Genomic DNA, 55,073 nt, shown 5'->3' with positions numbered 1-55,073 from the left:
ATTGAGGATGCGGCCGGCGGCGCACACGGCGAGCATGCGTCGCACCCGCGTCTCGCCCGTCGCGACGTCCACGCCGACTTCGCAGAAGTGCGCGGCGAAGGTGGATTGCTGGAACTTCTTCGCCAGGTCGCCGAACTCGATGGCCTCCTCGGCCACGATGTCGCCGTCCGCCGCGGCCTCTGCAAGCGGCACGATGCGGTCGCCGAAACGGACCTGACCATCCGCGAACACCGCATCGTCCGGCGCGAGGCCGACTTTCTCGGCGATGGCGCGACGCAGTTTGTCGCAGGCTGCGAACACACCGGCCGTGGAGCTGTTCGCGCCCCACTGGCCACCGCTGCCGGCGGAGACGGGGAAGGAGGAATCGCCCAGCTTCACCACTACGCGTTCGATCGGCACGCCCAACATTTCCGCCGCGGTCTGCGCAATGATCGTGTAGGAACCCGTGCCGATGTCCGTCATGTCGGTTTCGACGGTGACCATGCCTTGCCGGTCCAGGCGCACACGGGCGGCGGACTTCATCGTGAGGTTGTTGCGGAAGCCGGCGGCCACGCCCATGCCGACCAGCCAGCGGCCGTCGCGTACCTGGCCCGGCTGGGCGTTGCGCTGCTTCCAGCCGAAGCGTTCGGCCCCCTCGCTCAGGCAGGTATTGAGTTGCCGCTGCGAGAACGGACGCTGCGGATCCTCCGGGTCCACCTGCGTGTCGTTGAGGATGCGGAACTCGACCGGATCCATCTGGAGCTTCTCGGCCATCTCGTCCATCGCGACTTCCAGCGCCATCAGGCCGGGCGCCTCACCGGGCGCACGCATCGCGTTGCCTTCGGGCAGGTCGAGCACCGCCAGGCGGGTGGTGGTCTTGCGATTCGCGCCGGCATACAGGAACCGCGTCTGCTGCACGGCCATTTCCGCGCCGCCGCCGGGCAGATCACCGGACCAGCTCTCGTGCGCGATCGCGGTGATCTTGCCGTCGCGCGTCGTGCCGATGCGGATGCGCTGGATCGTGGCGGGGCGATGGGTGGTGTTGTTGGCCATCATCGGGCGGGGAAGGGCGACCTTCACCGGGCGGCGCGCGGCGCGCGCGCCCAGGGCGGCCAGCACGGCATCGGAACGAACGAACAGCTTGCCGCCGAAACCGCCACCGATGTACGGCGAGATCAGACGCACGTTCTCCCGGCCGATGCCCAGCGTCTTGGCAACGTCGCCGCGCCCCCAGTTGATCATCTGGTTCGAGGTCCACAACGTGAGCTGGTCGCCGTCCCAGTGCGCGATGGAGGCATGCGGCTCCATCATCATGTGCGACTGGTCGGGCGTGGTGTAGGTCTCGTCCAGCTGCACCGGGGCCTCCTCGAACGCACGCTCGAAGTCGCCCACCGCGGAGTCCGGTTTGGCTTCGTTGGTCGGACGCTTCGCGGAAGGCTTGGCCAGCGCAAGGTCGAAGGCGCCGCGTCCGCGGTCGTATTGCACGCGCACCCGTTGCGCTGCGGCGCGCGCCTGCTCGAACGTCTCGGCCACGACGAGGCCGATCGCCTGATGGTAATGCTGTATTTCAGGTCCGCCCAGCAGCCGGGCGGTATTGAAATCGCCCTTGCCGAGCCGCCCCGCATTCTTCGCGGTGACCACCGCCAGCACACCCGGCGCGGCCTTGGCGTCCTCGATGTCCATCGATGCGATACGGCCCTTGCCGATCCCCGCCGCGATCACATAGCCGTACGCGGGCGAGGGGAATGCATCGTGCCATTCGTACGCATACGTGGCGGTGCCGGTCGTCTTGTGCGGTCCGTCGATGCGGTCGAGTGGCTGGCCGACCACCTTGAGATTGTCGATGGGATTCGTGCCCGCGGGCGTGTCGAACTTCATGGCTTACCCCTTCACGTCCACCAGCACTGCATCGAGCGTGCGCCGCGCGAGCAATTGCTTGAAGGCGTTCTGATCGGTGGGGCGGGCATCGGCGAACAGGCGATCGGTGACGGCCTCGGCGCCGTTGCCCAGCTGGGCGTCCGCCTCCGCGATGCGCCACGGTTTGTGCGCGACGCCGCCCATCGCGACCCGCCCGCTGCCGTCGCGTTGCACCACGGCGGCCACGGACACCAGCGCGAACGCATACGACGCGCGATCGCGCACCTTGCGGTACACGTGCTTGCCGCCGGGCGGCTTGGGCAGCGTGACCGAGGTGATGAGTTCGCCGCGCTCCAGCACGGTCTCCAGATGCGGTGTGTTGCCGGGTGCCAGGTACAGCTCGTCGAGCGCGATGCTGCGCGTGGTGCCGTCCGGTTTTACGGTGTCCACCGTCGCGTCGAGTACGCGCAGCGCCACGGCCATGTCGCTGGGGTGCGTGGCGATGCACTGGTCGCTGCCGCCGACGATGGCCAGCGGCCGGCTGAAGCCTTCCAGCGCACCGCAGCCGCTGCCGGGAAGGCGCTTGTTGCACGGCTGGTTCGTGTCGTAGAAGTAGGGGCAGCGCGTGCGTTGCAGCAGATTGCCCGCGGTCGTCGCGCGGTTGCGCAGCTGCCCCGACGCGCCGGCCAGCAACGCACGCGACAACACAGCGTAGTCGCGTCGGACGCGGGCGTCAGCGGCCAGGTCGGTGTTGCGTACCAGGGCGCCAATTCGCATCCCCCCGTCGCCCGTGCGTTCGATCCGGTCGAGCTTCAGCGCATTCACGTCGATGAGGTAGGCAGGCGTCTCGATCTCCAGCTTCATCAGATCAAGCAGATTGGTGCCGCCGGCGATGAACATCGCACCGGGCGTGCGCGCGACCGCCGCCGCCGCATCGGCGGGAGACGTGGCGCGCTCGTAGCCGAAGGCCTTCATCCGACCCTCCCCGCGACCTCGGTAATCGCCTCGACGATGTTGGAGTACGCGCCGCAACGGCAGATGTTGCCGCTCATGCGTTCGCGGATCTCGTCCTGCGTGGCCTGCGGGCGGGCGGTGAGATTGGAGCTGACATGACTGGGAACGCCGTCCTTGAGTTCTTCCAGCATTGCCACGGCCGAGCAGATCTGGCCGGGCGTGCAATACCCGCACTGGTAGCCATCGTGCTTGACGAACGCCGCCTGCAACGGGTGCAGATTGTCCGGCGTGCCAAGGCCTTCGATGGTGGTAATGCGCGAGCCCTCGTGCATCACGGCCAGGGTCAGGCATGCGTTGATGCGGCGTCCGTTCACGATGACCGTGCAGGCGCCACACTGTCCGTGATCGCAGCCCTTCTTGGTCCCGGTGAGGTGCAGGTGCTCGCGCAAGGCATCGAGCAGGCTCGTGCGCGTGTCCAACTGGAGCGTCTGCGCCTTGCCGTTCACCAGGAGGGAGACCTTCTCCACCACCGGTGGCGACGAGGCGGACGGATCAGCGCCCTGGGCCACTGCAAAGGAAGGAACGGCCATGGCGGTTGCGGACGTCACGCCCGCCTTGAGCAGCTCGCGCCGCGTGATGGGGAAGTTGCGGATGCCGTCCACGAAGCACTCCTCCGGCTGGCCATCGCGGGCGCATGGGGGCGATGCCCGCGACGCTGGCGCGCGACGGGGTGCCCGCCACGGCCCGCGCATGAGATACGCGGACTCATGCATGAGAGTCGAGGCACGGTGAAGGTGAGGTGGAAACGGTCCGTATCACGCGCTGCGCGTCTGCGGAATGTGACGGCATGCCAGGCGATCCGGATGACGTCATCCCTGCGAAGGCGGGGGCGCACAGGTCACATCACGCCCGACGCAGGGAGGGTCGAGCCGTCATGCGGACATGCCACGCCATGCACATCCCACTGCCGTCACGGCAGGCGCAGCCTCGCCACACACGGTCGACAGCGCCTTTGCTTTCATGGCGCCTTAACTCGATCCAGCGCCGAATTGCCGCGTTCATCCGCGCCGCGAACGCGGGGTATTCGCAGGACCGAACTTCCAGGACACGGAGGCCAGCGTCATGTTTCGAACCGTCGCAATCGCCTTGGGGACCTTCGCCTTGATGTCGGCGTTGACGGCCACGCCAGCGCGGGCCTGCACGCGCCTGGTCTATCTCGGCCCGAACGGCGATGTCATCACCGCACGCACCATGGATTGGAAAAGCGACATGGCCACCAATCTGTGGGTGTTCCCGCGCGGGATGGAACGCACCGGCGAAACCGGCCCGGGCACGCTGCGCTGGACCTCGCGCTACGGCAGTGTCATCGCGTCCGGCTACGACATCGCCACCACCGACGGCATGAACGAGAAGGGCCTGGTCGCCAACGTGCTGTGGCTGGTCGAGTCCGAATACCCGAAGCATGCGGGCCGCAAGCCGGGCCTGGCCATTTCGCTATGGGCCCAGTACGTGCTGGACAACTTCGCCACCGTCGCCGAGGCCGTGGCGGCGTTGCGCAAGGAACCCTTCACGCTGGTGACCGACAAGGTGCCCGGCGAGGACCGCCTGGCGACGATGCACCTGTCGATGTCCGATGCCAGCGGCGACAGCGCCATCGTCGAGTACATCGGTGGAAAGCAGGTCATCCACCACGGACGCCAGTACCAGGTGATGACCAATTCGCCGATCTTCGACGAGCAACTCGCGCTCAACGCCTACTGGAAGCAGATCGGCGGGACGGTGATGCTGCCCGGCACGAACCGCTCCTCCGACCGCTTCGCGCGTGCTTCGTTCTACATCGACGCCATCCCCAAGGACGAGGATCCCGTGGTGGCACTGGCCAGCGTGTTCAGCGTGATCCGCAACGTGTCCGTGCCCTACGGCATCACCACGCCGGACCAGCCGAACATTTCCTCCACGCGCTGGCGCACCGTCGCCGACCACAAGCGCAGGCTGTACTTCTTCGAGTCCGCGCTGACGCCCAACACGTTCTGGGTGAAGCTCGACGACCTGGACTTCTCGAAGGAAACCGGCCAGGTCGCCCGGCTCGATCTTGGCCCGGACCAGCGCAACGTCTTCGCCGGCAACGTCGCGGCGAAGTTCGTGCCGGCCGAGCTGTTCAAGTTCATGGGGGTGTCGCCGGGCGGTTGAGCTCCGCCGGACGCGCGACACACGTGCACGCATGCCGTGTAGCCTTGCCGCATGCGCCACCCCATGCCGGTGGCGTCCCTGGGGAGGGAACCGATGCTTGTCCGTACCGCACTGATCGCGGCCGTGGCGCTTGCGATGACCGCACCCGCATCCGCGCGCGCAGCCGGGAAGTACACGTGCGACCCGTCCGTGCCGCCGGAGGCCTTGATCGCCGGATTCACCGGCGAACTCGACCGCTTGTATGCGAACTACAAGTCCAGCGAAGCGGCGCACCAGGCCCGCCTGGACGCGGCGGGGCAGGCGCGCCTCGACTCTGGCGCCTGGAATGCCCAGGACAAGGCCGCGTTCTATGCCCGGCTGGCGCAGGCACCGGCATTCCTGGAGCAGGAACGGGCCAAGAAGGACGCGACCGCGGGCTACATGCGCGCGGTCGAACTGGCCTTCACCTCCGCGCAAGCCGATCCGTCCGGCGCCTGCGGGCACGCGAACACGGCGGTGCGGTTGCTCGGCGAGCTCGCCGTGGCCAGCCAGGCGCAATGGGTCTTCATGACGAGGGAACTGGAGGCGCTGGGGACGCGCGCAGGCGCCACGGACGCCGACTGAGCGGGCGAAGGCGCGGGCGTCGCGCCGGATGTCGATTCCGATGCCGCCGGTTCGTCGAACCGGATGAGTCCCGACGGAGCCGCCCCGCATGAACCGCACCGCTGCCGTTCCCGTTCCCGTTCCCCTCGACCGCAACTGGCCGCTGGTCGCCGCCGGCGCCGTGCTGGGCTGCGTAGGCGTGGGCGTGATCTTCGCGCTCGCCGTGCTGCTGGGTCCGATGAGCGCCGCCACGGGCTGGTCACGCGGTGCGTTGTCGGGCGCGATGACCTGGGCGTTCCTGAGCATGGGCGTGGCGGGATTCGGCTGGGGCGTGCTGAGCGATCGTGTCGGCCCGCGCATGGTCGTGTTCGCCGGCGCGCTGCTGCTCGGTCTGGCCTGCATCCTCGCCAGCCGCGCGAGCAGCCTGTGGCAGTTCCAGCTGGGTTACGGCGTGCTGATGGGCGTGGCGGTGGCGAGCTTCTTCACGCCGGTGATCGCCGCGACAGCCGCCTCGTTCGAGAAGCGCCGCAACCTCGCCGTGTCGCTGGTATCGGCCGGCGTCGGCGTGGCGCCGATGACGATGTCGCCGCTGGTCGCGTGGCTGATCAGCCATTACGACTGGCGGCAGACGTTGTTCGTCGTCGGCGTGCTGGCGTGGGCACTGACGCTGCCGGCGGCGTGGTTCGTGCGCACGGCGCCGGCCGCGGCGCATGCGCATGGGGACGACACCGGCGACGGTACGGTCTCCGACGCACGCAAGGCATTGCGATCGCGCGCCTTCATCGTGCTGGCGCTGACGTTCTTCGCGTGCTGCGCGGCCCATTCGGGGCCGATCTTCCACACCGTCAGCTACGCCGTCGGCTGCGGCCTGGCCGTGACCACGGCCGTGACCATCTACAGCATGGAAGGCGCGGCGGGGCTGGGCGGACGCGTGCTGTGCGGATTGCTCGCCGACCGCGTGGGCGCCAAGCCCGTGCTGGTGGCGGGGCTGCTGGTGCAGGCCGTGGCGGCGGTGTCGTACCTGGCGGTGAACCGGCTCGACGGCTTCTACGCCGTGGCGATCGTGTTCGGCATGGCCTACGGCGGCACGATGCCGCTGTACGCCTCGCTGGCACGCGAAGCGTTCAGCCCGCGCATCCTCGGCATGGTCCTGGGCGCGGCCGGCATGCTGTCGAGCCTGGGCATGGCGTCGGGCCCGCTGATCGGCGGCTGGCTGTTCGATCGCTACGGCAGCTACGTCTGGATGTACGTCGGTTCGATGGCCGTAGGCCTTGGGGCCGCGGCGATCGCGCTGTGGTTTCCCTCAGCGCGCCGGCCGCGAAACCCGGACGCGCTGCATCCCGCGCTGCAATCGTGATCGCGATGCGCTAGAGCGCCTGTCGCTGCAGGAACTCGCGCATCCGCTGTGCGATCTCGTCGACATGGGTTTCCAGCGCGAAGTGGCCGGTGTCGAGCAGATGCACCTCGGCATCGGGCAGATCGCGCCGGAACGCTTCCGCGCCGGCAGGCAGGAAGAAGGGATCGTGCCGGCCCCACACCGCCAGCAGCGGCGGCCGGTGGCGGGCGAAGTAGGCGTGGACCTGCGGATACAGCGCGACGTTGTTCGCGTAGTCGAGGAACAGGTCGAGCTGGATCTCGTCGTTTCCGGGCCGCGACATCAGCGCGACATCCAGCCAGTACGCCTCCGGTGCCACCTGCGATTCGTCGGGCGCGCCGTGCACGTACTGCCAGCGCGTGGTCTCCAGCGTGAGCATGGCGCGCATGGCGTCGCGGTTGGCGGGCGAGGGATCGTCCCAGTACGCGCGCGTCGGGCCCCAGCCGTCGCTGAGTCCAACTTCGTAGGCATTGCCGTTCTGCGTGATCAGCGCCGTGATGCGCTCCGGCCGCGCCATCGCCATGCGCCAGCCCACCGGCGCGCCGTAGTCGAAGACGTACAGCGCATGTCGCTCCAGCCCGATCGCATCGGTGAAGTCCTGCATCACCTGCGCCAGGTGATCGAAGGTGTACGCGAAGCGATCGCGCCCGGGCGCTTCGCTGAAGCCGAAGCCGGGCAGGTCCGGCGCGATCACGCGGAACCGGTCCGCGAGCCGCGGGATCAGGTGCCGGAACATGTGCGAGGACGTGGGGAATCCGTGCAGCAACAACACGGCAGGCGCATCGCGCGGGCCGGCCTCGCGGTGGAAGATCGTCGCATCGCCGACGGGCGTGCGGTGGAAGACGACGGGGTTCATGGGCACCTCTGCAAGTCAGTGTCAGATCAGGCCGTGGTTGCGCCAGATCAGCAACAGCCCGGCGCCGACGATCACGTCGATCACCACGCACCACGGCACATACCACTGCGGGATCTTCACCAGCGACAGGCGCGAACGGTTGTGGTGCGCCAGATCCCACAGCGCATGACCGAAGTACGCCAGCGGCAGAAGAATCGGCCACAGCAGGAGCCCGAGCAGGCCCGCCAGCGTGAACAGGCCGGTCACGTTGAATTCGACCATTTGATCGAAAGGCGAGCCGTTCATGACGGCGAAGCCGAAGTAGATCCCGGCGATCAGCGCGATCACCACGGCGGCGAAGGCGAGCGACGCCTGCGGTGTCAGGAACGCATGCGGCACCAGCGTGACGATGCCGACGGCGATGCCGGTGAGGATCGGGCGCCGGGCGAACGCGGACGGTGCGTGGCTGTGTGAATGGGGGGCGGGGGCGGAGGACATGGGAGGCTCCGATGAGGTCGGTTCCGTCCTGGATGACGACGCGGCGGCGGGACGTCGGCCACGAGTACCCGTGGGGACGCGGTGCTGTTGCGAGGTTGCGCTGCTTGCTGCGGGGTTGCGGTGAAGGGTCTGGCTCTTCCTTCTCCCCTTGAGGCGACCGAAGGGAGTGCAGAGCTGAGAAGGTGGCGCGAACCGCCGGAAGAGAGGAGCGCGCGAAGCGCGTTCTTTGCAGCGGCCCACGCCTCTCCCTGGCTCGCTGCGCGAGCCTGTCCCTCTCCCGCAAGGGGAGAGGAGCACGCAGCTGACGGTTCGATGCCAAGAGGGAGGGGCCTTTGCATTTCAATCTCCACCTCGCGCGGCCTCGACGAGGAGTACCGGACTACTTCTCTCCCGCCGCGCGTCGTCGTCGCAGTTCCGGGACGGGCAGGCCGCCCCAGCCCCAGTTCTCCAGCGGGACCTCTTCGATGATGACGAATGTGGAGTCCAGCGGTTTGTGCAGGACCTCCAGCAGCAGCTCGCTCACGCCCTTGATGAGCGCGGCCTTCTCCTGCGCCGTGACCGAGTCGCGCTCCGGCGTGGAGCCTTCGCGGGTGACCTGGATGGTGACGATGGGCATGTCGTTCTCCTGAGGGAAGCGATGCGTCAGTGGCCGGCGCTCTGGCCGCCGTCGACGTGGAGGATCTCGCCGGTGACGAAGCCAGCCGATTCCAGGAACAGCACGGCCTGCACGACGTCGCCGATGTCGCCCATGCGCGCCACCGGATGCAGCGCCGCGAGCCAGTCGTGCGTTTCCGGCGCATGCATCGGCGTCTTGATCACGCCAGGGGAGACCGCATTCACGCGCACGCCGCGCTTGGCGTACTCGATGGCCAACGACTTCGTCGCCGCATTCAGGCCGCCCTTGGTCAGCGAGGCCAGCACCGACGGCACGCCGTCGATGGCATGGTCGGACAGACTCGTGGTGATGCTCACCACGTGGCCGGAACCCTGCTTCTCCATCTCCGCGATGGCGGCCTGGGTGATGTGGAAGAAGCCGTCCACGTTGGTGGACAGGTTGGCGGCGTAATCCTGTGGCGTGAACTGCGTGAACGGCTTGGCGGTGAAGATGCCGGCGTTGTTGACGAGGGTGTCGATGCGGCCGAACTTCGCCACGGCTTCGCCGATCACGCGCTGCGCGACTTCGCGGTCGGCGATGTCGCCGGGAACGGTGAGGATGTCCGGATCGTTCGACGGCTTGATCGAGCGCGAATTGGCGACGACGCGGTAACCGCGATCGCGGAAGGCCTGGACCAGACCGGCGCCGATGCCCTGCGAGGCACCGGTGATGGCGACGACTTTGGTGGGGGTGTTCATGGTGTGACTCCGGTAGTGGGGGAGCCGGACGTGCCGATGTGGCTGTTCCGGACGCCACTCAATCTAGGAGCGCACCTTGCGCTTGCGAATCCACCGGTTCCGGCAGACATTCTTCCGCGCAGCGGTGGAATCGCCCATGCCGCAGGGCTTGGTTCAGGCGGGAAGCGTGCGCCGCGCGAAGGTCGCGCGCAGCCGGGGCAGGGCGAAATCGACGAAGGCGCGCACCTTGGGAACCGACAGGCGGCCCTGCGGCGACACCAGGCTCACCGGGATGAGCGCGGGCTCGGCATGCGCAAGCACGACGCGCAACGCGTCGGCTTCGACTTCCGGCGCGACGTGGTACGACAGCATGCGCGTGACGCCGTGTCCGGCGACGGCGGAGGCGATCGCCGCGCGCACGTTGTTGACCACCAGGCGCGGCGCGAACGACACGGCACGCGGCACGTTCGATCCCTCCAGCGGCGGGAACGTCCACGAGTCCAGGCCCATGTGCGCGGTCGTGACGATCTGGTGCTTGGCCAGATCCGCCGGTTCCTCGATGCGCGGATGCAGCGCCAGGTAACGGGGCGAGGCGACGACGACGCGTCGCGCCTGGCCCACGTGGTGCGCAACGAGCGTCGAATCGGCCAGATGGGTGATGCGCAGCGCCAGGTCCATGCCTTCTTCGACCAGATTGACCGGGCGTTCTAGAAGGTGCATGCGCACGTTGACGGTGGGGAACTCGTCGATGAAGGCATCGACGATGGGCTGCAGCAATTCGACACCGGCGAACACGGTGGACGTGATGGTCAGCATGCCGCGCGGCACGGAGCGTTCGCCCGCGGCCTGGCGGTCGGCTTCCTCCAGGTCGGCCAGCACCTTGCGGCACGCGGCGGCGTAACGCTCGCCGGCCTCGCTGAGCTTGATCGAGCGCGTGGTCCGGTGCAGCAGTGGCACGCCGACGTGCGCTTCCAGATAGGCGACGGCGCGACTCACCGCCGCCGCCGAACGCCCGGTGCGCCGACTGGCGCCTGCAAGGCTGCCTTCGTCCAATGCGGCGATGAAGATCTTCATGGCCTCGATGCGGTCCACGGGCGTCTCCGGGTGCGTCTATGGCAATCGTATCGACTTGGCTGATGCCGACATTAGCCCCTCTCAGCTCTGCACTCCCTTCGGTCGCCGCGTGCTGGAGAGGGGTAGGACAAGCGACCCTCAAGCTCGCGGCAAACGCACGATCGCCTCCAGCCCGCCGCCGTCGCGATTGCGCAGCGTGAGCGTGGCGCCGATGGCATCGGCGAGTTGCGTGGCGATCGCCAGCCCCAGCCCGGTGCCGCCGGTATCGCGATTGCGCGAAGCTTCCAATCGATAGAACGGTTCCAGCACCTTCGACAACTCCGCTTCCGGAATGCCGGGCCCGCGATCGCGTACGTGGATCACCGCGCCGTCGTCACTGCCGGACACCTCCACTTCCGCCGCGCCGGCGTACTTGAGCGCGTTGTCGACGAGGTTCACGACCACGCGCCGCAACGCCTGCGGTCGCGTGACCACCGGCATGCCGACACGGCCCGAGAAACTCACGTTGCGTCCGGTGTCGAGGTAATCGCAAACCAGGCTGTCGAGGAAGGCGTCGAGGTCCACGCGAGCGGGCGCTTCCGCATCGCCGTGCGCGCTGCGTGCGTAGGCGATGCCTTCGCGCACGAGGTGCTGCATCTGGTCGAGGTCGTCGATGATCTTCTCGCGCTCGGGCGACTCGCCCATCGCTTCGGCGCGCAGCCGCAGGCGCGTGATCGGCGTCTGCAGGTCGTGCGAAATGGACGCCAGGATCTGCAGCCGTTCCTTCATGTAGCGGGCGATGCGGTCCTGCATCGCATTGAACGCGCCCACGGCCTGCGCGACCTCGGTCGGGCCGCCGGTGGGCAGGCGCGCGCCGTCGCCGCCGGGGCGCAGCGTTTCGGCCGCATTGGCCAGCCGCGCGAGCGGACGCGTCGCCAGGCGCACCGCGGCCCAGGCGCACAGCAGCAACAAGGCCAACTGTGTTGCCAGCACGTACGGAAGCCACTTCGCCAACGGCATCACCGACGGCTGCACTTCGATCACCAGCGGACTGCCGTCGCTCAAGCGCACCTGCACCTGGAAGCGTTCGGGATCGCGCGACACCAGGCGCGCGCGTGTCGGATAGCGCGGGCCCAGGGCGTTGGCGATCATCCCGGCCATCTCGCGCGTGGACTCGTTCGGCAGCGGTGTGCCTTCCTGCGCGGGATCGAGCGTGTAGTGGAACGTGCGTCGCCGCAGCATCGGTAACCAGTGCGCGCGTTCCTCCGGCGGCAGGTGATCGAGAAGGTTCACCGCGACGACCACGTCCTGCTCCAGGTTGGTCATCAGCATCGAGGTGGCCGATTCGTAACGCTCGTAGAAGAGCATGCCGAACGAAAGCCCGTGCGCGATCAGCAGGCCGCCGGCCAGCAGCAGGTACAGCCGCGAGGCCATCGAGCGCGGCAGCCAGCGCGAACCCTCGCGCGATGCGGTGCTCATTCGTCCTCGCCCACGACCGTCACCGCCATGCTGAAGACGTAGCCTTCGCTGCGCACGGTCTTGATGTAACTCTGCTCGCGCGCGTCGTCGAGCAGGCGTTGGCGCAGGCGGCTCACGAGCAGGTCGATGGAGCGATCGAACAGCTCGGCATCGCGGCCCTGGGTCAGGTTGAGCAGCTGGTCGCGACTGAGCACGCGGTTGGGATGGTCGAGGAACACGCGCAGCAGGCGGAACTCCGCGCCGCTCAGCGCCACGACCGTGCCTTCGGGATCGAGCAAGTGGCGCGAGGTGGTGTCCAGGCGCCAGCGACCGAAGGCGAGCATGCGCGCGGCCTCGGTCACCTGCAGGTTCGGCGGAAGCATGCGCGTGCGCCGGATCACCGCCTTGATGCGCGCCAGCAACTCGCGCGGCGCGAACGGCTTGGCGACGTAGTCGTCCGCGCCCATCTCCAGACCGATGATGCGATCGGTCTGGTCGTCGCGCGCGGTCAGCATCACCACCGGGACCGCGCGATGCTTGCCGGCGCGCAGGTTGCGCGTGAGCGTGAGGCCGTCCTCGCCGGGCATCATCAGGTCCATCACGATCAGGTCGACCGCGTGGGTGTCGAGCACCGCGCGCATCTCGCGGCCGTCGGCCACGGCGGTGGCGCGCAGTCCGTTCTTTTCCAGATAGTCCGCGATCATCTGGCGGATCTCGCGGTCGTCATCCACGACGAGGATGTGGTCTACGTGTTCCATTCGGGCGCCGGCGTCCATCGATGTCGGTGATTGTGCCACTGCGCAGGGTGGTGCCGTGGTACGTCAGTGCGCAACCGGCTTGGCCGCCAGCAGCTGGCGGATGCGGGCTTCGGTGGCCTCGTAATCGCCTTCGCCGTAATGGCGATGGACGATGCGGCCGTCGCGATCGACGAGGTAGAACGCCGGCCAGAAGCGATTACCGTAGGCGTCCCAGGTCTTGTACAGGTTGTCCTGCGCCACCGGATAGGTGATGCCGAAGCGCTCGATGGCGCGCTGCACGTTGGCGGTGCTCTGCTCCTCGGCGTACTCGGGCGTGTGCACGCCGATCACCACCAGACCGTCGTCGCGGTAGCGCTCATGCCACTGCTTCACATGCGGCAGGACGTGGATGCAGTTGATGCACGAGTACGTCCAGAACTCGACCAGCACCACCTTGCCCTTGAGGCCCGCCATGGTCTGCGGCGGTGCGTTGAGCCATCGCGCGATTCCGGTGAATTCCGGCGCCGGTGCCGGGCGTGCCGGCTCGGCCTGCGCGCCCGGCGCGCAGCCGGCGATGAACAGCGACAGGCCCAGCGCGAGCGTGGCGAGAATGGAACGGAACATGGTTCTACCTCCGTGGTGCAGAAGATCTTCCTCCGAAAGTGGAAGAAGAGGCGTCGGCCGAAGCGTCCCTTCTCGCGCGTGCGGGAGAAGGTGCCGGCAGGCGGATGAGGGCAGGCGTTGCGATTGGAGCATCCGGTGCTTCGGGCCCTCATCCCAACCCCTCTCCCCCAGGCGGGAGAGGGGCTTTGTTGTCACGAGGTCGCGATCTCCACCTCCACCTCGCCGCGCGTCATGCGCGAATACGGGCAGGTGCGGTGTGCCATCTCGACGAGCTGGCGGCGCGTTGCCTCGTCCAGGCCCGGCAGGCGGACGTTGAGCTTCACCGCGAGCTGGTACTCGCCGGTGGCGATCTTGCCGAGCGAGACGTCGGCATCGACGCCGAAGCCTTCGGGCAGCTTCACCTTGAGTTCGCTCGCGGCAAAGCCAATCGCGCCGATGAAACAGGCCGAATAGCCGATGCCGAACAGCTGCTCCGGGTTCGTGCCGGGCTTGTTCGAGCCGGGCGTGCTCAGCAGGACATCGATCGCGCCGTCGCTGGAACGGCCGGTGCCGTTGCGGCCGCCGGTGACGTGGGTGTGCGCGGTGTAGATGACGGTTTCGAGGGAAGTGCTCATCACGGGGATTCCATTGCGTTGGGGGAGGGAAGGTGCGGGAGTTGCGGGGGAACGAAGACCACGCCCTGTGCACGCAAGGCGTGCAGCACCGGCAGGGCGTGTGCCTGGAATTCGATGGGATCGACGCCGGCTTCGTCCGCCAGCGCCAGCAGATGCCCGCGACCGCTGCGCGCATGCGCCTGGATCGACACCAGCAGGTGATAGACCAGCGGCGCGATGCGCACGAAACGCACCTCGTGGTCGGCATCGCGATGCACGACCAGCGTGGTCGCCTCCGGCGGCGGTGCGTCGGGCACGAAGTCCGGGCCGATCTCCGTCACCGGCCAGCGGTAGGCCAGCGGCATCGCCAGTGGCGACAGGCGCAGCACGCCGTCGAGCGGGTCGATGTCGGCATCGTCGAGCGGATGCGACGCGTCGTGCGTGAGCAGCAGTTGCTCGATCCACTCGTAATGCGCCAGCTCCGGCAGCCACGGCGGCAGCGTCGTGTCATCCGCACGCTCGTCCAGGTAATCGACGAACTCGCCCGCGACCTGCGGGAACAACGGCGTGCGGCTGCGATGGTTCGCATAGAACTCGCGCACCAGCGCCTTCCACGCGGTCGTGCCGAGCGTCTGGCGGATCACCGGGAAGCCGCCGGAGAGCAAGCCCTCGATCGAGTTGAAGAACAGTTCCGCGTACACCTTCACCCGGCGCGGCTCCAGGCCGGGCGGCGGCGGGTGCGCGGACGGGTCGCGCAGGTGACGCGCAAGCGTGTACTGCTGCTGGCGAAGCTCATGCATGGGCCAGCTCCAGCAGGCGCGCACGGTCGGCGTAGGCGGCCTGCATCGTGCGGATGCGGTTGGTTTCGGTCAGCAGTTCGGACAGCGGCGGGAAGTTGAAGTCGCGTTCCAGCAGCGTCGGACGCACGCCGAAGCGGCGGTACGCGTCGGCCAGCAGGTCCCACACGTCGGCCTTCACCGGCGCGCCGTGCGTGTCGACCTTGAGGTCGATGTCTTCGTCGAAATGGCCGGCGATGTGGTACGAGGCGATGCGCTCGCCCGGCAGCCGCGCAAGGAACGCCTGCGCGTCGTAGCCGTGGTTGATCGAGTTCACGTAGAGGTTGTTCACGTCCAGCAGCAGGTCGCAGTCGGCCTCGTCGAGCACGGCGCGGACGAAATCGATCTCGGCCAGCGCCTGGTACGGCGCGGCGTAGTAGGAGACGTTCTCCACCGCGATGCGGCGCCCCAGCACGTCCTGCACCACGCGGATGCGCGCGGCAACGTGACGCACGGCTTCATCGGTGAACGGAATCGGCATCAGGTCGTAGAGATGGCCGTCGTCGGAGGCGTAGCTCAGGTGCTCGCTGTAGAGCGCGATGCCGTGGCGTTCCAGCAACTCGCGCGTGCCCAGCAGCAGCTTCATGTCCAGCGGTTCGGTGCCGCCGAGCGAGAGCGACAGCCCGTGCGCGCTCAACGGGAGCCGCGCCGACAACTGCGCGAGCTGTTCGCCGGAGCGGCCGCCGACGCCGATCCAGTTTTCCGGCGCCAGTTCGAGGAAGTCCACGGCGCCGTCGTCCATCGCCAGCAGCTCTGGAATCAGGCTGCGGCGCAGGCCGAGGCCGGCGGAAGCGGAAGGGAGTTGCGTCATGGCGTGGACTCGATGAGGGCCCCGCGATGGCATCGCGGGGCGCGGCGGGACGGGGTTATTCCGGGAAGGCGGCGAAGCGGCCGATCGGGACCTTCTTGCCGTTGGCTTCGAAGCGCGCCTTCGTGTAGTCGTAGGCTTCGCGCTCGGAGATGAAGCCGTCGGCGTTGGCGTCCTTGTCGGCCCAGCCTTCGCCGGTCGGCACGGCCTTCAGGTACTCGGCCTTGGAGACGAGGCCGTCGTCATTGGCGTCGGTCTTGTTGAAGCGTGCGTCGCCGCACTGGCCTTCGCCGCACTTGCCTTCGGCGGCCTTCGACGCGGCGCCCTTGGCCGGCTTGGCCTGCGTGCTGCCGCACTTGCCTTCACCGCACTTGCCTTCGCCCGCGGCGTGGCTGGCGGCGAGCATGTAGCCCTGCGCGAGGGGCTGCATCGCGAAGGCGGAATTGCCCAGGACCAGGCCGGCGAGGGCGATGCCGATCATGCCGGCGGTGTTGCGGGTGGTGTTGCGTGACATGGTGAGTCTCCAGGTGTGCACGGGGGCCGTGCGGGGGTTGCGCCGTGCATGGCGCGGGAACATCGAAAAGGGCGATCAGGCCGCGGCCAGCAGTTCCGACGCGGTCCTGCGGCGGCGCGGCCAGGCCATCAGGGCGACGCCGGAAACGGCGAGCGCGGCACCGGCCCACGGCAGCAGCAGCGAGACGGTCGTGCCGATGGCGAACAGCACCACGCCCCAGGCCAGCGTGTCGGGCGTCGCGGCGGCGGTGGATGCGCGGCGCGAAGCGATGAGGTGATCCACGCTCAGGCGTCCGGCGCCGCCGAACATCAGCGGCAGCAACATCGCCAGGTAGATCAGCGGGAGCTTGTAGTTGCCGTAGCCGTCATTGCTGATCGCGTAGCCCTGCCAGAGCTCGGCGAGGCTCGACCACTCCGACGGCCAGTGCACGGCATGGATCGCAACGACCGTCACCACGAACAGCGTCGCCGCCGCGTAGCGCGTGCCTAGGCCGATCAGCAGCGCGATGCTGCCCAGCAGCTCCGTCCACGTCGCCAGCGTCCAGTTGACGTTGGCGCCCAGCAGCGAGAACGGCAGCGGAAACTTGTCGGCCAGCTCGGCGAACCAGTTCTCGCCCTGCAACTTCTCGCGGCCGGCCTCGAAGAACTCCCACGCCAGCAGCACGCGCAGACCGAGCGGGGCGAGCCACGCGCCGACGCCGTCGACGCGGGACAGCAGGGGCGCAGGGGATGCAGCGGAGACGGTGGACATCGGGGTTTCCTCGAAGGCGGCGGTGTTTTCCGGTGGCGCCATTTCGAGGCCGGGCGGTATCGCGCTCGTGTCGCGATTGCGGGCGTTTTGTCGGGAAAGGTGGCCCGTCGGGCGGTGGATACACGGCGATACAAAGCGGCGGGCCGCCTGGTTCCCTCACCGCGACCCGCTCAATCGCGCCTCGCGGCCCGAACTTTGCCGAATGAGCGGTTTCGGAATGAAAAAGTGTGAACGCGATCAAGTAAATCGGATCGATGACGTTAACGAGGGCGAGCGGGGACCTCCACGCCGGAACCGCCTGCAGCGCGGGTTCCGCGCCGGCATGCCCATTGCACCAACGCGTCCGCAACGTCCGTCGTTGCCGGCCCGCGGTGTGCGCCGGCGCCTGCTCGTTCGTTCTTCGTCCTGTCCTGCGGTGGGGAGCCGCATCCGAATGAATCACGTTTTTCGCGTTGTCTGGAACCGTGCGCTCAACCAGTGGGTTGTCGCTTCCGAGCTTGTCCGCGGTCGTGTGAAGGGCGCTCGTTCCGCCGCCACGCACGACGCACCGGCCATGACGCGCATGTGCGCGGCTCTGCTGGCGGCATTGCTGCTCTCGCCCACGGCCGCCTTCGCTGCGGTGGACATCCAGAACGCAAGCTTCGAGGACGGCACGCTGAGCGGCTGGACCGCGGGCGGCGGCACCGGATCGCAGTCGTCGGGTTCCTACGGATCGACCGGCGTGGGCGCTTCGGTCGTCACCGGCATGACCGATTTCGATTCCCAGGTCGGCCCCGCACCGGGCCCGCACCTGTGGACGGTGACGCCGTACCAGAACTACATGGCGTCCCTGCAGGCAGGCCAGGCGGGCAACGTCGGCGCGGGCCTGAGCGCGCTGGGCCTGACCGCGCAGAGCCAGAGCAACGTGCAGTCGATGATGGGCGCGGCCTCGCTCACCAATGCGGCCTGGCTCTACCAGGATCTGGTCCTGGAAGCCGGCGATGCGTTCACGATGGCCTGGCAGTACGTCTCCACCGACTACGAGCCGTACAACGACGGTTCGTTCACCTCGCTGGTGAACGTGGATGATCCTTTCGCGCTGGGCGTGGTGAACAACCAGAACGCACAGTTCGCGCTGCTGGGCGCCACCAACCTGGGCACCGGCAGCTATTCCACCGGCAGCTACGGCGCGACGGGCTGGCAGATCGCCACCTATTCGGTGAGCGTGTCGGGCACCTATCGCCTGGGCTTCCTGACGTTCAACCTCGACGACGAGGTCAACAGCCCGGTCCTGCTCATCGATCAGCAGCCCGGCCTGACGTTCGACCACGGCGTGCCCTTCGGTCCCATCGCGCCCAACCCCGGCAGCGGCGCGCCGACCACGCCGGGCCTGCCGACCACGGCCGTCATCGACACCACGACCGGCACCGACGACCTGGACGGCGCCAGCGACGGCGCGTTCGAAGGCGGCACGCTGGTGGTCGACACCGACGGCGCGGATGTCGACCTGGACTTCACCATCGACGGCGACGGCGGCACGATCGACCAGAACGGCCATGACGCGACATTCGGCGGCGTGATCTCCGACGTCGACGGCGGCACGCCCGGCGAGCTGACGATCACCAATTCCGGCAACGGCGGCTCCGTCACGCTGACCGGCGAGAACACCTACACCGGCACGACCACCATCGACGACGGCGCGACGCTGGCGTTGACGGGCGAAGGCAGCATCGCCGCCTCGGACGTGGTGAACAACGGCACGTTCGACATCGAAGGTTCCAACGACGCCGTCAACGTGAAGTCGCTCACCGGCGGCGCGACGGGCGAAGTCGCGCTCGGCGACAACGGCCTGGTCGTGACCGACGCGACCGGCGACTTCGCCGGTACCATCGACGGCACCGGCGGCGTCACCATCGAAGGCGGCACGCAGACGCTCAGCGGCTGCAACACCTACAGCGGCAATACCGTGATCCACGCCGGCTCCACACTGGCGGTCGCGGGGCAGGGCTGCGTCGCCAACTCCGATGTCATCGCGGACGGCACCTTCGACATCGCACAGGCCGATGGCGATGTCGGCGCGCAGTCGCTCACCGGCGACGGCACGGTCGGTCTGGGCGGCAACACGCTGGTACTGGCCGATGCGAACGGCGACTTCGGCGGCAGCATCGGCGGCGCCGGCGGCCTGGCCATCGACGGCGGCACGCAAACGCTGAGCGGCGAGAACACCTACGGCGGCACCACCACCATCTCCAGCGGCGCGACGCTCGCATTGACGGGCGAAGGCAGCATCGCCAACAGCGACGTCGTGGCGCAGGGCCACTTCGACCTCGGCGGCGGCGACGGCGACGCGCACGTGAAGTCGCTCACCGGCAACGGCACGGTCGACCTGGGCGGCAACGGCCTGCTGCTCACGGACGCGCATGGCGACTTCGGCGGCGTCATCGACGGTCAGGGTGGCGTGAACATCGCCGGCGGCACGCAGACCTTCAGCGGCTGCAACACCTACACCGGCGCGACCCTGATCGATCGCGGCGCCACGCTGTCGCTCGCCGGGCAGGGCTGCATCGCCGGGTCGGATGTCGTGGCCGAAGGCACGCTGGACATCGGCGGCGCATCGGGCGACATCGATGTCCAGTCGCTCACGGGCGGCGGCAACGTCGAACTGGGCGGCAACGTGCTGGTGCTGACGGATGCGCGCGGCGAATTCAGCGGCGACATCGCCGGCGACGGCGGACTCGCCATCGAAGGCGGCACGCAGACGCTCAGCGGCGACAACGCCTTCACCGGCGGCCTCGTCGTGAACGGCGGCACGTTGCAAGTCTCCAGCGACGCCAACCTGGGCCACGGGACGGTCAGCATCGGCGAAGCCACGCTGCGCACCACCGACGGCTTCACCAGCGACAACGACTTCGCACTCACCTCGACGAAATCCATCGTCGACACGGCCGGCCACGACGTCGTCCTCAACGGCGACCTGTCGGGCAATGGCGTCCTCAACAAGGTCGGCGACGGCACGCTCACGCTGAAGGGCCAGAACACGCAGGACGGCATCAACGTCAAGGGCGGCACGCTGGAGTTCGCCTCCGATGCGGCGCTCGGCCGCGACGGCAGCGTCGTCACCATCGCCGACAACACCACGCTGCGCACGCTGGATGCGATGACGATCTCGCACGAGATCTTCGTCGACAACACGCGCTCGGCGGTGTTCGACACCAACGGCTTCGATGTCGTGGTGTCCGGCGACATCGGCGGCTCGGGCATCGTGCAGAAGCTGGGCGGCGGCGTGCTGACGCTGTCGGGCCACAACAGCCAGGTGCTGATGCAGGTGCAGGGCGGCTCCATCGCCGTGACCTCGCAGGAAGCGGCCGGCGCGATCGGCGGCGACATCTACATCGGCCAGGACGGCAACTTCACCGCGCTGACCGGCATGAACGTCACCCAGAACGTGCACGTCACCGGCCAGAACGCGCGCTTCGAAACGCGCGGTGCGGCGACGACCACGCTGACCGGCACCGTGGACGGCAGTGCGTGCCTGATCAAGTCCGGCGCGGGCCGCCTGGACATGCGCGGCGTCGGCGCCAACGCCATCGGCGCGTGCATCGAGCAGGGCGATTTGGGCTTCAACAGCACCTTCACCGGCAACGTGTGGGTGTACGCGGACGGCACGGCCAGCGGTTCGGGTCGCGTCGAAGGCGCGATGGACGTCAGGGGCGTGCTCTCGCCGGGCAACTCGCCGGGCACGCTGGTGGTGACGGGCAACGTGCTCCAGCACGCCGGCAGCACGTTCGTGGCCGACGTCGACGGCCGCACCGCCGGCAACGGCGCGGGCCACTTCGACACGCTGTGGCTGGTGGGCGCGAACAGCGTCTACACCGCCGCCGGCACGCTGGAGCCGCGCCTGCGCGGCATCACCGGTGCGGCCACCAATGCCTTCACGCCGAACGTGGGCGATACCTTCGCCATCGTGCAGGCGCAGGGCGGCGTGGACGGTTCCTACACGGGACTGGTCCAGCCGCTGTCGGGCCTGCCGGCGAACGCGCGTTTCGACGTGCGCTACGAGGCCAACTCGGTCGTGCTGGCGGTGACGCCGAACTCGTACGCCGCCGCGATGTCGACCGGCAACACCGCCGCGGTCGGTGGTGCCATCGACGCGACGCGCGTGACGGCGGGCATCCGCACGACGGGCGATGCCTCGCGCCTGCAATCCAGCCTGATGGGCCTGGACCTGGGCGCAACCGCGGCGGCCTTCGAACAGCTGGACGGCGAGTTCCACGCGAGCGCGCGCACGGTGCTGGCCGATGACGCCAGGCGCCTGCGCGAGGCCGCGTTCGACCGCATGCGTGCCGGCCATTCGCCGCTGGCGGAAGCCGCCGAACCGGGCAGCGCGGTGTGGGCGCATGCGCTCGTCGCGGGCGGTTCGCTCGACGGCGACGGCAACGCCGCGTCGGTGGACTACAACGGCAGCGGCCTGCTGATCGGCGCCGATCACCGTTTCGAGGACGGCTGGCAGCTCGGTGTGATGGCCGGAAGCGAGCGCACCGACGCGAACGTCGTCGCGCGCGCATCCAAGGGCGATGCCGACACCTTGCATGTGGGCCTGTACGTCGACGGCGGCTGGGGCGCATTCGCCGTGCGCGGCGGCGTGGGCCTGGCGCAGCACGCGATCGACAGCCAGCGCACCGTCGCACTGCCGGGCATGAACCAGCGTCTGGTCGCCGATTACGACGCGACCACGAACCAGGTGTTCGTCGAAGGCGGTTACACGATCGACGGCGAACGCGGATCGCTGGAGCCGTACCTGCAGTACGCGCGCGTCACCACCGAAAGCGATGCGTTCTCCGAAACCGGCGGCAGCCTCGCGCTGCATGTGGCCGACGAGGAGACGACGCTCGACGTGTCCACCCTCGGCCTGCGTGGTGCACTCTCGCTGACCAGTCGCGGCACCGGCGCCGGCTGGTTCGATCTGCGCGGCGGTCTGGGCTGGCGTCACGTGTCGGACGATGTGGTCTCGACGAGTCGCATGAGCTGGTCCAGCGGTGGCGACTTCAGCGTCGCCGGTGCGCCGCTGGCGGAGGATGCTGCCGTGGCCGAGCTCGGCGTATCGGCGTGGCTGAACCCGGTTACGCAGCTGGAGCTGGGCTACGAAGGCCAGTTCGCGGACGAAGCCCGCGACCACCAGGCCACGGCGCGTCTGTCGGTCCGCTTCTGATCGGTGCGAACGATCTGAGCAACGGAGAAGGGCGGCGAAAGCCGCCCTTCTTCTTTCGCCACTGTCAGTTCGGCCCCCAAGGTTCGGACACCGATGTTCTCTTGCGCTGTCATCCTCGCGAAGGCGGGGATGACGCATTCGCTGCCGCACGCAAAGCCGCTCAGCGCAGCAGCCCCAGCAGCGCCTTCGCCGTCGCTTCCGACGATGCGGGGTTCTGCCCGGTGATCAATCGACCATCGGTGATGGCGAAGCTCTGCCAGTCGCCGGCCTTCTCGTACTTTCCGCCCAGGCGCTTGAGTTCGTCCTCGACCAGGAAGGGCACGACCTTCGTCAGCTTCACCGCTTCTTCTTCGGAGTTGGTGAAACCGGTAACGCGCTTGCCCTTCACCAGAGGCGCGCCGTCGTGCTTCACGTGGCGCAGCACGGCGGGCGCGTGGCAGACGGCGGCGACGGGTTTGCCCGCGTCGTAAAACGATTCGATCAGTTTGATCGACACGGGATCTTCCGCCAGGTCCCACAACGGACCGTGGCCGCCGGGATAGAACACCGCGTCGTAATCGCCCGCAGACACCGAATCCAGCCGTCGCGTGTTCGCGAGCACGGCCTGCGCTTTCGCATCGGCCTTGAAACGATCCTGCGCGGGCGTCTGGTTGGCGGGGTCGTCGCTCTTGGGGTCGATCGGCGGTTGCCCGCCTTTCGGTGACGCGACCGTCACTTCCACGCCGGCATCGGTGAAGACGTAGTAGGGCGCCGCGAACTCCTCCAGCCAGAAGCCGGTCTTGACGCCGGTGTCGCCCAGCGTGTCGTGCGAGGTGAGCACCATGAGGATCTTCATGCGGGATCTCCGAAGCCGTCGCGTTCGATGGCGCGCGTGCTCGAAGTCTTGCGCCGGGCGGGTTAGGGCGCGGTGATGCGGACGCTCAGACCAGCGCCTGGGAGGAAACGACGTGCGTCCCGGGTCGCGCATGCACGGCGGCGTCGATCAGCGCTTGCGCGATGCGTTCGGCGGGATTGATGCGCCAGCGCTTGGGCAGCACCGGATGCAGCGCACGCAACACGACCATCGCGGCGCGCTCGCCGGCGCGGAACTCTTCGCGATCGCCGCCGATGAGGCCGGGGCGGACGAAGGTGAGCGAATCGAAGCCCATCGCGGCGAGGTCGTGTTCGACTTCGCCCTTCACGCGGCTGTAGAACACGCGCGAACCCGTATCGGCGCCGAGCGCGGAATTCAGCGCGTAGGTCGTTGCGCCGTGCGCGCGCGCCAGGCGGGCGACCGCAAGCGGATAGTCATGGTCCACGCGACGGAACGCGGCTTCCGATCCCGCGATGCGCATCGTCGTGCCCAGTGCGCAGACGACGGCATCGACGTGCCACCACGGCGCATCGGCGGGCAGGGCATCGGAATCCACGACAGGCGAGAGCAGCCGGGGATGCGCGGGCAACGGGCGCCGCACTGGCGCGACGACGGTTTCGATCTGCGGATGCGCCAACGCGAGCGTCAACGCATGACGCCCGACCAACCCGGTGGATCCGACGACCAGCAGCTTCATGCACGCCCCCTTTGTTCGCGGTTCACACCGGCTTGCCGCGCTCCAGCGTGGCGGACAACACGTCCAGGCTGATCGGCTTGGTCATGTGCACGTCGAACCCGGCTTGCCGGGCGCGTTCGCGATCGCCGGCCTGGCCCCAGCCGGTGATCGCCACCAGCAGCAGACCGTCGCCGCCGGGGCGCTCGCGGATGCGTCGCGCGAGCTGGTAGCCGTCCATCAGCGGCAGGCCGATGTCCAGCAACAGCACCTCCGGCTCGCCGTGTTCGAGCAGGCCGAGCGAACTGGGCCCGTCGTGGGCGACGTCCACCACGTGGCCGTCCAGTTCCAGTGCCGCCTGCAGGCTGAGTGCCGCATCGACGTTGTCGTCCACGATCAGCACACGGCGCGGCGCGGCGGCGGCCTTGCGGATGCCGGCGTCGCGCTTCGCCGACGGCGCGACGATGCCCAGCGGCAATCGCACGACGAACTCGCTTCCATGTCCGGCCCCGGGGCTTGTCGCCTTCAACGTGCCGCCGTGCAGTTCGACCAGTCGGCGCGAGAGCGCCAGTCCGATACCGAGTCCGCCGCCGCCGCGGCGTTCGCGATGCTCGGGCACCTGCGAGAACATCTCGAACACTTCGTCGATGCGATCGGCGGGAATGCCGAAGCCGGTGTCGCTCACGCGCAGCACGGCCTGTTCGCCCTCGGCCGCCGAGCGCAGGGTGATGCGACCGCCGGATTCCATGTACTTGGCGGCGTTGCCGAGCAGGTTCGCGACGACCTGCGTAAGCCGCTCCAGATCGCCGTGCACCGGCAGCAACGTGTCGTGGTGCTCCACAGTTAGGCAGTGCCCGCGCTGCTCCATCAGCGGACGCGTCAGTTCGACGGCCGCCTCGATCACCACGCGCAGGTCGATCGGTTCGCGCCGCAGTTCGATCTTGCCGGTGGTGATGCGCGACAGGTCGAGCAGGTCGTCCACCAGCCGGGTGAGGTGCACGAGCTGCCGCTTCATCATGGCGTGGATGCTGTCGGTCAGCGCGGGGTCGCGGCCGGCGCGTTGCAGCAGTTCGATGCCGGTGCTCAACGGCGCCAGCGGATTGCGCAGTTCGTGGCCTAGCACGGCGAGGAACTCGTCCTTGCGTCGGTCGGCCTCGCGCAACGCGGCTTCGGCGTTGGTGCGCTCGATCAGGTCGGCGGTCTCGCGCGCGAGCACGTCGAACAGGCGCAGGTCGCTGTCCACCAGCGCATAAGGTTCGCGCCAGTGCGTGGAAATGACGCCGACGAGCTTGCCCTTGCGCGAGATCAGCGGTGTGGACTGCATCGCGCGGATGCCGGAGCGGCGGTATTCGGCCAGGTTGCCGGCACCGACGAGCTCGGCGGCTTCCTCGGCATCGGCGATGAAGAAGCGGTCGCGTTCGCGCAGCGTCTGTGCGCAGCTGCTGGCTGACTCCATGGTGATGACCTGCCAGTAGCGGGCCGATTCGGGATGGAATCCGGAGGAGGCGAGCAGTTGCAGTTCGCCGTTGCGATCCACGCGCTGCAGGCTTGCGAACTGCGCGCGCATGATCGTCATCGCCGCTTCGAGGATCTGCGCGTAGAGCGGGCCGATGTCGTCCTCGGAGATCAGGCCGACGCTGACGGATTGGAGCAGGTGCGAGCCGGCGATCTGGCGGTCGAGCGCGTCGCGCAATTGCTGTTGTTGCTCGATGGCCTGGAACGCCAGCGCGGCGACATCGCCCAGGTCCTGCAGCAGGCGGACGTCCTCGCGGTCGAACGCGTGCGCCGGTTCGTGGTGGACCACCCACACCGTGCCGATCCTCTGGCCGGCCACCTCGAATGGCACGAGCAGCGCCTCGTGCAGCGCGGGCGCGCCTTCGCGCGCGTCATCGGCGTGAAGTTCGGGATGACGGATGAGCAGCGGCGCGGCGGGGTCGGGCGTGATGCCGCGCGGGATGGTGTCGCGCAGGAAGGGCGACCACCGGCCGGCGCAGGCACGCCAGCGGGCCATGTGCGGCCCCTCGTGCTCGCTGGCCAGGCTGATGCCGGCCGACCCCGCATGGCACAGGCGCAGCGCGGTTTCGGCCAATTCGTGCAGGATGCTCGCATCGGGCGCCTTGAGCGCCTTCATCAACGCCACCAGCGCGCGGCTCTCGGCCAGGTGGTCCGGAGGGCGTGCGGGGCGCCGATCGAGTTCCGGCGTGATGATCGCAGCGGCGGGCGAAACCGGTGTGTCCATCGAGGTCCCTGGGGAGTGAACGTGCTCCGGGTGCCGATCGTACGTCAGCAGGCGTGATGGAGGCTCCCGCGCCGGGCCGGAACGCTGCGGTACAGTGGCCGCGTTCAGTCCCGCGACCCTCGGATGCGCATCCTCAGTTCGCTCACCGTCGAAGCACGGCACGGCACCTTCGGCAGCCAGCGCTGGATGGCGCTGTTGTCGGCCATCGGCAGCGAGGCGTCCATCGCCGCCGCGGCGCGTCATGTCGGCCTGAGCTACAAGGCGGCGTGGGATGCGATCGAAGCCATGAACAACCTCGCCGACAAGCCGCTGGTGGAGCGCGTGGTCGGCGGCAAGGGCGGCGGCGGAACGCGCCTGACGCCCGACGGCGAGCGGCTCGTCGCCACCTGGCGCGAGGTCGAGGCCGAGAACGCGCGCTTCATCGAAAGCCTCAACGCACGCATCGCCCATGCCCGCCCCGGCCTGGACCTCCACGATCTGAACATCCTTGCGAGGTTCGACATGCAGACCAGCGCCCGCAACCACCTGTCCGGCCGCATCGTGCGCATCGCCACGGGCGCGGTGAACGACGAAGTCGAGCTGGAGTTGTCCGGCGGGGGCCGGATCGTCGCGATCGTCACGCACGAAAGCGCGCAGCGCATGGGCCTGGCCGAAGGCGGCCAGGCGATCGCGCTGGTGAAGGCGTCCAGCGTCATCGTCGGCACCGATCTGGATGGCGTGCGGCTGTCCACGCGCAATCAGTTGCCGGGTACGGTCACGCGCGTGATTCCGGGCGCGGTGAACACCGAAGTGGTGATCGAAGTGGCCGGCGGCAACGCCATCGCCGCCATCGTCACCAATGCCTCGGCCGAGCAGTTGAAGCTGGCCGAAGGCGTGCCGGCGACGGCGCTGTTCAAGGCGTCGAGCGTGATCCTCGCCGTCAGTCCGTGACTTGCGCCAGGAGCGTTCCGCGCTCCATGCCGTAGGCGCGATCGGCGAGGTAGTCCAGCTCGCTGTGCGCGTGGGTGACGTACAGCATCGGAATGCGTGTCTCGTCCTTGATGCGCTTGAGGAAGGGCAGGATCTGCTGCTTGAGGCGGTCGTCGAGCGAGGACAGCGGTTCGTCGAGCAAGAGCAGTTGCGGCGAATACAGCAACGCACGGCCGAGCGCGACGCGCTGGCGTTCGCCGCCGGAGAGCAGAGTGGGGCGGCGGTCGAGCAGCGGGGTCAGTTCCAGCAACCCGGCCACGCCGGCCAGATCGAAATTGCGGCCGGCCTGCGGAATGCGCGCGAATCCGTACAACAGGTTCTGCCGCACGGTGAGATGCGGGAACAACTGGCCGTCCTGGAAGACCAGGCCGACATGGCGTTCCCACGGCGGCAGCACGCGCCGCGCGGCGGTGTCCACCAGCACGCGTTCGCCCAGCCGCACCTGCCCGCGCGTGGGCGTGAGCAATCCGGCGAGCAGCGCCAGCAGGGTGCTCTTGCCCGAGCCCGACGGCCCGTACACACCGGTGACGCCTGCGCCGACTCGGGCGGCGGCGTTCAAGACGAACCCACCGCGTGCGAAGTTCAGATCAAAGCTCAGCATGCGGGCCCCGATCGAGAAAGCCCAGGCGTCGCTCCGCACGCAGGCTGATCCAGCGGCTCACCAGCAGCGCGGCCACGGCCAGCGCGATGGACAGCAGCGACAGTCGCAAGGCCGCCGCTTCGCCGTCGGGGAGGTGGGTGAGGCTGTAGATCGCCAGCGGCAGCGTGCGCGTCTCGCCGGGGATGTTGCCGACGAAGGCCATCGTCGCGCCGAACTCGCCCAGGCTGCGCGAGAAGCACAGGATGCAGCCGGCGATCAGGCCCGGCACCGACAGCGGCAAGGTCACGGTGAAGAAGGTGTCCCACGGTTTCGCGCCGAGGGTGGCGGCGGCCTTCTCCAGGCGCGGATCGATCAGGCGGATCGCGAGCCGGATCGGCTGCACCATCAACGGAAACGCCATCACCGCCGAGGCGATCACCGCGCCCTTCCAGGTGAAGGCGATCACGATGCCGAACGTCTCCTTCAACCAGCCGCCCAGCGGCCCCTGCGTGCCCAGCAGCAACAGCAGCAGATACCCCGGGACGACCGGCGGCAGCACCATCGGCAACTGCACCAGCGTGTCGATCCACACCTTGCCCGGGAACTGCCGCCGCTCCAGCAGCCAGCTCAGCGCGATGCCGAACGGCAGGCAGGCGGCCGTCGCGCACAGCGCGACCTTGGCCGACAGCGCCAGTGCGTCCCACTCCTCGGGCGTGAGCCACATCGCCATCAGGGCTTGAGCCGGGTGAAGCCGTACTTGGCGAAGATCGCGGCGGCCTGCGGCGAGGTCTGCACGAAGCGCAGGAACGCCTGCGCCTGCGGCCGCGCGCCTTCCACGGCGGCGAAGGGATAGACGATGGGCTTGTGGCTGCCGGGCGGGAAGGAAGCGAGCACGTCGACCTTCCGGCTGATCTTCGCATCGGTGGCGTACACGATGCCGAGCGGGCACTCGCCGCGCTCGACGAAGGCCAGCGCCGTGCGCACGTCGTCGGTGCCGACGATGCGGTTCTTCATCGCGTCCCACCAGCCCAGGTTCTGCATCGCTTCGCGCGCATAGATACCGGCCGGAACGACGCCGGGCTCGCCGGTGCAGAGCCTGCCTTCGAAAGCGCCGGCCAGGTCGAAGCCGCGCCGGACTTGCACCGGGAACGCACGGCCCTGCGGCACGATCATCACCAGCGTGTTGCCGAGCAGGTTGCGGCGCGTGCCCGCCTGGAGCTTCCCGCGCTTGTCCAGATAGTCCATCCACGTCAGGTCGGCGGAGGCGAACACGTCCGCCGGGGCGCCGGCTTCGATCTGCTTGGCGAGCGCCGAGGATGCGGCATAGGCCAGGCTGGGCTTGGGATGCCCGGCCTTCCGCCATTCCAGGCCGATGTCGTTGAGGGCATTGGTCAGGCTGGCCGCGGCGAACACGCGGACCGGCTCCTCGGCCAGGGCGGGGCCCGCAACGGCGAGCGCGAGCAGCAGGAGGACGCGATGGATCCAGGCACGCATGGGCTTGCTCCTCGGGATGGCATCGATATATAGCGCGGTACATAGCGTATGCCCGCCGCCCCCGGGGCTCAACGGGGGGCCTCTACAATCCACGCGATGGCCTATCTGGGGTTGTTCTTCATCGCCTTCGTCGCCGCCACGCTGCTGCCGGCGCAATCGGAAGGCGCGCTGGTGGGCCTGCAACTGGCCGGCTATGCGCCGTGGGCGCTCGTGCTCGCGGCCAGCGTCGGCAACGTACTGGGATCGACCGTCAACTGGTTCCTGGGTCGCGAGCTGGTGCGCTTCAGCGACCGGCGCTGGTTCCCCGTGAAGCCGGCCGCGATGGCGCGCGCGCAGGCGTGGTACGCGCGCTATGGCAAGTGGTCGTTGCTGCTGAGCTGGATGCCGATCATCGGCGATCCGCTGACGCTGGCCGCGGGCGCGATGCGCGAACCGTTGCGCGTGTTCGTGGTGCTGGTCGCGATCGCGAAGACAGGGCGCTACGTGGCGCTTGCGCTGATCACTGCGCACTACGCATGAGGCACGCGTCGATGGGGGCGCTGATCAGAACGGATCGCGGGCCCAGCTCTCGTGCGCGATCGCTTCCACGCGTCCCCAATCCAGATCGTTGGACAGCACGCTGGAATACCAGCCCAGCCTGAGATGCGGTTCGACCTCGTCCCAATCGAGGTGGGAAAGATGCGCCCGTGCGGTGCGTCCGAGGTCCTCGAGGAACGCACGCTGGCTGTCGGTTACGGGTACGTCGTACATGGCGCCTCCAGCACGCGGCTACCGGACGAACGACGCTACTACTTTTGCGTTTTGACGTGGCTGAACATGGCTGCGGGGGCGCTCCGGAACAGAGCGCCCCCGGCATCCAGGCCGATGCGATGGTCCGCGCAGACGCGATCAGCCGCGGACGAACGCGAGCAGATCGGGATTGATCACGTCGCCATGCGTGGTGCACATGCCGTGCGGATAGCCCTTGTAGACCTTCAGCGTGGCGTTCTTCAGCAGCTTGGCCGTGAGCAGCGCGGAGTCGGCGATGGGCACGATCTGGTCATCGTCGCCGTGCATCACCAGCGTGGGCACGTCGATGCGCTTGAGGTCGTCGGTGAAGTCGGTTTCGGAGAACGCCGCGATGCAGTCGTACTGCGCCTTCGCGCCGCCCATCATGGCCTGGCGCCACCAGTTCTGGCGCACCGGCTCCGACAGCGGCGCGCCCGCGCGGTTGTAACCGTAGAAGGGAACCGGAAAATCCCAGTAGAAGCCGGCGCGATTGGCCGCCAGCCCCTTGCGCAGTCCGTCGAAGACGTCCTTCGGCGTGCCGCCCGGGTTGGCGTCCGTCTTGAGCAGCAACGGCGGCACCGCGCCGATCAGCACCAGCTTCGCCACGCGCCCCGCGCCGTGCTGTGCGACGTAGCGCGCCGCTTCGCCGCCGCCAGTGGAGTGGCCGATGTGGATCGCATCGCGCAGGTCGAGGTGTTTGACGAGCGCGGCGACATCGGCGGCATACGTGTCCATGTCGTTGCCGCTCGCAGTCTGCGTCGAGCGACCGTGGCCGCGACGATCGTGCGCGATCACGCGATAGCCCTGGGCGAGGAAGAACAGCATCTGCGCGTCCCAGTCGTCGCCGGACAGCGGCCAACCGTGATGAAACACGATGGGCTGGCCCGTGCCCCAGTCCTTGTAGAAGATCTGCGTGCCATCGGTGGTGGTGATGGATTTCATGTCGGTGTTCCTCGGTGATGGGGGAGCGGGACGTCGCGTGACGGCGGCGAAAGCGCTTGCTGAAAGCGCCGCCAGGACAGGGGAGAGCACGCCCGCCGCGAGCAACCTGCGGCGCAAAGGGTCGACGCTTTCGCGCGCGTCGAACGCCTTCGGCGCAGTGGGGGAGGGGAGCGGATGGTCGCGAACGGGCGTGCTCATGGAAGGGATTCCGTGCGAAAGCGCCGCGCGTGCCATCGCGCGAACGCACGCGGTGGATCACAGCAGCGACATGCCGCCGTCCACGCGCAGGTTGATGCCGGTGATGAAGCTGCTGGCATCCGATGCCAGGAACAGCGCCGCGTTGCCGAGTTCGTCCGGCGTGCCCAGGCGTCCCAGTGGAATCGCCTCGGACACGTTCTTCTCCAGCAGCGCACGGGCTTCCGGCGGCAGCCCCAGCTTGTCGAGGATCGGCGTGTCCACCGGACCCGGACTGATCACGTTGACGCGGATGCGCCGCGCCTTGAGCTCCACGGCCCAGCATCGCGCGAACGCGAGGATCGCCGCCTTGGAGCCCGCGTACACCGCGTGGCCTTCCATGTAGCGATCGCTGGCGATGGAGCCGGTGATGATCACCGAGCCACCGTTACGCATCACCGGCGCCAGCTTCTGCACGCCGAAGAACACGCCGCGCGTGTTCACGGCGAACTGCGCTTCGTACTCGGCCTCGCTCACCTGCGAGGAGTGGTTGATGGTGTTGACGCCGGCGTTGGCCATGTAGATGTCCAGGCCGCCGAAGCTGCGCATCAACTCGTGCGCGATGGTCTCGTGGTGCGAGACATCCGCGACGTCGCCGATGATGCCGATCGCGCCGCGCCCGATGTGTTCCAGCGCCTGATCGACCACGTCCATTCGGCGCCCGGTGATGATCACCTGCGCGCCCTGATCGGCGAACATCTTCGCCGAGGCCAGGCCGATGCCGCTGCCGCCGCCCGTCACGAGCGCGATCTTTCCGCTGAGGTCGTCCATTTGTGCTGCTCCGTAGGGGTGCGCCGACCGCGTCGGCACGATGCGCCAACAGTAGGAACTGCGACCGCGGTCCGGTAGACGCACGCACGGGACCACCGCGTTGCGTGCCGGGCACCAATGCACTTGCCGTTGCGCATTGGTGTGCGCCGGGAAACACGGTGTGGCCGTCGCCGGTGATACCGCGTGGGCGCGCCGCGCACGAGGATCGGCGTACGAACCGGCCCGAGGGCATGCAGATGAACCAGACCACCGCCAACGCCACGCAGGCCGTCGCCCCGTCCGGGCGCGCGCTCCCCACGCGCATGCTGGCCGGCGTGGAAGTGCCGGACACGCCGCTGGTGTCGCGCGCGATCGAATACGCACGCGCGCACTGCGAGCCTTATCTGTTCAACCACGTCATGCGGTCGTGGCTGTTCGCGGCGGCCATGGCCGGGAAGGACGGCACGGCGCACGATCCGGAAGTGCTCGCCGTGGTGACGTTGCTACACGACCTGGGCCTGGCGGAGGCGTTCCAGGGGCCACTGCGTTTCGAAGTGGAAGGCGCCAACGCGGCGCGCACGTTCGCGCGCGCACAAGGCCTGGACGAACACCGCTGCCAGCTCGTCTGGGACGGCGTGGCGCTGAACTCGACGCCTTCGATCTGCCTGCACAAGGAAAGCGAAGTGGCGCTGGGCGTCGTCGGTGTCGGCCTGGACTGGGGCGGGTGGGGTTTTGACGCGATTCCCACCGACGTGATGGCGAACATCCTCGAAGCGTTCCCGCGCCTGCAGATGAAGCAGCGCTTCACCGACGACGTCTGCCGCATCGCGCGAACGCGTCCGGAAACGACCTACGACAACTTTGCACGCGACTTCGGCCTGCGTTTCGTGCCGGGCTACGATCCGGGCTCGAGCGTGGATGCGCTGATGGGTGCGCCGTTTGATGAGTGAGGGATTGAGATTCGGGATTCGGGATTCGGGATTTGCAAGAGCAGCACTCCGGGACATCACACTAGGCTTTTACGAATCCCCAATCCCGAATCCCCATTCCCGGCCTTCAACTCATCGCCATCACCTCCCGCCGCGCCACACGCCTGAGCTTTTCGGGATTTCGCTGCACGTACACGCGCACGATGCGTTCGCCGTCCGTCTCGTAGGACTGCACGGATTCCAGTTCGTCGTGTATGTAGCGCAGCAGGGCCATGCGGCCGTTGATGATGGCCCCGCGGATGTGCAGCTCGTCCTTGAAGCGCAGGCGCGCCGCGTACAGCAGCGCGGCGATGCGGTCGCCGCCGACCATGGGCTTGGGGAAGCTGGTGACGACGCCGCCACCGTCGCCGACGAGCACCGCCGACTCGGCCATCAGGGTCTTCATCGCCGCGAAGTCGCCGCTGGACACCGCTTCCAGGAAGCGGCGCATGAGCCGCTGGTGTGCCTGGTCGGAGACTACGTAGCGCGGGCGGTCCTCGCGAAGGTGCTCCTTCGCGCGTTGCACGATCTTGCGGCACGTCGCTTCGGTCTTTCCCAGGATGTCGGCGATCTGCGCGTAGTCCGCCTCGAACACTTCGTGCAGCAGGAACGCCGCGCGCGCGTCGGGCGCAAGGCGTTCGAGCACGGTGAGGAAGGCGATCGACAGATCGCTGGAGGCTTCCTGCACTTGCTCGGGCGTGGAAGGGCCGTCGGTGAGCACGGGCTCGGGCAACCAGATGCCCACATAGTGCTCGCGCTCGTTGCGCGCCAGGCGCAGGCGGTCGATGGCACGGCGCGTGGTCGCGGCGATCAGCCAGGCTTCGGCGTTCTCGATGCGCGCCGGATTGGCGTCGTGCCAGCGCAGCCAGACGTCCTGCACGACGTCCTCGGCCTCGCTCAACGAGCCGAGCATGCGATACGCCGCGCCCAGCATGCGAGGCCGCAATCGCCCGAAGGTAGCGGTAGCGTCTTCCATCCCACTCGAAGCGGAAGAGGAAGCCGCAGTCTGGCACGCGCGGCGGCCGCGCTCATGGACCGCCGTGCGCAGTTACTTCGGCGGCAGCACCGGCGGTTTGCCCGCGTCCTTGAGCAGGAATACCACGAACGTCGCCGGCTCCGTGCTGCTCGCGTTGCGGCCGACGGTATGGAGATCCTGCGGGCCTTCGTGGAAGGCCTCGCCCGGCTTGAGCGTGACCTCCTTGCCGCCCTCCACGCCCATGACGATGGAGCCGTCGACGACGTAGACGAAGCCGTGCGCGTCGTGGCGATGCACCGGGTCGGCGCCGCCCGGCGGGTACTGGACCTTGAGGATGAGCACTTCCTTGCCCGGATATTCCGGCAGCGCCTTGGTCATCACGGGCGTGACGATGGGCTCCGGTGCAGCGGGGCCGGCGGCGCTGGTCGCGCCGATCGGAAGCAGGACAAGGGGAAGCAGCAGATGACGCAGGTGCATGGCGCGCTCCTGGCAAGCAGATGGGACGCCCGGCGCACCGCGCCAGGCTCGCTGCAAGGCTAGGCGCGCGATGCAGGCGCCGGAAGGCGTCGCGACGGACGCATCGTGTTGCGCCGAGGGCACCAATGCCGACACGTCACAAACCGCCGTCCTGGGCCGTCTACTGGATATGGACGCCGAAAACACTCCCAGCCGGGACCCTGCGCTGCCCACGCCGTCGGAGCGGGTGTGGGCGGAATTCCTCATCGTGCTCGACGCACTGCCGCCCAGTGCCCGTGCCGCATTCATGCTGCACGAGGTCTTCGGCGCCAGCTACGACGACATCTCCGCTCTCCTCGGCCTGCCGCCACCGGCATGCCGCCAACAGGTGGAACTGGCCCGCGCATGTGCGCGCGAGCACGCCCGCTCCATCGCAAACCCAGCGAGGACGCCATGAACCTGGCGACGATTCCCCAGTCCACCGAAGGTCACGACGTGCTGAGCGCCAGCTTCTCCGCCAGCTATGCCGGCGTGGTCGCCTTCATCGCCGTCGCCACGGAGGGCAGTTTCGCGCGCGCGGCCGACCGGCTCGGCATCGGCCGCTCGGCGGTCAGCCGCAGCGTGCAGAAGCTCGAAGGCCAGCTCGGTGCGCGATTGTTCCTGCGCACCACGCGTTCCACCTCGCTCACGCGCGAAGGCGAGCTGTTCTACGAGAGTTGCCGCCCCGGCGTGGAGCGCATCCTGCAGGCGCTGGAAGAAATGCGCGACCTGCGCGAAGGCCCGCCGCGCGGCGAGTTGCGCGTCAGCGCCCCGCACGGCTTCGGTCGAAAGGTCATCGCGCCGCTGCTCAACGGCTTCCGCGCGGCGTATCCGGGCGTGTCGGTGGAGTTGCTGCTCGACGATCGCCCGCTCGATCTGGCGGGCGATCGCATCGACGTCGCGTTCCGCGACGGTGCGCTGGAAGACAGCCAGGTGATCGCCAAGCAACTGGTGCCGATGCAGATGCTGACGTGCGCTTCGCCGGCTTACGTGCAGGCGCACGGGTTGCCTTCGACGGTGGATGAACTACCCGCACATGCGTGCATCAACCAGCGACTCGCCAACGGCCGGCTGCAGAGCTGGGATTTCCGCGTGGAAGGCCGTGCGCGCAACGTGCGGCCACCGGCCGAACTGGTGTTCAACGACCCCGAACTCGCGCTGCAGGCCGCACTCGACGGCCACGGCATCGTCCAGCTCCCGGCTTACCAGGTCTGCGACGCGCTGCGCAGCGGCGCGCTGGTGACGTGCCTGGACCCGTTCGCGCCCGACGACCGCGGCCACTACCTGTGCTACCTGAGCCGGCGCCAGCAACCCAAGCGCATCCGCGCGTTCATCGACTTAATGACCGCGCAGATCCGCGCCCTGGACCTGGACGTCATCGCGCACTGGCAAACCACGCAGGTTGGCGCCGCGCGCCTGGAGCGCATCGACGAGGCCGCGTGAGCGCCCGCGATTGATGCGTGGCGGGCAACAACGTGCGTCCACCCACAGGGCTACTGCCGCGCCGGCGCGCTTCCTAGCATCAGCCCGACAGTCATTCGTGTCGCCGCGCTTGCATGCGGCGGCCGCTCATTCGTTCACGGAGGTCGAACATGAAAATCGTCGTCATTGGTGGAACCGGCCTCATCGGCAGCAAGGTGGTCGAGCGCCTGCGCAAGGCCGGGCATGAAGTCGTCGTCGCCGCGCCGTCCACCGGGGTCAACATCCTGACCGGAGAAGGCCTGGACGAAGCGATGGCGGGGACGCAGGTCGTCGTGGACCTGGCGAACTCGCCGGTGTTCGTGGGCGATGCCGTGCGCGAGTTCTTCGAAGCGGCCGGCCAGAAGGTGCTCGGCGCGGAAAAGAAGGCGGGCGTGGGCCATCACATCGCGCTGTCGGTGGTGGGCACCGATCGCCTCGCCAGCAGCGACTACTTCCGCGGCAAGCTCGCGCAGGAGCGCCTGATCCGCGAGTCGGGCATCCCTTACACCATCATCCATTCCACGCAGTTCTACGAGTTCCTGCCGGGCATCATCCAGTCCGGCGACAAGGACGGTTCGGTGCACATGCCCACCGCGCTGGTACAGCCCATCGCTGCGGAGAACGTAGCCGATGCCGTCGCGAGCCACGCGCAGCAGGCGCCGTTGAACGGCACGGCGGACATCGCCGGACCGGAGCGCACGTCGCTGGCGGAACTGGCCCAGCGTTTCCTTCGCATCACCCAGGATCCGCGCGAAGTCGTCGGCGACCCAAGCGCGCTGTACTTCGGTGCGCAATTGCAGGACGACACGCTCGTGCCGTTGGGCACGGCGTGGCAGGGCGAGATTGGTTTCGAAGGCTGGCTGCGCCAGTCGGAGTTCGCGCGGTACGCACCGCGCGAGTAACGCGATGTCGGGCTCGCGCCCATCGCGGCACCGTCGCTCGTCGAACACGACGAGCGGCACACGGCATGGCGACCGGGCCGGACGCCGGTGGCACCACAAGGATTTGTCGGGGATCGCCATGAGCACGCTCAAGCCACCGTCGCCGCGCCTGCTGGACAAGTACTACGGCGATGACGTCCATCCGCTCTACACGGGCAGGGTGTGCGTCACCGGAGGCGAAGCCGCGCATGGACGCGCCTCGGGCATGGCGCGATCCGACGACGGTGCACTGGATCTGGACCTGCGCCTGCCGCTGGCGTTGGGCGGGCAGGGCGGAGGCTGCAATCCGGAGCAACTGCTGGCCGCCGCCTACGCGGCGTGCTTCCACGGCGCGATGACCCTGCTGGCGATGCGCGCCGGGCTGTCGTTGGCCGGTGCCAGCGTGGAAGCGGCCGTCACTTTCTCGCGCGATCCGGTCGACGGCCTGTTCCTGCTCTCGGCGGAAGTCGCGGTGAACCTGCCCGGGATCGAGCGCAGCGTCGCCGCCGAACTCATCCGCAACACCGAGCGCATCTGCCCTTACGCGAAGATGTTCAGGCAGGGCATCGAGCATGCCGTCGCACTCGCGCCGGACACCGCAACGCCGTCTCCGGTCGGCACGGGAGGCCCGTCATGGCGATAAAGATCGTCCGCGTATACCCGAAGAACCGCGTGCTGGCCTGGGTCGAGGACCGCCTGCCGTGGCTGTCGTTCGTCTCCGCGCACACCGCCACGTACTACGCGCCGAAGAACTTCAACATCTGGTACCTCTTCGGCGCGCTCGCCTCGGTGGTGCTGGTGAACCAGCTCGTGACCGGCATCTTCCTGGCGATGCACTTCAAGCCGTCGGCGGCCGAAGCGTTCTCGTCGGTGGAATACATCATGCGCGACGTGGAGTGGGGCTGGCTGATCCGCTACATGCACTCCACCGGCGCGTCGCTGTTCTTCGTCGTCATCTACCTGCACATGTTCCGCGCGCTCCTGTACGGCTCGTTCAAGAAGCCACGCGAGCTGGTGTGGATCCTGGGCATGCTGATCTACCTGGTGCTGATGGCCGAGGCCTTCCTGGGCTACGTGCTGCCGTGGGGCCAGATGTCGTTCTGGGGCGCGAAGGTGATCATCTCGCTGTTCGGCGCGATCCCGGTCATCGGCAACGGCCTGACCGAATGGATCATGGGTGACTATCTGCCGGGCGATGCGACGCTGTACCGCTTCTTCTCGCTGCACGTCATCGCTTTGCCGCTGATCCTGCTGCTCCTGGTCACCGTGCACATCCTGGCGCTGCACGAGATGGGTTCCAACAACCCGGACGGGGTGGAGATCTTCGACAACCTCGGCCCCGACGGACATCCCGTGGACGGCACTCCGTTCCACCCGTACTACTCGGTGGAGGACCTGCTCAGCACGGTCGCCTTCCTGCTGCTGGCGGCGTTCATCATCTTCTTCGCGCCCACGGTGGGCGGCATCTTCCTGGAACACGACAACTTCACCGAAGCCAACTCGCTGGTGACGCCGGAGCACATCAAGCCGGTGTGGTACTTCACGCCGTTCTACGCGATGTTGCGCGTGATCCCGCACAAGCTCAGCGGCGTCGTCGTGATGTTCTCGGCGCTCGCCGTGCTGTTCCTGCTGCCGTGGCTGGATCGCGGCAAGGTGAAGTCCATCCGCTATCGCGGCCTGGGCTATCGGATCGCGCTGGGCGCATTCGCGACGGCCTTCGTGGTGCTCGGCTTCATCGGCGCGGGCGCCGTGACGACGATGATCGAACGCGTCGCCGATGCGGGCGCCGACATCAACGCGATCGAAAACTGGATCGGGCGCGCGATGGTCGCGGTCTATTTCGGCTTCTTCGCATTCGTCTGGATCTACACGACCTTCGGCCTGGAGCGCACCAGGCCCGTTCCGGAACGGCTCACGCATCATCCCTGACGCGATCCGCGCGGCGCTCGGACGCGCGCGCGGGTCATCCATTGGTATGTGGGCATACCAACGTGTTATCGCCGCAGGACGCGCAGGCTGGTTCCATGGCAGCGGCCGCCACACTTCGATACGAAGACCGGGGTTGCCGAACACATCCCGGATACATGCGCCGGACATGCTTGCACCGCGCTTCCGAGGGACGCGAACCACGCCCTCGCAGGCAGCCGCATCGCCACTGTTGCTCGATAACGGAGATCGACCATGGACAAGATCGAAGCCGCCGGGATCGACCCCGTGCGCCGCCTGCTCATCGGCACCGCCGCCGCTGGCGTCACCGCGGCGTCGCTGGGCCTGATCGGCAGCGCACGGGCCGCGACACCCGCCGCCGCGCAAAGCCCGGCCACCAGGCGCGCGACCCACGCATCCTTCGGGCCGCTGAAGCAGGTGCGCGCCGGCGTGCTCGACATCGGTTACGCGCAGGCCGGGCCGGCCGACGGTCCGCCGGTGATCCTGCTGCACGGCTGGCCGTACGACATCCACAGCTATGTCGATGTCGCGCCGCTGCTCGCGGCGAAGGGTTACCGCGTGATCGTGCCGCACCTTCGCGGCTACGGGACCACGCGCTTCCTTTCGCCCGACACGCTGCGCAACGGACAACCCGCGGCGCTCGCCCAGGATGTCATCGCATTGATGGACGCGCTGCGCATCGACAAGGCGATCGTCGCCGGCTACGACTGGGGTGCGCGCTCGGCCGACATCGTCGCCGCGCTCTGGCCCGAGCGCGTGAAGTCGCTCGTCGCGGTGAGCGGCTACCTCATCAGCAGCCAGCAGGCCGCGCAGGCGCCGCTGGCGCCCGAGGCGGAGCTGCAGTGGTGGTATCAGTTCTACTTCGCCACCGATCGCGGTCGCGCGGGCTATGACAAGAACCGCCACGATTTCGCCCGCCTGATCTGGAAGCTGGCGTCGCCGAAGTGGAACTTCGACGATGCGACGTTCGATCGCAGTGCGGTGGCGTTCGAGAATGCCGACCACGTCGATATCGTGATCCACAACTACCGCTGGCGCCTCGGCCTGGCCGAGGGCGAGGCGCGCTACGACGCGCTGGAGGCGCGCCTGGCGCAACTGCCGTCCATCAACGTGCCCACGATCACGATGGAAGGCGATGCGAACGGCGCCCCGCATCCGCCGCCGGAGGCGTATGCCAAGCGCTTCACCGGGCCGTACCAGCATCGGCTGATCAGCGGCGGCATCGGCCACAACCTGCCGCAGGAAGATCCGCACGCCTTCGCGCAGGCGGTCATCGATTCCGATCGTCTCTGATCGTCACCCCGGGAGGACTGGACGATGAGTCTGCGCTGGTTGATCACGGGAAGTTCGCGCGGCATCGGCCGCGCTCTCGCCGATGCCGTGCTGAACGCCGGACACCGCCTCGTCGCGACGGCGCGCGATCCCGCGCAGCTCGCAACGCTGCAGGCCGCGCATGGCGATGCGGTGCGCGTCGTCGCGCTGGATGTCACCGATCCGGTGGCCGCGCAGCGCGCCGTGCAATGCGCGGTGGATGCATTCGGCGGGCTGGACGTGCTGGTCAACAACGCCGGTTACGGCAATGTCGACTCGGTGGAGGACACCTCGCTTGAGGAGTTCCGCAGCCAGATCGAAACCAACCTGTTCGGCACGATCATCATGACGCGCGCCGCGATCCCGCTCATGCGTTCCCAGCGCAGCGGACATATCGTCCAGGTCTCCTCCGTCGGCGGTCGCGTCGGCGCACCGGGCCGCGCGCCGTACTCGGCTGCGAAGTGGGGCGTGGAGGGCTTCTCCGAAAGCCTGGCGCTGGAGATGGCGCTGATCGGCGTGCACGTCACGATCGTCGAGCCGGGCGGCTTCCGCACCGACTTTGCCGGCGCCTCGACCTTGCTGCGCGAAGGCCGTCCCGAATACGACGCGGTGGTCGGCGCCACCGCTCGCATGCAACGCGCTTACGACGGTCGCCAGCCCGGCGATCCGGCGCGCGCGGCGCAGGCCATCCTCGAGCTGGCCGCGATGCCATCGCCGCCGCTGCGCCTGGCGCTGGGCAGCGACGCGGTCGCACGCATAGAACAAGCCGACCGCCAGCGCCTGGACGAATTGCAGCGATGGCGCGAGCTGAGCCTCTCCACCGACTTCCCCACCTGATGGCGACGGTTCGCGCCATCGAATCCCCCGATGTTCCAACCTTGAAGGAGTGTTGCATGAAGACCTTGCTCGCGGCCCTGACCTTGACTGCCGTGTCGATCGTGGCTCCGGCCTTCGCACAGGGCGCCAAGCCCACCGTCGTGCTCGTGCACGGTGCGTTCGCCGATGCGTCCAGCTGGAACGGTGTCGCCCGGATCCTGCAGAAGGACGGCTATCCCGTGGTCGCCGTCGCCAATCCGTTGCGCGGTGTCGCCAGCGACGGTGCCTACGTGTCGGACCTGCTGACCAGCCTGTCCACGCCGGTGGTGCTGGTCGGCCACTCCTACGGTGGCAGCGTCATCAGCGAAGCCGCGCGCGATCATGCCAACGTCAAGGCGCTCGTCTACGTCGCCGCGTTCGCGCCCGAGGCGGGCGAAACCGCGGCGGGCCTGTCCGGCAAGTTCCCGGGCAGCACGCTCGGCCCGACGCTGGCACCGCCGGTGAAGCTCGCCGGTGGCGGTGCGGACCTGTACATCCAGCAGGACAAGTTCCCCGCGCAGTTCGCCGCCGACGTGCCCAAGCCGGAAGCCGTGCTGATGGCCGCGACGCAGCGCCCGATCACCGAGGCGGCGCTCAATGAAGCCTCCGGCGCTCCGGCGTGGAAGGCCATTCCGTCGTGGTTCGTCTACGGCGACCAGGACCGCAACATCCCGCCCCAGTCGCTGGCGTTCATGGCCGAGCGCGCCAAGTCCAAGGGCACCGAAGTGGTGAAGGGCGCATCGCACGTGGTGATGGTGTCGCATCCGGAATCGGTCGCGAAGCTGATCGAACGCGCCGCTACGGCGAAGTAAGGACCCGCTGCCGCGCGCACGGGTTCGTGCGCGCGGTGCGGCGTTGGGCGACACGCACGAATCGGGGCCGGATCAGCCGGCCAGCTGTTCGAGAATCCCGCGAACGCGGTCCAGCGCAGGGTCAATGTCCTGCGCTTCAATCGCGCCGAATCCCATGAGCAGCCCGGGCTTGCCGTCAGGCAGCGCATAGCAGTCGTCCAGCGGATACAGGCCCACTTCCACGCGACGCGCCAGCTGGCACAGCTGCATCGCCGTGAGGGGCGCGTGGATCATGACGGCCAGGTGATAGCCGGCAATCGCGGGCAAGGGTTCCAGCCAGGGCGAGAGATCGCCGGTGAGGCGCGCGAGCAGGCGTTCGCGACGCTCGCTGAAGACCTCGTGGCAGCGACGCACGTGCCTGAGCAGGTGGCCTTCGGCCATGAAGCGCGCCAGCGTCCACTGCAACACGGTGGGCGTGTGCCAGTCGGACAGGTGCTTGGCGTTGATGAGCGCCGTGCGCAGGGCGGGCGGCGCGACGGCGTAGCCCAGTCGCAGCTCGGGCGACAGCGATTTCGAGAACGTGCCGATGTAGGCGACCAGCCCCTGACGGTCCAGTGTCTGCAACGGCTCGAAGGTCTGGCCGACGTAGCGGAACTCGCTGTCGTAGTCGTCCTCGACCACGATCGCGCCGAGTTCGCACGCGCGATCGAGCAAGGCATGCCGACGCGCCGCGCTCATCGTCATGCCGAGCGGGAACTGGTGCGTGGGCGTGGTGTAGATCAGCCGCGTCCCGTCGGGGATTCGGTCCACGCACAGGCCCTCGGCGTCCACGGGCACGGGCACCACGCAGGCGCGCTGGGCTTCCAGCAGCATGCGGGCCAGTGGATAGCCGGGTTCTTCCATCGCGACGATGCTGCCGGGCTCGATCAGCACGCGTGCGATGAGATCCAGAGCCTGCTGCGCGCCGCTGGTGATCACCAGGTCTTCAGGACGACACGACACGCCACGGCTGAAACCGATGTGGCGTGCGACCGCGTCGCGAAGTTCGGGAAGGCCTTCGGGCTCGGCGTAGAAGCCACGCAGCGTGGCGGTGCGGCGCAGTGCATGGAGTGCGCACTGGCGCCATTCCGCTTCGGGGAACAGGCGTCGCGACGATGCGCCGGCGATGAACTCGTAGCGCAGCCGCGCCTCGGGCACGGGATGGCGCAGCGGCGTGCGGATGTCCTGCCATTGCCGCGCCACGACGCGTCCCGCCAGGTCGTCCTGGACCAGCGGACGCGAGGACGGCGGAAGGCGCGATGCGACGAAGGTGCCGGCGCCCACCTGCGTGACGATCAAGCGGTCGAGCGTCAACTTCGCGTACGCCTGCGCCACGGTCTTGCGCGATACGCCGAGTTGGTCGGCAAGCAGGCGCGAGGGCGGCAATTGCTGTCCGGCCGCGAGGCGCCCGGTGCGGATGCCATCGCGCAGCTGGCGATAGATCTGCTCGGCCAGTCCACGCGTGCCTTCGATGACGACGTGCAGTTCCATGTCGGCCGCGATTATCGGCCATCGACGCGAAGGAAGGTGCGCCCCCTCCCCGGGAACGGGAGGGAGGGAAGGGGAAGGGGCGCGGGAAGCGGTCAGTCCTTGATGCCGGCGAACAGGCCGCGCGGCATCGGCTTGCCGTTGGCGTCGTAGGCCTGCTTCACGTTCTGGTAGGCCTCCTTCTCGGAGATGAAGCCGTCGCCGTTGGGGTCCTTCGTCGCGAAGATCGCTTCGCCGCCCGGCACCACCGCCACGAACTCGGCGCGCGAGACGAGGTGGTCCTTGTCGGTGTCGGCCGAGGCGAACCGTGCGTCGCCGCACTGGCCTTCGCCGCACTTGCCCTCGGCGGCCTTGGCGGTGGCCTTCGCGTGGGTCCCGCACTTTCCTTCACCGCACTTTCCTTCACCGCATTTGCCCTCACCGCACTTGCCCTCGGCGCCGGCGTGCGCGGCGGCGAGCATGTAGCCCTGCGAAAGCGGTTGGACTGCGAAGGCGGAACCGCTCAGCACCAGGCCGGCGAGTGCGACGCCGAGCATGCCGGCGGGGTGACGCGTATTGATTCGGGACATGAGGACACTCCAATGACGGTGGGATGCGGCGCCGCCATCGGGTATCGGGCGAAGCGCGGCAGGTGCTACTTCGCGCGGTTGGCGTGTCCGCGGTGTGTCGTCGCAGGGGCGGTCGTGTAACGCGATGTCGCGTGCGGCGCCTTCGTTACGTTTCGATACAAACGGCGGTGGAGGTGGTCTCCGAAGATTCCCGGAATTGGCGCCCTGCGAGTGCGCACTGCCTCCCTAGGATGGCCTCACTCCCCAACCACACGGAACCTGTTCCATGAAAGCCCGTCTCGACTTCTACAAAGCATCCCCCGACGCCGCCAAAGCCATGATTGCCCTGGAGGCGGCCGTCAACAAGCTCGGCCTGGAGCCGTCCCTGCTCGAACTGGTGAAGCTGCGCGCTTCGCAGATCAACGGCTGCGCCTACTGCGTCGACCTGCACAGCAGCGATGCACGCAAGCACGGCGAGAGCGAGCGTCGCATGCACGCCGTCGCGGTGTGGCGCGAGTCGCCGTTCTTCACCGACAAGGAGCGCGCCGCGCTCGCCTGGACCGAGTCGCTCACGCGCATTGCCGACACGCACGTGCCGGACGCCGACTACGAATGGGTCAGCAGCCAGTTCGACGAGCGCGAGCGCGTCAACCTGACGGTGGCCATCAACGCCATCAACGGCTGGAACCGCCTTGCGGTCGGCTTCCGCTCCGTTTCGGCGATGTGAGGTGAAGCGCATGAACACCCGCATCCTGTCCGGCGCGTTGCTGCTGGCATCCCTCCTGGGGGCCGCGCCCGCGGCCTTCGCCCACGGCCCCGGCGAGGGCGACGGCGCCGAGAAGATCGGCATGCTGCAGCAGCGCGCACTGTCCGACGCGCCGGGGAAGAACCTGTTGTTCTTCACCGTCGAATACGCCCCGGGCCAGCGCTCCATCCCGCACGTGCATGGCGGTTCGGTGGTCGCCTACGTGCTGGAAGGCGCCGTGGTCTCGCAGCTGGAAGGCGAGCCGCAAGTCACCTATCGCGCCGGCGAATCCTGGTACGAAACGCCGGGGATCGACCACCTCGTCTCGCGCAACGCCAGCGACACGCAACCGGCGAAGCTGCTGGTGTGGATCCTCAACGAAGGCGACGGCCCGGTGTTGACGCCGATCCCGGCGCAGGAATCGCGGTGATGCGTGCGCAGCGTGCGAAGGTCGATCCGGCCTGGCCCAATGCACTGCGCTGGTTCCTCTCGCAGTCGCTGACCAGCTTCGCGCCGTGGCACTTCATCACGCAAGGCGAGGAGCTGTCGTTCGCGGCGCGTGAGTTCCGGCTGCAAGACGTCGCGGGGCGCGAGGTGCTGGTGTTCGCGCGCCGCGAGGACGCCGAGGAATTCGCGGGGCTGGAGATCGTCGGCGCACGCGTCACCGGGCGGGTGATCCGCTTCAGCCCCGGCTTCGTGGCGGGCACGGATGCCGCCGCAAGGCATGACATCGTGAAGGACGCCTACGAGGACGTGTTCGGGTTCGTCGCCGACCGCGTGATCCCGGACATGCGCGCCGCCGCCGCCCGGCACGACGCGGCGACCCTTTGAATCCGGCATTGAAACAGGGGGCATTGGAGTCCTTTCCGATGCCCCCATCTTGAACAGGCCGAGTTCGATCAGGCCCGCCTAAAGGAGCCCCCATGAGCGACTATCGCAAGACCCCCGAAGCCGTCGCACGGCTGACCCCGGAGCAGTATCGCGTCACCCAGGAAGGCGCCACCGAGCGCCCCGGCACCGGCGAATACCTCCACAACGAACGTCCGGGCATCTACGTCGACATCGTGTCCGGCGAACCGCTGTTCGCTTCGTCGGCGAAGTACGAATCCGGCTGCGGGTGGCCGAGCTTCACCAAGCCGATCGATGACTCCAGCATCAGCGAACTGCGCGACACCTCGCACGGCATGATTCGTACGGAAGTGCGTTCCTCGCATGGCGACAGCCATCTCGGCCACGTCTTCCCCGACGGCCCGCGCGATCGCGGCGGCCTGCGCTACTGCATCAACTCGGCGTCGCTGCGCTTCATTCCGCGCGAGGAGATGGAAGCGGCCGGCTACGGCAAGTGGATCGATCAGGTCGAAGACCTGCGCTGATCGCGGTGCACACAGGTCGGCCATGCCGATCTGAACAAGCGGCGGCCGGTCCGGACGTCATGGTGCCGTCTCCCACCATGGCGCCGGCCGGCCTTGCCTGCATTTCACCGCGCGCTCACCGGCCCGCCCTCAGCCTGCGCCCACGACGCATTGCCTGGGGCGCTGTGATGGGATCGAGAGCAACGCAGCGCGACCATTCCTTCGAATCCAACACGCGCGCCCGCATATCCGCGCGGATGCTCGCTGCGTGCCTGGTTTTTCTGCCGTCCGCCGCCGCGTCGGCGCAGCAGCATGACGCCGACGAACTGGCCAAGGCGCTGTCCAATCCCGTGGCGGCACTGATCAGCGTGCCGTTCCAGTACAACTACGACGAGACGTTCGGCGAGGACGGGCAACGCCATCTGATGAACATACAGCCGGTGGCGCCATTCTCGATCTCCGAGCACTGGAACGTCATCTCGCGCACGATCCTGCCGGTGATCCACCAGCGCGATGCCATCCCCGGCGACAACCAGACCGGCATCGGCGACATCACGCAGAGCTTCTTCTTTTCGCCGAAGAAACCCGGCGCATCCGGCCTGACGTGGGGCGTGGGTCCTGCGATGCTGATTCCCACCGGCAGCGACGACCTGGGCGCCGATACGTGGGGCTTGGGCCCGACCTTCGTTGTGCTCAAGCAGGAAGGCGCGTGGACGTACGGCGCGCTGGTCAACCACATCGTCGATGTCGCCGGCGGCAGCGACCGTGCCGACATCAATTCCACCTTCCTGCAGCCGTTCGTCAGTCGCGGCATGGGGCAGGGGCGCACGCTCGGCGCCAGCTTCGAGTCGACCTACGATTGGGAAGCGGAGCAATGGACCGTGCCGCTCAACGTGTTCTACAGCAAGGTCTCGAAGATCGGGAACCAGCGCGTCAGCTACCAGGGAGGCGTGCGCGCTTACCTTGACCAACCGCCGGGCGGGCCGGAGTGGGGCCTGCGTTTCACCTTCACGCTGTTGTTCCCCAAATGACGCGCCTCTCCCGCTTGCGGTGAGGGGAGGGCGTGCTGATCCATTCGAGCAAGCCTGCGCGTTGGCCCGCATCTGCCTGCCGGCTCCTTCTCCCGTGAATCGGAGAAGGGCTGCTTCGTCATTGGCTGCTCAGTTCGCGAGAACAGGCCGGGGACGCTACACCGCGTTACCGGCGGCGTGCCCCGAAGCCCAGGCCCACTGGAAGTTGTAACCGCCGAGCCAGCCGGTGACGTCGATGACTTCGCCGATGAAATACAGCCCCGGCACACGCCTGGATTGCATGGTGCTCGATGACACTTCATCGGTATCGACACCGCCCAGGGTCACTTCGGCGGTGCGGTAGCCTTCGGTGCCGCTGGCCACCAGCGACCAGTCGCTCAACACCTGCGCGATCTCGCGCAGCTGCGGCGCGTTGTACTGCTTCATCGGCCGATTGGGCAGCCAGTGTTCGCACAGTCGCTGAGCGAAGCGCTTGGGCATGACGTCGCCGAGCACGGTCTTGAGCTCCGCGGACGGCCGTTCACGCTGCCATTGCTGCAACGCTTCCAGTGCATCCTGGCCGGGCAACAGGTCCAGGCGCAGATCGTCACCGGGCTGCCAGAACGAGGAGATCTGCAGGATCGACGGGCCGCTGACGCCGCGGTGCGTGATCAGCATGTAATTGCTGAAACTCGCGCCGTTGCAGTGCGCGGTGACCGGCAGCGCGACGCCGCTCAGATCGGCCAGGCGTTCCTGATGCTTGCCGCTGAGCGTGAGCGGGACGAGCCCCGCGCGCGTGGGCAGCACGGCGTGGCCGAAGCGGCGCGCCAGTTCGTAGCCGAAGCCGGTCGCGCCCATGCTCGGGATCGACAGCCCGCCGCTGGCCACCACCAGCGATGGCGCGGAAAACGCACCGTGGCTGGTGTGCAGGCGGAAGCGGGCTTCCTCGCTGTCGCCGTGGCTGACGCGCTCGATGCTGCAACTGGTCTCCACGCGCACGCCGGCATCGGCGCATTCGTCCAGCAGCATCTTCACGATGAGCTTGGACGAGACATCGCAGAACAGCTGGCCCAGTTCCTTTTCGTGATAGGCGATGCCGTGGCGCTCGACCATCTCGATGAAGTGCCACGGCGTGTAGCGCGCCAGCGCCGACTTGCAGAAATGCGGGTTGGCCGAGAGGTAGTTGGCGGGCGTGGCGCCGGTGTTGGTGAAATTGCAGCGACCGCCGCCGGACATGAGGATCTTCTTGCCGACGCGGTTGGCGTGTTCGACCACGAGCACGCGCTTGCCGCGCCGACCGGCGGTCAACGCGCACATCAGTCCCGCGGCGCCGCCACCCACGATCAGTACGTCGAAATGCCCGCTCATGCCGAACCTGTGCGATCAGGCTGCCTGTGCGGCCGGCGCCATGCGCGTGCGCGGACGCAATGCGACCGTGCCGGTGTCGCCCATCACCTGCAACTCGCCGTCCTGGATGATGGCGTTGAGGCGCATGCTGCGTTCGATCATCGCGGCCAGGGCGTCCACGGCCGCCGCATCGATGTCGATCACGGTGAGGTTGCCCAGGCGCGTCAACACGGCGGCGTTCTTGTCCCACCACAGGTCGGCGGCGCGGCCGCCGTAATTGACCACGACGACCTGGCGCGCGCGACCGCAGGCCTTGCGGATACGCGAGTCGTCAGGCTGGCCGAGGTCGATCCACAGCTCGATGTCGCCGGTGTAATCGCGGCGCCAGAGATCGGGTTCGTCGTCGGTGCTCAGGCCCTTGCCGAATTCCAGGCGTTCGCTGGCGAACAGCGCGTAGGCGACCACCCGCACCATCAGCCGCTGGTCGGTCTCCGACGGGTGCTGGGCGAGGGTGAGGGGATAGGTTGCGTAATGGTGCCGGTCCAGGTCACTGAGCTGAAGCTCGGCCTTGACCACGGTCGCCTTGAGCGCCATGTGGGGATGCCTTGGGCGATAACGGAGCGCGCATTCTAGGCGCTTGGCGCCGCGCGCGCCCGAGGCGCGCTGGGCGCGGTCCCGGGGCATCAGCCGGCGAGGTACCGGTACTGAATCGGCCGGGCGACCGCGCCATGCAGGGATCGCGCGGCGTGCCAGGGCCAGCGCGGGGATTCGACGAGGGTGCGGGTCAGCGCGACCACGTCGGCATGACCGTCCGTGACCAGGGCTTCCACGCGCTCGAAGTCGGGCTCGGCGACGGCGAGGATCACCGGCGTGTCGATGGAGCGCTTCACCCGCCGCACCGCCGCCATTTCACGCGCACGCGTGGGCGCCGGTTGCGCGAGCAGGCCCCCGGTGCAGACCTGGAAGCCATCGCAACCGCGTGCTTCCAGCGCTTGTGCCAGGACGACGGCCTGCTCGATCGACCAACCGTTTCCCGCGCCGTCGTAGGCGGGAATCCGCACCGTCACCGGGCACCGGGCCGGCAGCGCATTGCGCACGGCTTCGAACACCTCCAATGGAAACCGCATGCGGTTGTGCAGGCTGCCGCCGTAGGCATCGTCGCGCCGATTGGATCGCGGCGACAGGAACTGATGCAGCAGCTGTCCGTCGCCGGCGTGGAGCTGGATCGCATCGATGCCCGCCCGCGACGCACGCGCGGCCGCGTTGGCGAAGCCTTCGCGGATGCGCTGGAGATCGAGGCGATCCAGCGCCCGCGGCGGCGTCTGTCCGCTCTGGAAGGGCAGTGCGGACGGCGCGACCGTGCGCCAGTCCCGTCCCGTGCCAGGGGCGATGGGTCCGCCACCGAGCCACGGCACTTCGGTGGAGCCGCGTCGCCCGGCGTGGCCGAGTTCGACCGCGATCGGCACGTCGCACCAGCGGCGGATGCTCTCGATCGTCAGGCACAGCGCCGATTGCGTCTGATCGTTCCACAGCCCGACGTCGGCGGGTGTCGTGCGTCCCTCCGGCAGCACCGCCGTGGTTTCGATGATCAGCACGCCCGCGCCGGAAAACGCCAGATGCCCCAGGTGGATGAGGTGCCAATCGCTCATGCAGCCGTTCTCGGCGGAGAACTGGTGCATCGGCCCGACGGCGAGCCGGTTGGCGAGCTCCAGCCCGCCGATTCGGATCGGTTCGAACAGACTGGAGCACGGCACGGCTGCGTCTCCTTCTCACCGTGTGCCACACGATGCCGTCCGTCCGGGCGCAGGCCCGGGCGGGCGCGGCATGCTCACGCGCGCTTCAACGCGTCCACGAGCGCTTCGCCCACCAGCGTGCCGGAGGCCGGGTTCTGGCCCGTGATCAATCGGCCGTCGACGACCAGCTTGGGCTGCCACGGCGGGGCAGAGGAATGTTCGGCGCCCGCCTCGCGCAGCGCGCCTTCCAGATCGAACGGCACGTCGGCGCGGGCGTAGCCGTCTTCCTCGGCGGTGGAGAACGATGTCAGCTTGCGCCCGCGAACGAGCGGCGTGCCGTCGTCGAGCGTGGCGCCGAGGAAGGCGACCGGCCCGTGGCACACGGCCGACACGATCTTCCCGCCGTTCCAGGCGCGCATGACCGCCTTCTTCACCTCCGGGTCGGTCGCGATGTCCACCAGCGGCCCCAGCCCGCCGGGAAAGAAGATCGCGTCGTAGTCGAGCACGTCCACGTCGCGAAGCGGCCGGCTGTGGGCCAGTCGCCGGTACGCTGCGCTGTTGGAGAACGCGACCTGCACGGCATCCTTTTCGTCGAAACCGTCCTGCGGTGGCTTGCCGCCCTTGGGCGATGCGAACTCCATCGCGATGCCGGCCTGATCGAGCACCTCGAAGGGATGTGCGATCTCCGGGAAAAAGAATCCGGTATGGCGGTTGTTCGGGCCGATGGTGCCGGCGTTGGTGGAAACACACAGGACGTACTTCACGCGCATGGCCGTTCTCCCGTGCCGGAGCCAGACGCATTTGGTACCACGGGCGATGTCGCGGACGCTCGTAAAACGCGGTGAAATCGCGCGGGTTGGCGTGAAGGTCGCGGCCTAGGTCCTGGCGCGGGTCGCGACCTCCGCGGCCTCGTTCAGCGCACGGCTTTCGCGTCGCGGCGGTGTCAGCGGCGTGGGTTGCGGCTTGCTGAAACTCATGACCGCGCCGCTGACCCAGTCGCCGCCGGCCAGCTCGTAGGCAAAGCGATCGGCGTCGCGAACGCGCACATCGCGGGCGATGCGCTCGGCATCGGTTGGCGTGAGGCCCAGTTCGCGAAGCATCAACGTGCCGAAGGCCAACGCGGACTCGAACGTCTCGCGCACATGCAGCGTGACGCCTTCGCCGGCCAGGTGCCAGGCGTGCTCGCGGTCGTAGGCACGCACCATGAGCGAAGCCTGCGGGAACTGCGCCTTGCACAGGTCCACGATGTCGTTCGCCGCCTGGCAATCGTCCACGCACACCGCGATCACCCTGGCGTGATCGGCGCCGGCGGCCTGCAGCACGTCCAGTCGCGTGCCGTCGCCGTAGTAGATCTTGAAGCCGAAATCCGACGCGGCCTGGATCATCTCCACGTCGGTGTCGATGATGGTGACGTCCACGTCGCGCGCCAGCAGCGACTGGCTGACGACCTGGCCGAACCGGCCGAAGCCGATCATCAGCGCGCTGCCGGACAGGCCGACGGCGCGGTCGAGCCCGGCCAGCACCTGCGGCCGGCATGCGGGCACCAGGCGTCGCACCAGCAGCGTCACCAGCGGCGTCAGCGCCATGGACAGCACGACGATCGCGGTGAGTCTCGCGTTCGCCTGCGTAGCGATGACCCCCGCATGGGCGGCCGTGGCGTACAGGACGAAGGCGAATTCGCCGCCCTGGGCCATCAACGATGCGCGATCCATCGCCTCGCCATGGCCGCTGCGCAACACGCGCGCGACCAGGTAGATGCACACGCCCTTGGTCGCCATCATCGCCAGCACGCCGGTGACGACGATGCGCCAGTCCGCGCGCACGACCGACAGGTCCAGCGCCATGCCCACGCCGAGGAAGAACAGGCCGAGCAGGATGCCGCGGAAGGGTTCGATGTCGGCTTCGAGTTGATGTCGGAAACTGGACTCCGCCAGCAGCACGCCGGCGATGAACGCGCCCATGGCCATCGACAGACCGCCGGCCTGCATCAGCAACGCGGCGCCGAGCACCACCAGCAGCGCGCCCGCGGTGAGCACCTCGCGCGCGCGGCTGCCGGCGAGGATGCGGAACAGGGGATTGAGCAGCCAGCGTCCGGCTGCGAGCAACGCCAGCAGCGCGGCCACGCCGCCGAGTATCGACACCCAGCGCGGCGACGCGTCGGCCGTCTCGTGCGCCGGCGCCATCCACGCCACCATCGCCAGCAGCGGAACGATGAGCAGGTCTTCCAGCAACAACACCGACACGATGCGCTGGCCGTTGGGCCGCGCCAGGTCGCCGCGCTCCGACAGCAACTGCATCACGATGGCGGTGGAGGTGAGCACGAAGCCCATCGCGCCGATGAAGGCCACGGTGAACGGCCAGCCCAATGCCATGCCGACGGCGGTGAGCGCGACCGAGCAGGTGACGATCTGCAGCGTTCCCAGACCGAAGATGTCGCGACGCAGGCTCCACAGGTGCGAGGGGCGCATCTCCAGCCCCACGACGAACAGGAACATCACCACGCCCAGTTCCGCGATGTGGAGGATCGCCTCCGGTTCGGTGAACCAGGCCAGGCCGAAAGGCCCCACGATCAGGCCCGCGACCAGATAGCCCAGCACGGAGCCCAGTCCCAGCCTTCGGAACAGCGGCACCATGATGACCGCGGCGCCGAGCAGGGTGACCGCCTGGATCAGCGGGTCGTTCGTCGTCGATTCCACTGCCATGACTTCCTCCGTGGTGGCGCCCGGGCCGCGCGGGGAGGGCGCGCGTGCATCATCGCGTGCGATGCGTCGTGGCGTCGTCGCCGCGCGTCGGAGGGCCGCGTGCGCAGGTGATGCGGCATGCGGCGGGAGGAACCGGCTCGTCGTCGATCAGCGCCCGGGCAGCCCGCGCGTGCCCGTCCACACGCGGGCGATCAGGTACGGCGGCACGCCGCGATCCTCCGCGCCGGTGAAGATCGGATTGCGGTGCAGCTGGTTCACCGCCACGTACAGCCACGAGTCCTGGCCGAAGTGCGCGTTGTCCGTCCACAGGAAACGCGCGTCGCGCACCAGCGGCCGCAACGTGCCGTCGCGGGTCAGCATGTCGACGCCGTTGTCGGGCAGGTTGGTGATGAAGTGGTTGCCGTCCGCATCCGTCGCGGCGCCATCGGACAAGGGCTTGGGGCCCACGCGCGCGATGGCGTTTCCGATCGCCTCGTCGCTGGCGCCTTCGCGGAACAGGCGCGCGGGAACCGAGAACCAGCTGGTGCCGTTCATCGAACCGAAGAAGACCGTCTCGCCATCGGCCGACAGCGTGATCGGATTGATGCCCACGCGCGCCGGGCCCATCACGCCGTTCGCGCCGGGGAAAAGCAGGGGTTTGCCTTCGACCACCAGTTCCACGTCCTCGGCCTGCAGCGATGGATGCCCGCTGAAACGCCGCGCGGTTCCCTTGCCGGTGTCGACCACGACGATGGCCGGATCCGGCCCGCAATCGGCGACGTACACGAAGCCGCGTTCTCCATCCACTGCGAGGTCCTGGAGGATCTGGCCCGCGGGTGCGGCCTTCTTGTCGAAATCGTGGCGGAAGGCGAGCTTGCGCGACGCGATGTCGAACGCCAGCAGCTTCGGCGGCTGCGGCTTGTCCATCCAGTTGCCGTGATCGATCACCCACAGCCGATCCTGCCCGTCGATGACCACGCCGTGCGGCGTGTTGAGGACGTCCTTGCCCGAGCCGGGCTTCGCGTTCCAGGCATCGTCCGGGAACGGCGCGTAGGTGCTGCGCCCGGTCACCTCGATCAGCTGCACCGGACCGCGCCGCATGCCGTGCACGCTGGCGAAGATGCGGCCGTCCTTGGAGACCGTGACGTTGCCCGGCGTGATGTCGAGCGCGGCGACGATCTCGACCTGGCCGACCGTGGGCGTCGCGGCCGGGGCAGGGGGCAGGTCCGAGGCCGTCATCGGCGCCTGTGCGGGCGCGGGTGTGTCCTGGCCGGAGCAGGCGCACACGGTGAGGGCGGCGGAAAGGATGCATGCACGTGCGGTCGTCATCGCCGGTTCCTCGCGGTCGTGTCGTCGGATCGAGGCTACGCCCGCGCGCGAAGGCCGACGCGTTAAGTCTTGGCAAGCGCGGTTAAGCCGTCGCATCGCGCCGTTGCCGGCGCAGCCGGGTGCGGGCCGGTGCTAACGGGAATTCACGAGGATTTACTTTCCTGTCTGCGCGCGGCCGGGGAAGACTGGCGACAGGGCGATATCGAGCGGATCGTTCGACCCGCCGCATCCGCCGCAGTGCGCGTGGTGCCCGACCCATGAAACTCGACGACTGGTTTGGCGGAGCGAATATCGTGGAAGCCCGCGCGAAGATCGTGGCGATCCTGACGGCGAAGCCCGGGCAGGCGCGCGCACTGGAAGAATTGCTGCGCGGCATGGTGGCCCCCAGTCGCGCCGAGCCCGGCAACCTGCGCTGGGACATCTGGCAGGATTCCGCCGAACCCGGGCGCTTCGTCCTCGATGAGCTCTACCGCGATCAGGCCGCCGTGGCGGCGCACCGCGGCACCGCGCACTTCCAGCACTACCTGGCCGTGATCGACACGCTGGCGCAACGCCAGGCCCACGTGGTGCTTCCCTTCGTTGTCGCCGACCTCGTGCCGGCCCCTTCGACCCGCGAGCCCAAGCCCGGAGACGCCACATGAAAACAGGTTCGCAACCGCATCCGACCGACGCCGGCCCCATCGACACGGGACGCCGCGAGGTCGTGCTCGGTGCCGGCACGGCCGTGCTCGCGGGCCTGGCGGCCTCGGCGATGCCGCTCGCGGCCGCCGCCCAGGCCGATGCCGGTGCGCCGCTTGCGGCGGGTTCGTTGGGTGCGAGGTTGCAGGGCGTCCAGCATTTCGGCCTGACGGTGCAGAACATGGAGCGCGCCTACGCGTTCTACACGCAGGTGCTCGGCGGCACGGAAGTGATGCGCGACGGCGACTTCCAGGGAGAACGCATCCACAACACGCTGCTCACCGACGAGGACATCCTCGCGCGCGAGCGCGGCGTCAATCCGCGCACGCGCGGCATTCCCGACCTGCGCGGCGGTGCGCAACGGCTGGACGTGCGCTTCATCCAGTTCGACAACGTCGTCATCGAGTTGCTGCAGTACCGCGACTCGGACCAGCCGATGGGACGCGGCAACAGCTTCGCCGACCCGCGCGAGCTGATGAGCCCGGCGTTCCCGCGATCGATGCACATCTGCTTCTACCTGCGCGACGACGTCGACTTCAACGTTTTCATCCGCGACCTGGAAGCCGAGTGCGCGCGTCGCGGCATGACGCAAGTGAAGGCCAACCGCGTCATCACCGTCACCACCGAGCAGCAGCGCCGGGCCGCGCCGCTGGATGCCAATTCCAACCGCATCACCCAGGGACAGTCCGACGGATGGTCGCTGATCTACTGCAAGGGTCCGGAGGGCGAGCAAC

General features: G+C 68.3%; 57 protein-coding genes (2 of these 57 only partly in view). 22 read left to right on the top strand and 35 right to left on the bottom strand.

Going from position 1 to position 55,073, the window contains the following annotated elements; genetic code table 11:
• The 3 genes in view from paoC to paoA are tightly spaced (at most 3 nt apart) and all read right to left on the bottom strand, a layout consistent with a single transcriptional unit that may run on beyond the window.
• Positions 1-1,857, bottom strand: the 5' portion of a protein-coding gene (gene paoC / locus AAFF32_RS13540; protein WP_342315477.1) for an aldehyde oxidoreductase molybdenum-binding subunit PaoC. The gene continues 351 nt to the left of window position 1, outside the view; the window shows 1,857 of its 2,208 coding nt (coding positions 1-1,857); its start codon is at positions 1,855-1,857; the stop codon falls past the left edge of the window.
• A gap of 3 nt (positions 1,858-1,860) precedes the next feature.
• Positions 1,861-2,811 carry a xanthine dehydrogenase family protein subunit M gene (locus AAFF32_RS13535; protein WP_342315476.1) on the bottom strand — a complete coding sequence of 317 codons (951 nt, stop codon included), beginning with the start codon at positions 2,809-2,811 and terminating at the stop codon, positions 1,861-1,863.
• Positions 2,808-3,443: an aldehyde dehydrogenase iron-sulfur subunit PaoA gene (gene paoA / locus AAFF32_RS13530; protein WP_342317277.1), complete on the bottom strand. Its 636-nt coding sequence runs from the start codon at positions 3,441-3,443 to the stop codon at positions 2,808-2,810. Before paoA ends, AAFF32_RS13535 begins: the two co-directional genes overlap by 4 nt.
• Positions 3,444-3,954: 511 nt before the next feature.
• On the opposite strand from paoA, the gene AAFF32_RS13525 reads away from it, so the two are divergent.
• From AAFF32_RS13525 to AAFF32_RS13515, 3 genes are all read left to right on the top strand, one after another.
• Positions 3,955-4,980, top strand: a complete 1,026-nt coding sequence (locus tag AAFF32_RS13525; protein ID WP_342317276.1) for a linear amide C-N hydrolase — start codon at positions 3,955-3,957, stop codon at positions 4,978-4,980.
• 51 nt (positions 4,981-5,031) lie between these two features.
• A complete protein-coding gene (locus AAFF32_RS13520; protein ID WP_342315475.1) occupies positions 5,032-5,583 on the top strand; it encodes a hypothetical protein in 552 nt (183 codons plus the stop codon).
• An 88-nt stretch (positions 5,584-5,671) separates the two neighbouring features.
• Complete coding sequence (locus AAFF32_RS13515; RefSeq protein ID WP_342315474.1) at positions 5,672-6,919, top strand: MFS transporter; 1,248 nt, start codon at positions 5,672-5,674, stop codon at positions 6,917-6,919.
• Between the two features lie 10 nt (positions 6,920-6,929).
• Here AAFF32_RS13515 and AAFF32_RS13510 read toward each other — a convergent pair whose 3' ends face one another.
• The 13 genes from AAFF32_RS13510 to AAFF32_RS13450 all read right to left on the bottom strand — a co-directional run bounded on the left by AAFF32_RS13510 (position 6,930) and on the right by AAFF32_RS13450 (position 16,975).
• Positions 6,930-7,793, bottom strand: a complete 864-nt coding sequence (locus tag AAFF32_RS13510) for an alpha/beta hydrolase (protein WP_342315473.1) — start codon at positions 7,791-7,793, stop codon at positions 6,930-6,932.
• Between the two features lie 21 nt (positions 7,794-7,814).
• Entirely contained in the window at positions 7,815-8,270 is a 456-nt protein-coding gene (locus tag AAFF32_RS13505) for a DUF6010 family protein (protein ID WP_342315472.1), read from the bottom strand.
• Between the two features lie 379 nt (positions 8,271-8,649).
• Positions 8,650-8,886: a 4-oxalocrotonate tautomerase family protein gene (locus tag AAFF32_RS13500; protein ID WP_216966370.1), complete on the bottom strand. Its 237-nt coding sequence runs from the start codon at positions 8,884-8,886 to the stop codon at positions 8,650-8,652.
• 26 nt (positions 8,887-8,912) lie between these two features.
• On the bottom strand, positions 8,913-9,623 hold the full coding sequence (locus AAFF32_RS13495; RefSeq protein ID WP_216966369.1) for an SDR family oxidoreductase: 711 nt from the start codon (positions 9,621-9,623) through the stop codon (positions 8,913-8,915).
• Between the two features lie 153 nt (positions 9,624-9,776).
• The gene (locus AAFF32_RS13490; RefSeq protein ID WP_216966367.1) at positions 9,777-10,694 is read right to left on the bottom strand and encodes a LysR family transcriptional regulator; all 918 of its coding nucleotides are present in this window, start codon (positions 10,692-10,694) and stop codon (positions 9,777-9,779) included.
• Positions 10,695-10,814: 120 nt separating this feature from the next.
• Positions 10,815-12,134: a HAMP domain-containing sensor histidine kinase gene (locus tag AAFF32_RS13485; RefSeq protein ID WP_216966365.1), complete on the bottom strand. Its 1,320-nt coding sequence runs from the start codon at positions 12,132-12,134 to the stop codon at positions 10,815-10,817.
• Positions 12,131-12,871 (bottom strand): response regulator, encoded by a 741-nt coding sequence (locus AAFF32_RS13480; protein ID WP_216966363.1) that lies wholly within the window; start codon positions 12,869-12,871, stop codon positions 12,131-12,133. Before AAFF32_RS13480 ends, AAFF32_RS13485 begins: the two co-directional genes overlap by 4 nt.
• A 63-nt stretch (positions 12,872-12,934) precedes the next feature.
• A complete protein-coding gene (locus AAFF32_RS13475; protein WP_216966361.1) occupies positions 12,935-13,474 on the bottom strand; it encodes a thioredoxin family protein in 540 nt (179 codons plus the stop codon).
• 191 nt (positions 13,475-13,665) lie between these two features.
• The gene (locus AAFF32_RS13470; protein WP_216966359.1) at positions 13,666-14,088 is read right to left on the bottom strand and encodes an organic hydroperoxide resistance protein; all 423 of its coding nucleotides are present in this window, start codon (positions 14,086-14,088) and stop codon (positions 13,666-13,668) included.
• Positions 14,088-14,867 (bottom strand): putative DNA-binding domain-containing protein, encoded by a 780-nt coding sequence (locus AAFF32_RS13465; protein WP_216966356.1) that lies wholly within the window; start codon positions 14,865-14,867, stop codon positions 14,088-14,090. Before AAFF32_RS13465 ends, AAFF32_RS13470 begins: the two co-directional genes overlap by 1 nt.
• Positions 14,860-15,714: a DUF692 domain-containing protein gene (locus tag AAFF32_RS13460; protein WP_342315471.1), complete on the bottom strand. Its 855-nt coding sequence runs from the start codon at positions 15,712-15,714 to the stop codon at positions 14,860-14,862. Before AAFF32_RS13460 ends, AAFF32_RS13465 begins: the two co-directional genes overlap by 8 nt.
• Positions 15,715-15,769: 55 nt before the next feature.
• Positions 15,770-16,225, bottom strand: coding sequence for an EF-hand domain-containing protein (locus tag AAFF32_RS13455; protein WP_216966353.1), 456 nt, complete (start codon positions 16,223-16,225; stop codon positions 15,770-15,772).
• Between the two features lie 75 nt (positions 16,226-16,300).
• Positions 16,301-16,975 carry a DoxX family protein gene (locus tag AAFF32_RS13450; protein ID WP_216966351.1) on the bottom strand — a complete coding sequence of 225 codons (675 nt, stop codon included), beginning with the start codon at positions 16,973-16,975 and terminating at the stop codon, positions 16,301-16,303.
• 553 nt (positions 16,976-17,528) lie between these two features.
• Here AAFF32_RS13450 and AAFF32_RS13445 point away from each other — a divergent pair.
• Positions 17,529-22,163 (top strand): autotransporter domain-containing protein, encoded by a 4,635-nt coding sequence (locus tag AAFF32_RS13445; protein WP_342315470.1) that lies wholly within the window; start codon positions 17,529-17,531, stop codon positions 22,161-22,163.
• 160 nt (positions 22,164-22,323) lie between these two features.
• Here the strand turns inward: AAFF32_RS13445 and AAFF32_RS13440 are convergent, their stop codons facing one another.
• The 3 genes from AAFF32_RS13440 to AAFF32_RS13430 all read right to left on the bottom strand — a co-directional run bounded on the left by AAFF32_RS13440 (position 22,324) and on the right by AAFF32_RS13430 (position 25,928).
• Positions 22,324-22,998 carry a type 1 glutamine amidotransferase domain-containing protein gene (locus AAFF32_RS13440; RefSeq protein ID WP_216966346.1) on the bottom strand — a complete coding sequence of 225 codons (675 nt, stop codon included), beginning with the start codon at positions 22,996-22,998 and terminating at the stop codon, positions 22,324-22,326.
• 85 nt (positions 22,999-23,083) lie between these two features.
• Positions 23,084-23,713, bottom strand: coding sequence for an NAD-dependent dehydratase (locus tag AAFF32_RS13435; RefSeq protein ID WP_342315469.1), 630 nt, complete (start codon positions 23,711-23,713; stop codon positions 23,084-23,086).
• 22 nt (positions 23,714-23,735) lie between these two features.
• A complete protein-coding gene (locus AAFF32_RS13430; protein ID WP_342315468.1) occupies positions 23,736-25,928 on the bottom strand; it encodes an ATP-binding protein in 2,193 nt (730 codons plus the stop codon).
• Between the two features lie 123 nt (positions 25,929-26,051).
• Here AAFF32_RS13430 and AAFF32_RS13425 point away from each other — a divergent pair, with 123 nt between their 5' ends.
• Entirely contained in the window at positions 26,052-26,858 is an 807-nt protein-coding gene (locus AAFF32_RS13425) for a TOBE domain-containing protein (protein WP_216966340.1), read from the top strand.
• Here AAFF32_RS13425 and AAFF32_RS13420 read toward each other — a convergent pair.
• The 3 genes from AAFF32_RS13420 to modA are packed head-to-tail and all read right to left on the bottom strand — an operon-like array spanning position 26,848 to position 28,971.
• Complete coding sequence (locus tag AAFF32_RS13420; protein WP_342315467.1) at positions 26,848-27,456, bottom strand: ATP-binding cassette domain-containing protein; 609 nt, start codon at positions 27,454-27,456, stop codon at positions 26,848-26,850. The genes AAFF32_RS13425 and AAFF32_RS13420 overlap by 11 nt on opposite strands.
• Before the next feature lie 28 nt (positions 27,457-27,484).
• A complete protein-coding gene (modB, locus tag AAFF32_RS13415; protein ID WP_342315466.1) occupies positions 27,485-28,207 on the bottom strand; it encodes a molybdate ABC transporter permease subunit in 723 nt (240 codons plus the stop codon).
• Positions 28,207-28,971 carry a molybdate ABC transporter substrate-binding protein gene (modA, locus tag AAFF32_RS13410; protein ID WP_342315465.1) on the bottom strand — a complete coding sequence of 255 codons (765 nt, stop codon included), beginning with the start codon at positions 28,969-28,971 and terminating at the stop codon, positions 28,207-28,209. Before modA ends, modB begins: the two co-directional genes overlap by 1 nt.
• A gap of 96 nt (positions 28,972-29,067) precedes the next feature.
• Between modA and AAFF32_RS13405 the strand changes: the two genes are divergently transcribed.
• Positions 29,068-29,490: a YqaA family protein gene (locus tag AAFF32_RS13405; RefSeq protein WP_216966331.1), complete on the top strand. Its 423-nt coding sequence runs from the start codon at positions 29,068-29,070 to the stop codon at positions 29,488-29,490.
• A 24-nt stretch (positions 29,491-29,514) separates the two neighbouring features.
• Here the strand turns inward: AAFF32_RS13405 and AAFF32_RS13400 are convergent, their stop codons facing one another.
• From AAFF32_RS13400 to AAFF32_RS13390, 3 genes are all read right to left on the bottom strand, one after another.
• The gene (locus AAFF32_RS13400) at positions 29,515-29,721 is read right to left on the bottom strand and encodes a hypothetical protein (RefSeq protein WP_216966329.1); all 207 of its coding nucleotides are present in this window, start codon (positions 29,719-29,721) and stop codon (positions 29,515-29,517) included.
• Positions 29,722-29,859: 138 nt separating this feature from the next.
• A complete protein-coding gene (locus tag AAFF32_RS13395) occupies positions 29,860-30,681 on the bottom strand; it encodes an alpha/beta hydrolase (RefSeq protein ID WP_216966327.1) in 822 nt (273 codons plus the stop codon).
• A gap of 255 nt (positions 30,682-30,936) precedes the next feature.
• Complete coding sequence (locus AAFF32_RS13390; RefSeq protein ID WP_342315464.1) at positions 30,937-31,686, bottom strand: glucose 1-dehydrogenase; 750 nt, start codon at positions 31,684-31,686, stop codon at positions 30,937-30,939.
• A gap of 236 nt (positions 31,687-31,922) precedes the next feature.
• On the opposite strand from AAFF32_RS13390, the gene AAFF32_RS13385 reads away from it, so the two are divergent.
• Positions 31,923-32,615, top strand: coding sequence for an HD domain-containing protein (locus AAFF32_RS13385; protein WP_342315463.1), 693 nt, complete (start codon positions 31,923-31,925; stop codon positions 32,613-32,615).
• Between the two features lie 106 nt (positions 32,616-32,721).
• On the opposite strand, the gene AAFF32_RS13380 is transcribed toward AAFF32_RS13385, so the two are convergent.
• A complete protein-coding gene (locus AAFF32_RS13380) occupies positions 32,722-33,609 on the bottom strand; it encodes an RNA polymerase sigma-70 factor (protein WP_342315462.1) in 888 nt (295 codons plus the stop codon).
• A 72-nt stretch (positions 33,610-33,681) separates the two neighbouring features.
• Positions 33,682-34,086, bottom strand: a complete 405-nt coding sequence (locus AAFF32_RS13375; RefSeq protein WP_342315461.1) for a cupin domain-containing protein — start codon at positions 34,084-34,086, stop codon at positions 33,682-33,684.
• Positions 34,087-34,156: 70 nt separating this feature from the next.
• Between AAFF32_RS13375 and AAFF32_RS13370 the strand changes: the two genes are divergently transcribed.
• The 8 genes from AAFF32_RS13370 (at position 34,157) to AAFF32_RS13335 (ending at position 41,410) form a co-directional block, all read left to right on the top strand.
• Positions 34,157-34,522, top strand: a complete 366-nt coding sequence (locus AAFF32_RS13370; RefSeq protein ID WP_216966318.1) for a sigma factor-like helix-turn-helix DNA-binding protein — start codon at positions 34,157-34,159, stop codon at positions 34,520-34,522.
• On the top strand, positions 34,519-35,547 hold the full coding sequence (locus AAFF32_RS13365) for a LysR family transcriptional regulator (protein ID WP_342315460.1): 1,029 nt from the start codon (positions 34,519-34,521) through the stop codon (positions 35,545-35,547). Before AAFF32_RS13370 ends, AAFF32_RS13365 begins: the two co-directional genes overlap by 4 nt.
• A gap of 149 nt (positions 35,548-35,696) precedes the next feature.
• The gene (locus AAFF32_RS13360) at positions 35,697-36,467 is read left to right on the top strand and encodes an SDR family oxidoreductase (RefSeq protein ID WP_342315459.1); all 771 of its coding nucleotides are present in this window, start codon (positions 35,697-35,699) and stop codon (positions 36,465-36,467) included.
• A gap of 118 nt (positions 36,468-36,585) precedes the next feature.
• Positions 36,586-37,128: an Ohr family peroxiredoxin gene (locus AAFF32_RS13355; protein WP_342315458.1), complete on the top strand. Its 543-nt coding sequence runs from the start codon at positions 36,586-36,588 to the stop codon at positions 37,126-37,128.
• Positions 37,129-37,160: 32 nt separating this feature from the next.
• On the top strand, positions 37,161-38,414 hold the full coding sequence (locus AAFF32_RS13350; RefSeq protein ID WP_342317275.1) for a cytochrome b N-terminal domain-containing protein: 1,254 nt from the start codon (positions 37,161-37,163) through the stop codon (positions 38,412-38,414).
• Between the two features lie 252 nt (positions 38,415-38,666).
• Positions 38,667-39,725: an alpha/beta hydrolase gene (locus AAFF32_RS13345; RefSeq protein WP_342315457.1), complete on the top strand. Its 1,059-nt coding sequence runs from the start codon at positions 38,667-38,669 to the stop codon at positions 39,723-39,725.
• 24 nt (positions 39,726-39,749) lie between these two features.
• Positions 39,750-40,580: an oxidoreductase gene (locus AAFF32_RS13340; protein WP_342315456.1), complete on the top strand. Its 831-nt coding sequence runs from the start codon at positions 39,750-39,752 to the stop codon at positions 40,578-40,580.
• A 56-nt stretch (positions 40,581-40,636) separates the two neighbouring features.
• Positions 40,637-41,410 carry an alpha/beta hydrolase gene (locus tag AAFF32_RS13335; protein WP_342315455.1) on the top strand — a complete coding sequence of 258 codons (774 nt, stop codon included), beginning with the start codon at positions 40,637-40,639 and terminating at the stop codon, positions 41,408-41,410.
• A 72-nt stretch (positions 41,411-41,482) separates the two neighbouring features.
• Here AAFF32_RS13335 and AAFF32_RS13330 read toward each other — a convergent pair whose 3' ends face one another.
• Together AAFF32_RS13330 and AAFF32_RS13325 are read right to left on the bottom strand one after the other, a co-directional pair.
• On the bottom strand, positions 41,483-42,919 hold the full coding sequence (locus AAFF32_RS13330; RefSeq protein WP_342315454.1) for a PLP-dependent aminotransferase family protein: 1,437 nt from the start codon (positions 42,917-42,919) through the stop codon (positions 41,483-41,485).
• Between the two features lie 92 nt (positions 42,920-43,011).
• On the bottom strand, positions 43,012-43,485 hold the full coding sequence (locus AAFF32_RS13325) for an EF-hand domain-containing protein (protein ID WP_216966299.1): 474 nt from the start codon (positions 43,483-43,485) through the stop codon (positions 43,012-43,014).
• A gap of 265 nt (positions 43,486-43,750) precedes the next feature.
• Here AAFF32_RS13325 and AAFF32_RS13320 point away from each other — a divergent pair, with 265 nt between their 5' ends.
• The 5 genes from AAFF32_RS13320 to AAFF32_RS13300 all read left to right on the top strand — a co-directional run bounded on the left by AAFF32_RS13320 (position 43,751) and on the right by AAFF32_RS13300 (position 46,592).
• Complete coding sequence (locus tag AAFF32_RS13320; RefSeq protein WP_342315453.1) at positions 43,751-44,191, top strand: carboxymuconolactone decarboxylase family protein; 441 nt, start codon at positions 43,751-43,753, stop codon at positions 44,189-44,191.
• Positions 44,192-44,201: 10 nt separating this feature from the next.
• On the top strand, positions 44,202-44,639 hold the full coding sequence (locus AAFF32_RS13315) for a cupin domain-containing protein (RefSeq protein ID WP_216966295.1): 438 nt from the start codon (positions 44,202-44,204) through the stop codon (positions 44,637-44,639).
• The gene (locus AAFF32_RS13310; protein WP_342315452.1) at positions 44,639-45,040 is read left to right on the top strand and encodes a hypothetical protein; all 402 of its coding nucleotides are present in this window, start codon (positions 44,639-44,641) and stop codon (positions 45,038-45,040) included. Before AAFF32_RS13315 ends, AAFF32_RS13310 begins: the two co-directional genes overlap by 1 nt.
• Before the next feature lie 92 nt (positions 45,041-45,132).
• Entirely contained in the window at positions 45,133-45,582 is a 450-nt protein-coding gene (gene msrB, locus AAFF32_RS13305; protein WP_216966291.1) for a peptide-methionine (R)-S-oxide reductase MsrB, read from the top strand.
• Between the two features lie 236 nt (positions 45,583-45,818).
• On the top strand, positions 45,819-46,592 hold the full coding sequence (locus tag AAFF32_RS13300; RefSeq protein WP_342315451.1) for a transporter: 774 nt from the start codon (positions 45,819-45,821) through the stop codon (positions 46,590-46,592).
• Between the two features lie 156 nt (positions 46,593-46,748).
• Here AAFF32_RS13300 and AAFF32_RS13295 read toward each other — a convergent pair whose 3' ends face one another.
• The 6 genes from AAFF32_RS13295 to AAFF32_RS13270 all read right to left on the bottom strand — a co-directional run bounded on the left by AAFF32_RS13295 (position 46,749) and on the right by AAFF32_RS13270 (position 53,661).
• Positions 46,749-47,939, bottom strand: coding sequence for an NAD(P)/FAD-dependent oxidoreductase (locus tag AAFF32_RS13295; protein ID WP_216966287.1), 1,191 nt, complete (start codon positions 47,937-47,939; stop codon positions 46,749-46,751).
• Positions 47,940-47,954: 15 nt separating this feature from the next.
• Positions 47,955-48,512 carry a YaeQ family protein gene (locus AAFF32_RS13290; RefSeq protein ID WP_216966285.1) on the bottom strand — a complete coding sequence of 186 codons (558 nt, stop codon included), beginning with the start codon at positions 48,510-48,512 and terminating at the stop codon, positions 47,955-47,957.
• A gap of 89 nt (positions 48,513-48,601) precedes the next feature.
• Positions 48,602-49,672: an oxidoreductase gene (locus AAFF32_RS13285; RefSeq protein WP_342315450.1), complete on the bottom strand. Its 1,071-nt coding sequence runs from the start codon at positions 49,670-49,672 to the stop codon at positions 48,602-48,604.
• A gap of 74 nt (positions 49,673-49,746) precedes the next feature.
• Positions 49,747-50,421 carry a type 1 glutamine amidotransferase domain-containing protein gene (locus AAFF32_RS13280; RefSeq protein ID WP_342315449.1) on the bottom strand — a complete coding sequence of 225 codons (675 nt, stop codon included), beginning with the start codon at positions 50,419-50,421 and terminating at the stop codon, positions 49,747-49,749.
• Between the two features lie 105 nt (positions 50,422-50,526).
• Complete coding sequence (locus AAFF32_RS13275) at positions 50,527-52,353, bottom strand: monovalent cation:proton antiporter-2 (CPA2) family protein (protein ID WP_342315448.1); 1,827 nt, start codon at positions 52,351-52,353, stop codon at positions 50,527-50,529.
• Positions 52,354-52,500: 147 nt separating this feature from the next.
• Positions 52,501-53,661: an L-dopachrome tautomerase-related protein gene (locus AAFF32_RS13270; RefSeq protein ID WP_342315447.1), complete on the bottom strand. Its 1,161-nt coding sequence runs from the start codon at positions 53,659-53,661 to the stop codon at positions 52,501-52,503.
• Positions 53,662-53,918: 257 nt separating this feature from the next.
• Here AAFF32_RS13270 and AAFF32_RS13265 point away from each other — a divergent pair, with 257 nt between their 5' ends.
• Entirely contained in the window at positions 53,919-54,302 is a 384-nt protein-coding gene (locus AAFF32_RS13265; RefSeq protein ID WP_216966275.1) for a putative quinol monooxygenase, read from the top strand.
• On the top strand, positions 54,299-55,073 hold the 5' portion of the coding sequence (locus AAFF32_RS13260) for a VOC family protein (protein ID WP_216966273.1). It continues 92 nt past the right edge of the window; the window shows 775 of its 867 coding nt (coding positions 1-775); it begins with the start codon at positions 54,299-54,301; its stop codon lies off the right edge, out of view. Before AAFF32_RS13265 ends, AAFF32_RS13260 begins: the two co-directional genes overlap by 4 nt.

Source organism: Lysobacter sp. FW306-1B-D06B, assembly GCF_038446665.1.
Taxonomy (GTDB): Bacteria; Pseudomonadota; Gammaproteobacteria; order Xanthomonadales; family Xanthomonadaceae; genus Lysobacter_J.
Note: the sequence above shows the minus strand (reverse complement) of the source record. Positions and strands in the feature narration are given on the sequence as shown.

Coding starts and splice junctions, on each gene's coding strand:
- AAFF32_RS13535 (WP_342315476.1), bottom strand. CDS start 2,811: ATGAAGGCCTTCGGCTACGAGCGCGCCACGTCTCCCGCCGATGCGGCG.
- AAFF32_RS13525 (WP_342317276.1), top strand. CDS start 3,955: ATGTCGGCGTTGACGGCCACGCCAGCGCGGGCCTGCACGCGCCTGGTC.
- AAFF32_RS13520 (WP_342315475.1), top strand. CDS start 5,032: ATGCGCCACCCCATGCCGGTGGCGTCCCTGGGGAGGGAACCGATGCTT.
- AAFF32_RS13515 (WP_342315474.1), top strand. CDS start 5,672: ATGAACCGCACCGCTGCCGTTCCCGTTCCCGTTCCCCTCGACCGCAAC.
- AAFF32_RS13510 (WP_342315473.1), bottom strand. CDS start 7,793: ATGAACCCCGTCGTCTTCCACCGCACGCCCGTCGGCGATGCGACGATC.
- AAFF32_RS13505 (WP_342315472.1), bottom strand. CDS start 8,270: ATGTCCTCCGCCCCCGCCCCCCATTCACACAGCCACGCACCGTCCGCG.
- AAFF32_RS13500 (WP_216966370.1), bottom strand. CDS start 8,886: ATGCCCATCGTCACCATCCAGGTCACCCGCGAAGGCTCCACGCCGGAG.
- AAFF32_RS13495 (WP_216966369.1), bottom strand. CDS start 9,623: ATGAACACCCCCACCAAAGTCGTCGCCATCACCGGTGCCTCGCAGGGC.
- AAFF32_RS13485 (WP_216966365.1), bottom strand. CDS start 12,134: ATGAGCACCGCATCGCGCGAGGGTTCGCGCTGGCTGCCGCGCTCGATG.
- AAFF32_RS13480 (WP_216966363.1), bottom strand. CDS start 12,871: ATGGAACACGTAGACCACATCCTCGTCGTGGATGACGACCGCGAGATC.
- AAFF32_RS13475 (WP_216966361.1), bottom strand. CDS start 13,474: ATGTTCCGTTCCATTCTCGCCACGCTCGCGCTGGGCCTGTCGCTGTTC.
- AAFF32_RS13470 (WP_216966359.1), bottom strand. CDS start 14,088: ATGAGCACTTCCCTCGAAACCGTCATCTACACCGCGCACACCCACGTC.
- AAFF32_RS13465 (WP_216966356.1), bottom strand. CDS start 14,867: ATGCATGAGCTTCGCCAGCAGCAGTACACGCTTGCGCGTCACCTGCGC.
- AAFF32_RS13460 (WP_342315471.1), bottom strand. CDS start 15,714: ATGACGCAACTCCCTTCCGCTTCCGCCGGCCTCGGCCTGCGCCGCAGC.
- AAFF32_RS13455 (WP_216966353.1), bottom strand. CDS start 16,225: ATGTCACGCAACACCACCCGCAACACCGCCGGCATGATCGGCATCGCC.
- AAFF32_RS13450 (WP_216966351.1), bottom strand. CDS start 16,975: ATGTCCACCGTCTCCGCTGCATCCCCTGCGCCCCTGCTGTCCCGCGTC.
- AAFF32_RS13445 (WP_342315470.1), top strand. CDS start 17,529: ATGACGCGCATGTGCGCGGCTCTGCTGGCGGCATTGCTGCTCTCGCCC.
- AAFF32_RS13440 (WP_216966346.1), bottom strand. CDS start 22,998: ATGAAGATCCTCATGGTGCTCACCTCGCACGACACGCTGGGCGACACC.
- AAFF32_RS13435 (WP_342315469.1), bottom strand. CDS start 23,713: ATGAAGCTGCTGGTCGTCGGATCCACCGGGTTGGTCGGGCGTCATGCG.
- AAFF32_RS13430 (WP_342315468.1), bottom strand. CDS start 25,928: ATGGACACACCGGTTTCGCCCGCCGCTGCGATCATCACGCCGGAACTC.
- AAFF32_RS13425 (WP_216966340.1), top strand. CDS start 26,052: ATGCGCATCCTCAGTTCGCTCACCGTCGAAGCACGGCACGGCACCTTC.
- modB (WP_342315466.1), bottom strand. CDS start 28,207: ATGGCGATGTGGCTCACGCCCGAGGAGTGGGACGCACTGGCGCTGTCG.
- modA (WP_342315465.1), bottom strand. CDS start 28,971: ATGCGTGCCTGGATCCATCGCGTCCTCCTGCTGCTCGCGCTCGCCGTT.
- AAFF32_RS13405 (WP_216966331.1), top strand. CDS start 29,068: ATGGCCTATCTGGGGTTGTTCTTCATCGCCTTCGTCGCCGCCACGCTG.
- AAFF32_RS13400 (WP_216966329.1), bottom strand. CDS start 29,721: ATGTACGACGTACCCGTAACCGACAGCCAGCGTGCGTTCCTCGAGGAC.
- AAFF32_RS13395 (WP_216966327.1), bottom strand. CDS start 30,681: ATGAAATCCATCACCACCACCGATGGCACGCAGATCTTCTACAAGGAC.
- AAFF32_RS13390 (WP_342315464.1), bottom strand. CDS start 31,686: ATGGACGACCTCAGCGGAAAGATCGCGCTCGTGACGGGCGGCGGCAGC.
- AAFF32_RS13385 (WP_342315463.1), top strand. CDS start 31,923: ATGAACCAGACCACCGCCAACGCCACGCAGGCCGTCGCCCCGTCCGGG.
- AAFF32_RS13380 (WP_342315462.1), bottom strand. CDS start 33,609: ATGGAAGACGCTACCGCTACCTTCGGGCGATTGCGGCCTCGCATGCTG.
- AAFF32_RS13375 (WP_342315461.1), bottom strand. CDS start 34,086: ATGCACCTGCGTCATCTGCTGCTTCCCCTTGTCCTGCTTCCGATCGGC.
- AAFF32_RS13370 (WP_216966318.1), top strand. CDS start 34,157: ATGCAGGCGCCGGAAGGCGTCGCGACGGACGCATCGTGTTGCGCCGAG.
- AAFF32_RS13365 (WP_342315460.1), top strand. CDS start 34,519: ATGAACCTGGCGACGATTCCCCAGTCCACCGAAGGTCACGACGTGCTG.
- AAFF32_RS13360 (WP_342315459.1), top strand. CDS start 35,697: ATGAAAATCGTCGTCATTGGTGGAACCGGCCTCATCGGCAGCAAGGTG.
- AAFF32_RS13355 (WP_342315458.1), top strand. CDS start 36,586: ATGAGCACGCTCAAGCCACCGTCGCCGCGCCTGCTGGACAAGTACTAC.
- AAFF32_RS13345 (WP_342315457.1), top strand. CDS start 38,667: ATGGACAAGATCGAAGCCGCCGGGATCGACCCCGTGCGCCGCCTGCTC.
- AAFF32_RS13340 (WP_342315456.1), top strand. CDS start 39,750: ATGAGTCTGCGCTGGTTGATCACGGGAAGTTCGCGCGGCATCGGCCGC.
- AAFF32_RS13335 (WP_342315455.1), top strand. CDS start 40,637: ATGAAGACCTTGCTCGCGGCCCTGACCTTGACTGCCGTGTCGATCGTG.
- AAFF32_RS13330 (WP_342315454.1), bottom strand. CDS start 42,919: ATGGAACTGCACGTCGTCATCGAAGGCACGCGTGGACTGGCCGAGCAG.
- AAFF32_RS13325 (WP_216966299.1), bottom strand. CDS start 43,485: ATGTCCCGAATCAATACGCGTCACCCCGCCGGCATGCTCGGCGTCGCA.
- AAFF32_RS13320 (WP_342315453.1), top strand. CDS start 43,751: ATGAAAGCCCGTCTCGACTTCTACAAAGCATCCCCCGACGCCGCCAAA.
- AAFF32_RS13315 (WP_216966295.1), top strand. CDS start 44,202: ATGAACACCCGCATCCTGTCCGGCGCGTTGCTGCTGGCATCCCTCCTG.
- AAFF32_RS13310 (WP_342315452.1), top strand. CDS start 44,639: ATGCGTGCGCAGCGTGCGAAGGTCGATCCGGCCTGGCCCAATGCACTG.
- msrB (WP_216966291.1), top strand. CDS start 45,133: ATGAGCGACTATCGCAAGACCCCCGAAGCCGTCGCACGGCTGACCCCG.
- AAFF32_RS13300 (WP_342315451.1), top strand. CDS start 45,819: ATGCTCGCTGCGTGCCTGGTTTTTCTGCCGTCCGCCGCCGCGTCGGCG.
- AAFF32_RS13295 (WP_216966287.1), bottom strand. CDS start 47,939: ATGAGCGGGCATTTCGACGTACTGATCGTGGGTGGCGGCGCCGCGGGA.
- AAFF32_RS13290 (WP_216966285.1), bottom strand. CDS start 48,512: ATGGCGCTCAAGGCGACCGTGGTCAAGGCCGAGCTTCAGCTCAGTGAC.
- AAFF32_RS13280 (WP_342315449.1), bottom strand. CDS start 50,421: ATGCGCGTGAAGTACGTCCTGTGTGTTTCCACCAACGCCGGCACCATC.
- AAFF32_RS13275 (WP_342315448.1), bottom strand. CDS start 52,353: ATGGCAGTGGAATCGACGACGAACGACCCGCTGATCCAGGCGGTCACC.
- AAFF32_RS13270 (WP_342315447.1), bottom strand. CDS start 53,661: ATGACGACCGCACGTGCATGCATCCTTTCCGCCGCCCTCACCGTGTGC.
- AAFF32_RS13265 (WP_216966275.1), top strand. CDS start 53,919: ATGAAACTCGACGACTGGTTTGGCGGAGCGAATATCGTGGAAGCCCGC.